The following is a 57223-nucleotide window of genomic DNA, read 5'->3' as shown; positions in this document are numbered from 1 at the left end:
AGACTCATTACCAGGTAGTGAAGATTGCCCGTGCAGCGCGTTCAGTGAGACCGCCCGGATTGGTTTGAAGGTTTTATGGTGATGCGCTTCGCCGCCTTGTGTGCTCGCCATACGGGCAGCAGCTTTCCGGTGACGCGCAGCCCCGCAATCGGGGGAATTATCATTGCGTCGGCATTCGCCGTCTTTCAAATGTTCGGCTATCACAGTTATGCACTCCCCACTGCAAACAACGATGTTTATCGCTACACGGTTCAGACCTACGCTGCAACTGGTATCAGTTCCGCTGAAGTGACACACAGGGCAGCTGCGGATTGGTGTGGCTCACGATATAGAAATGAAACGGCCTCCCGCCGGATTGAGGGTTCTGTCGATGCGAAGCCAAACCCCGGCGTTTACAGTGGCTGCCTGGACTGGCTGACTCGCCACGACGCCACAACCGAGCGGTATAAAAAGATCTTTTACGCTCGGCCCGGCTACCCCTTCATCGCCTCACTGGTCGCGCCTCTCACCGGTGTGTGGGCGGCACTGTGGGTCGTTTCGCTTTGGTTCGCCCTGGCGGGTGGTGCTCTAGTGATCGTCTTGATCCGGCTTGCGGGCGGCGGTACCCGTGCCGCCTGGGTCGGCGAGATCCTCTTCTTCACCCTGCCTACTGGCAGCATGAGTGTGCAGCGGCTCACAGACGGGCCTGCCGTCACGATCATACTGGCGACTTTGACCGGCGCGGTTTTGCTCGCTTGCCGTCGCGCCTTGCTGCCTGGGGTATTTACAATCTGTGGTGCTCTCACACTAGGCTACTTCGTTCGCTACTCAAGCTTCACTCTGCTCTGCGCCGCCCTGCTGGCAACTTCGCTGGTGTGCCTGGTGCGGCGTCACTCTCGTCATGCCGGAACCGTCGTACTCGCCGGAGTGTCCTCCGCCGGGCTTGCGGGGATCACCGTCGGAGCCCACCTCATGGGCTGGCCTGGGGTGTCAAGCACAATGCAGGACACCTTCACCAACCACTTCAAGCAGCCAGACGTCGCCGACCCCGTTCACCAGTTGGTCAGACTTAACATCGATTTCTGGTCGTACCTGCCTTGGCAGAATGACACCATGGCTTTCCTGCCGCTCGCGTTGTGCGGACTATCACTCGCCGCGCTCTGGCGTACCAACGTCACCGTCGCGATCCTCATCACTGGAGGTGCTCTCACTGGCGTCCTTACTGTGATTGCGCACCCCGTCTACGGCCAGCACGCTCGTCTCCTCCTCCCCATCTGGCTGCTTCCTGTCCTTGGACTCCCTTTCCTGAGCCTCCAAAAGAATCCGACTGGAGTATCTGATTACCGGTAATGGGGTGTGCCAACTTAGCCTTGATCCACCGCCGGACGCCTTGTGGATAACGTCTTGGAAAACAAGAAAGTGCCTTGTGACCTGCAATGATGGGAGTTCTTCAGGCTTCCAGCACGCATAATCAGCAAGGCACTTCCGAGATGCAAGTTTCCCACACGCCAGCGGCGGTCTCCGCCGTGTTCGATGACCCGAATCTGATCGCGCATGCCGGGCTGGTCCCGGTGATGCGACTGGCCGGGCGGTGCGGTCTGCCCCGGCTGGTGACGGAGAAGGTGAGGCTGACCGGGGCGAAGAACGGCGCGGGTGCGGCGGCGGACGCCAAGGTCACCAGCATCGTGGCCGGCATGGCCGCAGGGGCCGACAGCATCGACGACCTGGGCGCGCTGCGCCACGGCGCGATGCCGACCGTGTTCCGAGGGATCCGTGCCCCGTCCACCCTGGGCACCTTCCTCCGCTCCTTCACCCATGGCCATGCCCTCCAACTCCACGCTGTCCACCGCAGGTTCCTCGCGGAACTGGCCGCGCACACCCCGCTGCTGCCCGGCTCCGACGAGAAGGCATTCATCGATGTCGATTCCACCCACAAACGCGTCTACGGCCGGGCCAAGCAGGGTGCCGAGTACGGCCGGTTCAAAGGCATCCGCACCCTGCACCCCCTGCTCGCCACGATCTGCACCCCCGCCTCCCGGCCGGTGATCGCCACCGTGCGGATGCGCCGCGGCAAAGCCGCCGACTCCCGCGGCGCCCCGAAACTCGTCAGCGAGGCCCTGGCCACCGCCGTCGAGGCCGGCTGCACCGGCATGCGCATCCTGCGCGCGGACTCGCAGTTCTACAACGCCGGTGTCATCGCCGCCTGCCGCCGGGCCGGCGCCCACTTCTCGGTCACCACCGGCATGAACCCCTCCATCAAACGGGCCATCCACAGCATCCCCGACACCGCCTGGCAGCAGATCACCTACCCGACCGCAGTGCCCGACCCGGAGACCGGCGACCTCATCCCGGACGCCGAAGTCGCCGAGATACCCGTCTACGCCGCCTTCGTCAGCCGCAGGAAAGCCTCGCGGGTCACGGCCCGGCTGATCGTGCGCCGGGTCCGTGACCTCGCCAAACCCGCCACCGTGGGCGAGCAGGGCGAGTTGTTCCCCGTCTGGCGCTACCACCCGTTCTTCACCGACAATCCCGCCCGGACCCTCCAGGCCGAGCAAGAACACCGCCACCACGCCGTCGTCGAACAGGTCATCGCCGACAGCAAAGCCTCCGCCCTGGCCCACCTGCCCTCGGGACACTTCCATGCCAACTCCGCCTGGCTGACCCTGTGGGCGATGACCTGCAACCTGCTGCGGGCGGCCGGCGCACTGGCCTCCGCCTTCCACGCCAAGGCCACCACCGCCACTCTCCGCACCCACCTGGTCCAGGTTCCGGCCCGGATCGCCCGCTCCGCACGACGCATCACCCTGCACCTGCCGCACAACTGGCCCTGGCAGCATGCCTGGACACACCTCTTCGACACCGTCCACGGCCCACCCGGCTGACACGACCAGCCCCTACCCGACCCGCCCACCGCCAGGGCCCAACCGGAACCGAACCCGTGGAAAAGCTGGGCAGACCAGCGACTACAACCTGCCCATGCCCAACCACCGACCTCAAACCGGCTCGAAACCGGTCACAAGATCACTCCCCAAACCACGTCGGTGGATCAGGGCTTAGACGCAATGCCGTTGTTTTAGGCCTCGGGCGTAGGTTCCTGGGTAGTGGTCCCAGGGGGTGGTTCGGGTGTCTGTGCGCGTTTCGGAGTTATCGGGCCTGGGGCTGTTGACCTGGGTGTATCCACCGGGGTTGGTGGATCGGGTGGTCGCGGCTTGCGGGTGCGGGGAGCAACGCAAGCGGCTGCTTCCCGCGCGGCTGGTGGTGTACTTCGTGCTGGGGCTGGCGCTGTTCTCTCCAGCTCCGTATCTGGAAGTGATGCGGCACCTGGTGGAGGGCCTGCGGGGCCAGGGGCTGCTGGGAGACTGGCGCGTGCCGGCGAAGTCCTCGCTGTTTCGGGCCCGGCAGCGGCTGGGCTGTGAGCCGCTGCGGGTGCTGTTCGCCACGACAGCGAAGCCGATGGCCACTGAGGCGACACCCGGCGCATTCTGGCGCGGGTTGCGGCTGCTGGCGGTGGACGGGACCTGCTGGGACGTCGCGGACAGCGAAGCCAACGAGGCCGCGTTCGGACGTCCGGGCAACGGCCGCGGGCCGGGCAGGAGCGCGTTTCCGCAGGTGCGGATGGCTGCTTTGGCGGAGGTCGGCAGCCATGCGGTGCTGGACGCGGAACTCGCCGGCTGCCGCACCGGGGAGGTCACCCTGGCCGGCCGCCTGCCCCGTTCTTGCGGCCAGGGTCAGCTCGTCCTGGCCGACCGTGAGTTCCTCGGCGTCCCGTTGTGGCAGGCCTTCACCGCCACCGGCGCCGATCTGCTGTGGCGAGTGCCCGCCAACCGCGTCCTGCCGGTCATCAAACAGTTCCGGGACGGGTCGTGGCTCTCACAGATCCGGGCAAGCAGCGGCCCCGCCCGGCACGAGCCGGTCACTGTCCGGGTCCTGGCCTACCAGCTCAAGGACCAGGTCAGTAAGGACGCCGCTGACAACTACCGTCTGGTCACCACTTTGCTGGACGCCCGACGCCATCCGGCCCGGCAGCTGGCCGCGCTCTACCGCGAACGCTGGGAGGCCGAGTCCGTCTTCGCCGAGCTCAAGACCCATCAGCGCGGCGCACGTGTCGTACTCAGCAGTAAAACCCCCGATGGCGTCCGTCAGCAGATCTGGGCACATCTGCTGGTTCACCATGCCCTGCGCGAACTCATGCTGAGAACGGCTGCCACCCGTGGCCTGGACCCCGACCGGGTCTCCTTCACTGAAACCCTGCGCTCCGCCCGCCGCAGTGTGACTGTCACGCCGGGCAGTTTTTCCCCCTGACCTCCTGGTCCGGGCCTTGGTGATGCTCGAGCAGGACCTTCTCGAACGGCTCCTGCCCGCCAGACGGCTCCGCAGCCAGCCCCACGTCGTGAAACGCAAGATGTCCAACTACCGGCTCAAACGGGCTGAACACCATGCATGGCCACAACCCACCCGCACCGGCGCACAAGCCATCCTCATCACAAGACCCCAACCCGCAGGCCCGTAACGCAACGGCATTGGGCTTAGACGGTGTCTTATGTGGTGGGTTGGTCGTTGGTTGGGTTATGGGGAGTGGGCGGTGGGGTTGGATTGTTCCTGCGGGTTTGTGGGAGCTGGTGCGGCCGTTGCTGCCGGCGGACAAGGTCCGTCCGCAGGGTGGCGGCACGGCGAACATCGACCATGAAGCTGTGTTCGCCGCGGTCGTGTACGTCTTGGTCAGCGGCTGTGCCTGGCGTGCTCTGCCGCCCTGTTCCGGGGCCTCGAGAGCGACGGTTCACCGCCGTTCCTGATCTGGTCGAGAGCGGGAGTGTGGGGCTGGCTGCACCAGACAGTCCTCGACCGGCTCGCCGCGAAGGGGCTGCTGGACTTGTCCCGTGTGGTGCTCGACTGCGCTCACGTGCGGGCCAAAAAGGGGGCGAACTTGCAGGTCCGTCGCCCGTGGACCGGGGCAGGCCGGGTTCCAGGATGCACATCCTGTCCGACCGCGGAGGGCTGCCCCTCGTCGTGGGCATCTCCGCCGGCAACACCCACGGCCTCCACGGACTGAAACCCATGGCTGCCGGACTCCGGTCACGGCACGACCCGGAACGGGGACGGCGCTACAAGCCCCGCAAACTCCACGCCGACAAGGCCTACGACACCTCCGAACTGCGTCGATGGCTCCGCGGGAAACGTATCGCCGTCCGCATCGCCCGCAAAGGCATCGACTCCAGCGAACAGCTCGGACGTCATCGCTGGGTGATCGAGCGCACCATGTCCTGGCTCACCGGATACCGCCGACTCTCACCCAGGTATGAACGCCAACCCCGCAACTACCTCGCCTTCCTCGGACACGCCGCCGCACTCCTCTGCTACAAGAGACTCCTCCAACTCACCACATAAGACATGCTGTAAGCGCCCCTGTCTCACATTCGGCGGTAACGCAGAGTCATGAAGGATCGTTGACATCCTCGTGAAGGATGTCAACGATCTTGTGCAGATGGTGTTTTCGGGGCTGTCCCCGCTGGTCATCGAGGGTGTGGTCGACGAGGGTGAGCGGATCGTGGTGCGGGCACGGACTCCGCAGGACACTGGGTCTGCCCAGTGTGCGGGGCGTCGTCGGGGTGTGTGCACGGCTATCACTGGCGGACAGTGGCTGACGTACCGGTCGACGGTCGGCAGGTGGTGGTCCGTGCGCGGGTGCGGCGTCTGGTGTGTCCTACGCGCGGCTGCCGTCACACCTTCCGTGAGCAGGTGTCCGGGGTGCTGGAACGTTACCAGCGACGCACTACCCGTCTGACCAGGCAAGCGAAGGCCGTGGTCAAGGAGTTACTGAGTTTTCGGGTGTGGTGTCGCGGAGGGATGACGTGTGGTGATCCTCGCGGTATGCCCGGACTATGAGGTATCCGCAAGGCGGTGTCTGGCCGACGAGCGGCGTGCATTTCGCGAGCGCATCCGTATGGAAGCGGTCGGGACGTTCGCCGCAGGGCAGGACAACATGACGGTGTCGAAGCAACTGCGGGTCAGTGTGCGGTCGGTGCGGCGGTGGCGCCGTTCCTGGCAGAACGGCGGGCCACAGGCCCTGCGTTCCCGGGGCCGGCCGCCCACTGCAAGCTGAGTGAGCCTCTGTTCACGGTGCTGGAGAAGGAGCTGGCCGAAGGGCCGGTCGCGTACGGCTGGCCGGACCAGACCTGGACGCTGGTGAGGATCAGGATGTTGATCGGACGCCGGTTCCACAAGACCCTCGCACTGTCGACCATCATGGAGACGCTCCGCAGCCACGGGTTCAGCCACCAGGTCCCGGCCCGGCGTCCTCTGGAGCGTGACGAGGAGAAGGTCACCGGCCGGGTGAAAGACACGTGGCCGCAGGCGGAAGCACCGCGGCGGCGCTCGGGGCCTTCATCGTCTTCGAGGACGAGGCCGGATTCTCGATGACGCCGCCCACCACCCGCACCTGGGCCCGCCCCGGTCACACACCCGTGATCCGGGTGCGAGGACGCTCCCAGCGCCGCTTCTCCATCGCCGCCCTGACCTGCTACAAACCCGGCGAACGATCCCGGCTGATCTTCAGGCCCAGACGACATGCGGACCACAAGGGCGGTGGCCGACGCAGCTTCACCTGGGCCGAATACCGCGACCTCCTGACCGCCGCCCACCAGCAGCTCGATGCCCCGTTGGTACTCGTCTGGGACAACTTGAACATGCACTTGCATGCCCGACTACGCGCCTTTATCGACGCCCACGACTGGATCACTTCCTTCCAGCTGCCGCCTAGTGCTCGATTCCTCAAAGGCGGTACTCAAAACGGCGTCGGAGTGTGCGTGTTGGTGGGGCGGGGCGGCCCCAGATCCAGGGTTTGGCACGGGCGTTGAGCTGGGCGGTTGCGATTCTGGTGGCGTGGTCGATCTCGTCGGGGTCGGCGAAGGACTGCCCTGCCAGGGCCGCTTTGCGGAAGAGGCGCCACCAGCCCTCCTGGAGGTTCAGCCAGCACGCACCGACGGGGATGAAGGCGTGGGAGATCCTCGGGTGGCCCTCCAGCCACTCACGGGTGGCCTTGCTGTTGTGGGAGGAGAGATTGTCGGTGACGATCACGATTTTCCCGGCGGGGTTGGCGTCTTCGACCAGCTGCAGGAACTGCTGGTAGTTGGCGCTGTTGCGGGAGGAGGCGGCCATCGTGATCTCGTTCCCGTCGGCCGGCCGCAGGGCGCCGTAGACCCAGGTCTTCTCCGGCCCGCGGCTGTAGTCGAGCTCGGCCTTGATGCGGTGGCCGTCCGGTGACCAGCCCGGGGCGGGCGGGAACGTGCGCGGGATCACTGGTCCGAGCTCGTCCGCGCAGATCACCGTGGCGTTCTCCGGCGGGTCCGTGTACAGGCCGACGATCCTCGTCCTTTTGGGGAGAACTCCGGATCACGGCTGGTGATCCAGGACCGGGTGCGGCGCCAGCGCACGCCCTCGGCCAGGAAAATTCTGCGGACCTGGGAGCGCTGGATATCGATGCCCTGGCGCCGGGCCGCTTCGGCGAGGGTGTCCAGGGTCCACTCGCCCGGGGCCGATTCGTCCTCGGCGGCCAGGTCGCCCCAGGGCTCCCGCACCAGCCGGCCCGGCGGGTCGCAGCGGACCAGCTCGATAATCCGCGAGCGTTCGTCCTCGGTGATCCGCCGCTTGCGCCCGCAGCCGGGACGGTCGCCGAGTCCATCCATGCCCTGGGTGTTGAACCGGTGCAGCCACTTGCACACCGTCTTGTGATGACATCCGAGCCGGGACGCTATCACCGGAACACGGTCGCCTTCCCAGCTCAGCACGATGATCCTGGCCCGCAGGATCCAGTCCGCCGGCGCATGCCGGGCACCGGCCAGCCTGCGGACCTTCCCCTCCTCGGCCACGTCCTGGGCAGGACGGCCCGACAACAGTTTCGGCACGGCAACTCGCCCCCGAGAAGCCCGAACCGGCAACCCCACACCCCTACAACTACCCCGCCAAAGCGGAATCGAGCACTAGACTGGCCCACCGTCCAAGATCGGAACGCGATTCAGCGAACCGGCCAACGGAGTGCCGTCTCTGGCCCACTCACTCGCGGCCGTCCACCCAGAGGCGGCAACCGCCAGCTCAAACGCGCAATGTTCCTGCCCGCGTCCGCCGCCCTGCACGATCCCGCTTCCCGCACCTACTGCGACCGACGCCGGGCCCGAGGGAAGACCCACACCCAGGCCCTCCTACACCTGGCCCGACAGCGGATCAGCGTGCTGTTCACGGCGCTCCGCGACGGCACCTTCCACGAACCCCGCCCCCACCCGCCTCGCTCAACGAAAGACCTAGGTGCACCGTGAAGTGCAAGCTGTTCGAGTGTCGGTGAAAGGACACCATCGCCACGATCCTCCACGATTCGGGCCCTCCAACGGACCCAATGCGGTTCAAAGAGCCGCACCTTCTGTCACAGAGCCGGGTGAACCGGGCCTAGGGCGGATGGCACCAGCATATTCGGGGCCCCACTTGGGGTGCTGGAAGACCTCAGGGAGCGTAACGACATCGGTTCCGGTGCGCTCTGCATGGACCATGCTGTGGTGCCCGGCGTAGATACCCACGTGGTATAGGGGGGCATCGAGACGGGAGAAAAACAGCAAATCACCCGGCAGTAGGCGGTCCTGGGAGACCGGGGCGCCTCTCCGGTGCTGGGCAACGGTGTAGTGGGGCAGGTCCACGGTGCCGCCACTGGCGCGATACCAGCAGTACAGAGCCAGGCCACTGCAGTCGAAGCCGATAATGTTCTCGGCGCTGCATACTCCGTTGAGGTAACCGTTGACGCTGTCGCAGAAGCCGATGCTCGGGCCGAGGCGGTCGCCGCCGCCCCAGGCGTAGGGCACGCCTGCCTGCTCCTGGGCAATCTCCATCGCGCGCACGCCGACACTGCCGCCGCTGTCGTCGTGTGCACGGGCGGTGCCTTTCCCCAGCCAGGTGCCCGCACTGACGGCGAGAGTGGCGGCCAGAAAAGAACGCCGCGCTGGGGATACCGTCGTACGCGGAAAAAATGAAGGAGTCACGCTCTCTCCCAACGGCGGGGCAGCCGGGATCCGATTCCCGCCCGCCAGCACTCCGAAAAGAGTAATCGGCTACGGTATGGTGCACGACTCCTGCCGGAGAGTCTTCCTTGGAACCCTTTCCATGTGTACGGCCTGCAGGTGCTGAGGCTGAACTCGCGGGGGTAAAGCGGTGACGGTCTGCGACCCCTGCGGTATTCCTGGGTCCCGAGTCATGTGCCCCGTGTGGCGCTCCTTCGTGTCGTCAGCGCAGCCAGGACGGATCCGTGGGAAGCTCCTTGGGCCCGTCCCGGCAACGCCAGCCTCAGACACCTGCCCGGCATCGCCGCCGTGGCCGCGCTCAAGAACATCGCAGCCTCGGCCGGGAAGAGCTTTCAGAACGCCTACCGGAAGATCAAGTGCAACAGCGAGCGGCCGCCATACCCCTCGGAGGGCCTGCAACCAGGCCCTCCTGCGTCGCAGACAGCCCGGAGAAGAAAAGATCCGCACCGCCGAGCCTCTTCGCGTGACCATACGGGAGAAACCGACGGGGCAATGATCGCCCCAGCAGAACTCATACTTCTTGGGATGCACCCACCCGGACGGATCCACGATGCCGGCCTGTCCGGAACCTGTCGCCAAGCCTCGTCCGCTGGCCCGCTCGGCCGACGGCCCAGCAAGCTCCGCACCAGCTATTCGCCGCAAACCCCCGGCACTGCGGCGCCGATGTACTTGACCACTCCAAGGACATGTTGCTGGCCCAACAGAGCCAGGCCGAGGCCAACGACCACCGCACACCCGGCCACTGACCTTGACTCACCCTTCTTTTCCGGACCAGCCCCCTCCATGAGTGTGCACTTACCCTGTCTCCGGAGTAAGGGAGTCCCGCAGCAGGGGACGATGGATAAGAAAAGGCGGATACATATATGCAGCGCCGGGCAGCAAGCGCTGCACGGAAGCATCCGAGCGCCATCTAAGCGATCTTAAATAATCGAGTTGCGGCCGGGGTCACCACAGCGGCGCGGCGTGTCAGGGCAGGCCAACAATGGTGTGCAATTCCGAATGCTGGTGCAGGAGCGGGACGGGCATGTCTTGTAATTGCCCGAGCACCATACCCGCCCGATTGGTTTCAGATCCGGAGATCTGGAGGGAGACCCGCTGTCGAGGAACTGCAGTGTCTTGCCCACGGTGACCTCGTGCCTGCTGGCAAAGAAAGCGCTCTGGGGAGCAGTCCAGCTCTGGACCGGCAGGCGCACAGACTGTGGAGCCGTATCCGCTCGTTCGGTGTCAGGCCTGGGATCCTCAAGTACCGCCCCAGCTCCGCTTCCTGCTCCGGCTGGAGCTCCAACCGACAACGGTCCCGCTATGCCAAGGCCCCTCCGGGGACACATTTCCAAGACCGCATCCGCTCCGCCAGGATCGCTCAGCAGAGAGCCAGAGCCTTTGCTACATACCGCAGTCAAGTACGTGGCCATCCGTCTGGCGGTCTGCGTCCTGCTTTCGTTCGCCAGCGTGCCCACCATGACAAGACCTGCGCCAGCGGCGTCTTCACTAGCTGACAGCCAGCAGGATTTCGCCAGTGCCGCCGCAGAGTTCCACGTGCCGCTGCCAGTGCTGCTGGCCTTGAGTTATGAAAGCTCGTGGTGGGAGTCACACCATGCGCACCCGAGCGTGAGCGGCGGCTACGGCCTCCTCCACCTCACCGCTACCGCCGCCGCACATACGGCCGACTTGCCACCCACTCTGGACCAAGCAGCCAGTCTTACCGGGGCCTCCCTTAAGCAGCTGAGGACAGAGGACCGACAGAACATCAGGGGAGGGGCAGCCCTGCTGGCCTCCTACGAAAAGTCCCTGGTGGGAACCTACCCACGTGATCCAGCCCGGTGGTACGGGGCGGTCGCCCGCTACAGCCAGGCCGCCACTGCCCGCAGCGCTGGGCTGTTCGCAGACCGGGTGTACACCATCATACGAGAAGGCCTGCAACACGTCAGGCCAGACGGCCAGAGAATCCGGCTTGCCGCTTCTGCGGTCACTCCTGACAGGAGCCAGTTGACGAGACTCGGTCTCAGACCGAATGATGTGGCAACAGGTGCTGAGTGCCCTGCCAACGTCACCTGCCGATTTACGCCGGCGGCCACGGACAACTACCAGGTATCCAACCGGCCAGCCAACGGACTCGCACCCCTCTACATCGTGATCCATGTTGTGGACGGCAGTTACAGCTCCGCCATCGACACGTTCCAGGACCCGGACAGCCGATTGTCAGCACACTATGTCATGCGGTCCTCCGATGGAGCCGTCACACAGATGGTGGCCAACAAGGACGTGGCCTTTCACTCTGGCAACTACTGGTTCAACCTGCACTCCATCGGCATTGAGCACGAAGGCTTTCCTGTCCAGGGAGCCACATGGTTCACCCCTACCCAGTACCAAGCGACCGCTGATCTCGTGCGCCACCTGTCGGCGAGATACCACATTCCCCTCGACAGGGAACACGTCATCGGACATGACAACGTCCCGGGAGCGTCCCGCGAAAGTATTTCCGACATGCACTGGGATCCAGGGCCTTACTGGGACTGGACACGATTCATGAGCCTGCTCACACAGCTCCCCGCCCCGGCTCTCACAGGCTCTCCTCACACAGGGGAAGCAGTGACGATCTCTCCGGACTTCGCCACGAACAGACAGAGCGTCCAAGTCTGCGGGCAGACAGCAAGGGCGTGGAGCGCCCCGCTGTTCAAGTACAGCCAGCTTCCGGCAGGGTGCACCACGCAGAGCGAGCCCTCGAACTTCCTCCCCGTGCACACCGGACCCAGCCAGGACACAGCACTGTTTCCCGATCCGGCCCTTCATCCAGGAGAAGATTCAGGGACTAGCCTGATCGAGGACTGGGGCAATACCGTGACCGCCGGTCAACAGTTCATCGTCGCCGACCAGAAAGAGGACTGGACCGCCATCTGGTTTTCTGGCCGGGTGGGATGGATCTTCAATCCCGGCGGACGCAACACGCGGCGTGCCAATGGCCCCCTTCACCTCATCCGCCCCCGCGCAGGCCGCACCAGCATTCCCGTCTACGGCACCGGGTACCCAATGCCCAACGCATACCCTCAGGGCTGGCCCCCCTCTGCCCAGTCCCCACAAGGCCTCTACGCGCTCTCCGCCGGCCAGACCTTGGTGGCGACAACGCCAGTCGCGGCAGATGACTTCTCCGCCAGACACCCGCCCGGCACGGTAGTGGCCAGCAGCGAACGCTACGTCACAGCCCAGTTCAACCACCGCTTGGCTTTGCTGAACTCTGCGGACACCGAGCCCACAGGGCCTTCCCCGTGATCGTGGACTGAGGTTCCCCCAGGATGCAGCGGAGGTGACAGCAGGTCAGACGGTCCTCGTGGAGGAAAACTAACCATGGCTGCTCCCAGCAGGAGCTGTTGGAAGTGGTGTGCAGGTTTCCTGCCCATTCCAGGGGTTTGACCCGGTAGCCGGGCGGGGGCCCACGTAGGCAAACGGCCACCGACTGATCCTCCAAATGATGACGAACTGCCGCAGGACATCGGAAATGACCGCACTTGACAGTCTGTCCGCCCCTCCCCTGCACCCGCTCACCGAGGAAAACCTCACCTCGGTGAGTCCCAGCCTGCTCAGCACGGTGATCAAGACATTCGAGGACACGCTGATGCGAGCCGAGGCCGACGCACTCTGCAGCGCCGAGTACGGCCAGGCCAGCCAGACGCGGGGCAACCGGCGCAACGCTACCGCCCACCCGAGCAGGACACCCAGGTGGCTCTACCAGTGCCGTTGGCCCGCCTGTTCCGGCTTGGTTTAGACCACTCGTGTGTGCGACTCCGGCCTGAACTGGCCCCGCTGGGCAGGCTTCACACAAAGGGCCGTGAGACCGCTCCAGGCCGGAACCGGAGGTGTCCGATTCGGGCGGGCCCAACGCTCAAAGGTCTGTCAGCAATCGCGGGGAGCCGTCACGTCGGGTCACGAGAGCAGGATCATCTTTCTGAGGAGTTCGAATTCGCCTCGCCTGTACAGCTACTTCTTGATCTTCTTGCGATTGATGGCTCCCTCCGTACCGCCCGGACTTCACTGGAGGGTGAGAGGCGGGGACAGCGTTGAGGCCGGAGGTAAGCGCAGGCGAAGCCGCACCGGTGTCGGCGATCACGAATTTCGTGATCGCCGACACCCGCGGATCACCGCCGGACCCCGCGACGGCAGACAGGTACCGAACCACAAAGGGTTCCCCCCTTGAACGGGCGTGCCGACGGGGATAATGCCGGGCACCGTGATGTGCTCTACGGACCGTCCTGGGGGCGCTGCTGAGTTGCACAGTGGATGCCGCCGCCACCCGTAGCGATGGTGCTGATGTCGAGCTGGCGGACCTCGCGGCCGGGGTAGAGCTCCCTGACCTGGGCGGCTGCCCTCTGGTCGGCGCCCTTGTCGCCGAAGCGCGGCATGATGACGGCGCCGTTGACGAGGTAGTAGTTCACATAGCTGCCCAGGAAGTCGGCGCCGTGCTGGCCCGCCTTGCCTGGGTCTGCTTCGGTGATGCCGATGATCTGGAGTGTTCGTCCTTCCGCGTCCGTGGCTTTCCCGAGCACGTCGCGTGCTTGCTGGTAGGCGCGGGTGAAGTCGTCGTCAACGGTCCCGGGTGCCGGGCGGCTCATCACGACGACGCCGGGCCTGACGAAGCGGGCCAGGGAGTCGATGTGGTAGTCGGTGATGTCCTTACCCTTGACGCCCTTGACCCAGATGACTTTCCTGACGCCGAGCAGTTCCTTGAGCTCGCTCTCAATCTGGTCCCGGCTCTTGCCAGGATTGCGGTTGTCGTTGACCAGGGAGCTCTCGGTGACCAGTAGTGTGCCCGCGCCGTCGACTTCCAGTGATCCTCCTTCGGCCGTCAGCGGGGCCGATACCCGCCGCACGCCCTCTTCGCTGAGGATGCGCGCGGCCACCTTGGCATCGCGCGGGTGTTCCCTCTTGTTGCCCCACCCGTTGAAGTGGAAGTCGATTCCGGCCAGGCCTTGCCCGGTCCTGATGAAGGTCGGACCGCTGTCACGGATCCAGAGGTCCTCAACAGGCTGTTCCATCACAGTGACCTCCGGGCCGACCGCCTTGCGCGCCTCCGCAGCATCCTGGGGGTCGGCGAGCAGAGTCACCGGCTCATACTCCGCGATCGCCCGTGCCACCGCGGCAACCTCGGAACGCACCCCGGGAGTGTCCTGCTCCCAGATCTGCTCCGAGGGGTAGGCCATATAAGTCCGCTGGTGGCGCTCGCCCTCCTCCGGCATACGGCTGCCGACGGGCACTGGATCCGGCTTGTCACGGGTGGTACGGGCGCCGCCCGTACCGGAGCAGCCCGCCACGGCTGCGGCGGCAGCCATCAGGGCGCAGAGCCTGGACAGAGCCTTCTGCCTGCTGGACCGGAAACCGGACATCATGACCCCTCTTCGTACTGACTGAATTTTCAGTCAGTACGATCCTAAGGCATGACGGGGCAAATGCCTCTGCGCGGACACAGCAGGCCACCCCGTGCGGCCACAACGCTTCTGCCGCGACGGACGGCGCACCGCACGCACGGCAGCAGGCACAGAGACGGCGGAACCGGACATCCTGGACGGAACGGTGGTACGAGCAGGCGCACCGCCGCAGTGCGCCTAGGGTGGGTGGTTATGTCTGACCGCCGAATGCTGATCTTGAAGGCCGCCACCCACCGCATTGCCCTGAGCGGTGTACGCGGCCTGCGTGTGGAAGAAGTCGCGGCACAGGCCGGGGTGTCGACCGGCCTGGTCTACTACCACTTCCGCAACCGCACGGAACTCCTGCGCTGCACCCTCGACTTCATCTGCCGACGCGCCGAGCACTACACCGCCCCGGACGTCGGCCTCGCCCCCCGCGCCCAGCTGGAGCACATGCTGCTCAGCGAGCTCCAGGACACCCCGGAGGCCATCGAGAACAGCACCGCCTGGGGCGAGCTCCAGGCCAGCGCCGCTTTCGACCCCAGCCTGTGCGAACAGCTACGGGACGCAGCCGACCTGTGGAACGAGGACCTCGCCCGGCTGATCAAGGAAGCACAGGCCGCCGGAACGGCGAGCAAGGACATCGACGTGCCCGCAGCCGCCGAACGGCTGAGCTCCCTGGCAGACGGACTCAGCGGGCGCTGGCTGAGCGGCGTCACCCCCCTCGAGCGGGCCCGCACCCTCCTGCGCGGCGCCATTGCGCGGGAACTCGACCCAGTCAGCCGAACCCATTCCACCGGCAGCTCGCGAGGGTGAGGGCGACGTGACATGCGCGGCTGGGTCGTGGACCATGCCAGGGTCGGCGGGGTCGGCATGGCCGACGCTCAGCACCCGCCGACCTCCGGGAACCAGAGGCCGCCCACTGCACCAGTAACGAGGGGAGCGCTGAAAGCCCTGCCAGTGTCGCAGGCGTCCGCCCTGCTTGGCATCGACGAGCGCGGGCCACCGAACACGCCGCCGAAGTCCCCGAACCCCCAGCCATCCCCACGAACCACCAGGCCAGCCGGCACCGCCGAACAGCCCGCTCCCCCGCCCTTCCCCAGGCGACAGCCCGCACGCACCAGTTGCCCTGGAAACAGTCAGCCCCTGCGACAGCACCGTCCTCATCTGGGAATGCACCGAGGAGAACCTGTGGTGGTCCGACGACCTGACCCGCCTCCAGGACGCCCCTCGGCTTTCTCACGCACAGCCCGGAGAGAGAACTCACCTATGCGGCGAGAGGCACTCGAACCTCCAACGCCTCTCGACGGCCCAGCCGTTCATAGATCATCAGGCTTCCGACCAGCAGGCCGTGCTCGGTGCACGTGTCCCAGCGCGTCCAGGCTCCGCCCGAGGACCATCAGAACGTTGCCGCGCCGCCACTCCCCGCCGGTGCATGCCAGCTGCGTCAGCGCCTGCTCCGCGTGGAAAGCCGCCTGGGCCGACTTGCTTGCACCCAGATGCAGCTTCGTCATCCGGTAATGCGTTATGCCCTCCCCCAGCCGCTGCCAGTTGTCGCGGAAGATCGGCAGCGCCTCGCAGAGCCTGCCGAGTGCCTCCTCGTACCGTTCGGCGTGGGTGAGGGTGACGCCCAGTGCGTAGAGGCCGCTGGCGACCCGCCAGGAAGCGCCGGTCTCGTAGTAGCGCGCGAGTGCCTGCTCCGCCAGCTGCACGCCCTGCGCGGTGCGGCCGGTGTCCAGCAGGACGCGCGCGAGGTTGCTGAGCGCTCGCCTCGCCCGGGCGGTTGCCGTCGGCCCAGAACGCGGCCAGGGCCTGCCCCAGATACAGCTCCGCGTCGTCGTAGCGGTGCCGGTAGATGGCGATGATGCCCCGGATGTTCGCGGCGTGGCCTGCGGGGATGACGTCCCCACAGGTGACTCCGAGCAGGGTCGCCAGCCGGGTGTGCTCGTCGGCCTGGTCGTGATGACCGGCAAGGTGGGGCACATAGGCAAGTAGGCTCCGGATACAGCCTTCTGCCTGAGCATCACCTGCTTCTTGGGACGTAGCGAGCAGGGCGGTTGCGGCCTGTTCGTATTGGCGGGAGTCGACGCCGGACTCGGCCAGGTCCTTGGCGGCCAGGAGCAGGTCGATAGCGCGCCGCAGGGTATCGCTCCCGGCCTCGGTGTGCTGGCGCACACATGCCAGTAGACAACCGGCCTCGATGTACAACCAGTCCTTGGCGGCGGCGCTGTCGGTGAAGGCGACCCCGGGATGCCGGGTGGGCGTCAGATGAGCGAGGATCCGTTCACCGGGGCGCTCCAGGACGTAGAACGGCTGCTCCTGATCAAGGCCTGGTGCCAGGCAGCCTGCCACGCGGCAACACGGTTATAGAAGACGACGGCTTCGATAACATCGCCTCCAGCAGCCCACGCCCCCTCGCTCCGAGCTCGCACCGAACCAAGCAGGATGCCCCCAGCCTCGCAGAACAGGAACCCTGCCGACAGGCCCTGCCGAGAGCCGGGACATGACCTTGTGTACCGGACCCCGCAGCCGGTCTTCACGGCCGCGCCGCCGGTGCGGATTGTGAACTCGGCGCCCAGGACGAAGCCGAGGCGCGGCGCAGCACGGCACGCCCAAGATGACCTCGGCGTACGGGTGGCCGTGAACTGGTCCTCAATCAGCAACCAGCCCCGCAGCAGCCGAGTCCGTCGAACCTCGCCCGCTTTGCTGTCGCGCGGCGGGCCGAAGCGGATGAACCGGTCTGGCGTAGTCGCCTGCCGGAGTCCTCGTCGACGGAGTTGTCGTTGACGGAGTTGTCGACGATCTCGTGGCCACGGCGGTCCACCGGGAAAGCGAACCGGCGACACGACGGCGCCTCGTTCCGGTCATAGGGATACATGCCCCAGCCAGCCAGCGCGGGGGCTCCAGAGGTCTGTCGCCTCTGGTCCTGGTGAGCTTGAGACAACGAGCTGCCGGAACGAATCCGGACATGCCCAGAGCTGGCACTGTCTGTGCAGCACCGGCTCCAGGCCTCCTGGAACGATTACTCAGGCGCTCTGCTTCATCGGTTCTGGACCCACCAGATGATCCAGGTAGCCGCGGATGCGCCCAGAGCGCCAGCGGCGCCCCGGACGAGGCCTTGAGCCGCAGACCGGCCCAAGGACCGGAAGGCACCGCGATACGCGGCCAGGGATGCCTGCCGGGGGCTCCGTCGCAGCTTCCATCGGGTGTAACGGCTCGACGGCACCGCAGACTGACCCGTAGGCTCGGGTATGGAACTGATGGCTCTCTCTCCTGTCTTCAGTGAACGTGGCATTCCTGTTCGGGCGGGAGACCTGTCGGACTACGTGAGCGGCCCCCTGTTGGCGCAGGGGGCCGCCGTCATGTCACCTCCGGGCGCTGGAGACCGTGCGGACTACGCGTGATGGCAGACCCGTTGGCGCGGCACCGGCAAGCACGTCCACGAACTCGACTGCTTGGCACGGTTGTTGTCGTCACATGAGAAGCGTACCGAGCCCCGCTGACAGGCCTGTGCTGTAGAAAGACGTCGCGATACTTCATGGACAGCATCACAGGAGAGGTGGGGACAGATGCCAGCCCGTCCGAGAATTCCCGACCCTCAGGCAGGCGCTCTTCAGGCCTTCGCCTACGATCTCCGCGAACTCGGGCGCGGAAAGGTGTCCGTGCCCTTCATCGCAGCCCGCTCGTCGGGGACGGCCTCCCGGGCCGCCCTGTATGCGGCCCTGTCAGGCAACCGGCTGCCGTCACAGGCCACAGTCGCCACTCTTCTCAAGTGGTGGGTGGGCGACCCTCTTGAGGAAGAGGGCCTCGCCGACCTGCTCGAGGATCCTCACTGGGGATGGATCTACCGCCTTCCGTCCGCCCATGAGGGACGGAAAGCCGGCCTGGAGTGGCGAGATCAATACCGCCGCCTGACCAAAGCGGTGCAGGGAGAACGCGACAAGCAGCCCGCTGCCACATCCGTCACGATCCCTGTGCCGAACGAACAGCAGCGCTTCATCGCTGCCTTGCGCGGCGTCCTCGAGGCAACCGGTCTGCAAGAGACCCGGTGGCTGCTCTTCGGAGAGCACACCCGTCGAGTCGACAGCTACCTCATCGGCGAACGCGTTCCCCAGGAGCAAGCTCTCCGGGAAACCGTCATGACCTGCACGCAATACGCGGAGATGAGCGCGGAGGAGACGCTCAGCCTGTATCACTACCTGGCCTATCTCGCCGATGAGGCACGAGCGGCACGCGTCCGGGACCGCCGGATCGCACGCAAGTCCCGCATAGCGTCTTCTCTGGGGCGTCGCGAGTGTGCAGAGGGAGTTTCCGCAGCTCAGGAGCGGTCGCGAGCACTGTAGAGGATGCAACACATGTGGTGCACGGGACCTACTCGTCCTCGTCGCTTTCGGCGGCCGGCTCGCCTGTGGCGCGGCGAACGGTCTTCTCCACTGTCCCTTGCAGGGAACGCAGGAGCTCCCGCTCGGCTTCTTCCAGGCGGGCCTCGATGTTCCATTGCCGGACGTCGTCGATCAGGGCCTCGATCGCGTAGTTCAGCCGGGTCCGCAGCAGGCCGGGGGTGAGGGCATCCACCTCAACCGCGATGTGGAGGTCGATGCCCTCGCGCAGGCACTCCTCGTGGCAGCGCCTGTAGTTGACGTCGCGGGTGGTGAACTGCCCCGAGCGGACATCGTCGGCGGTGACGGCGCTCGACAAGATTGGCGTCACGGAAGGCCACTCCGGCCCCATCAGCCTACTGGCGGGGTTGTCGGAAGGTCTCTGGGCTGTGGGAGTGTTTCGCTGCGGTGAGCGGAGGGGCTGATGCCGCGCAGGCGTTTGAAGGCCGCGCTGAAGGCAAATCCGTCGGTGTAGCCGACTGCTCTGGCCACGGCGGCGACGGTTGCTTGCGGCTTGCGGAGCTGATCGGCGGCGAGGGCCATCCGCCAGCCGGTGAGGTAGGCCAGGGGTGGCTGGCCCACCAGCGCGGTGAACCGGCGGGCGAAGGTAGTGCGGGACATACCGGCCTCGCCGGCGAGTGAGGCGACCGTCCACGGCCGGGCCGGTTCCTCGTGGATCCGGCACAGCACATGGCCGATGTCGGGGTCGGCCAGGGCCCGGTACCCAGTGGGCGGGGAGGCGTCGGGGCGGTCGAACCAGGACCGCAGGGTGCGGACAAGGAGCAGGTCGAGGAACCGGTCCAGGACGACCTGCTGGCCGGGTTTGTCGCTGTCGGCTTCGTCGGTGATCAGGCCGAGGAGGGATGCCAGGCCCTGCTCCGGGTGCACCACGGTGAAGGCCGGCAGTGTCCGGAGCAGGGGGGCGCAGAGGTCGCCGCCGCCTCGGTAGCCAGCGGTGACCAGGAGATCGGTGGGGTGGTCGTCGGTGGTGATGGTGCGGCCGGTCTGCCGCCAGGTGCGCCCAGGGGCGGCGGGGTCGGCGGTGAGGGTGCAGCGGTCGTCGCCGTCGACGAGCACCTGGGGAAAGCTGGCTGGGTGGTCGGCGACGCTGTACGGCAGGTCTGTGCGGATCAGGGCGATGTCGCCCTGGCGCAGCTCGACCGGGTCGCCCTCGGTGGGCACGATCCACGCGTGGCCGCGGAGCATCGCGGCGAGGGTGAGTGGTGCGGGCTCGGTGAAGCGCAGCCCCCAGGGCGGGGTGCTGACCGTGGTGCAGAACAGCGCGCCGTGGGCCCGGACGCCGGTGAGGTAGTCGTCGAGGAGATCCATCATGGAACGATCTCACATGTAATTGGCCGCCTCAGCCATGGATCGTGGCATTCCGATTTGGTTGGCTGAGGGACATGACAGAGATCCTTGTTCTCGGCGCCACCGGCAAGACCGGCAGCCGCGTCCTCCCCCGCCTCCGCGCCCTCGGCCACCGTGTACGTGCCGCCTCCCGCTCGGGTGCCACCCGTTTCGACTGGGCCGACCGGTCCACCTGGGATACGGCCCTCGCCGGCGCGGAGGTGGTGTACCTCGTCCCGACCGAGACCCTCAGCCTGGACGAGCGCGCGGCATTCGTGACCCGGGCCAAGGCGGCCGGCGTCCGGCGCCTGGTCCAGCTCTCGGTACGCGGCATCGACCAGGACGGGACGCATCCCACGGAGGCGGCCGTGCGCGGCTCGGGCCTGGAATGGACCGTCCTGCGGCCCTGCTGGTTCGCGCAGGACTTCGCCGCACCGGACTTCTTCCTGCCCGGCGTGGTGGAAGGCGAGGTACGGACCCCGGCCAGGGAGGGCCGCGAACCCTTCATCGACGCGGACGACATCGCCGACGTGGCCGTGGCCGCCCTCACGGAAGACGGCCACCACGGGCAGACCTACGACCTCTCAGGCCCGCGGGCCCTGTCGATCACCGAGGCCCTCGCCCTCATCAGCACGGCCACGGGCCGCAGTATCGCCCACCGCCACCAGACCCCGACCGACTACGCCGCCGAGCAGACCGCTGCTGGTCATCCGGCGGCGGACGCGGAGGCCATCGGAGCCTTCCTCGACCAGGTCAGCCGGGGCGAGGACGACTACCTGAGCGACGGCGTGGAGCGGGTCCTGGGCCGTGCCCCGCGGCCCTTCGAGGACTACGTCAAGATGACCGCGGAGCAAGGGATCTGGAACACCTGACCGGCGCATCCGCCGCCGACGGACCACGGTCGCGTCCGCACGGCCGCTCATAACCGGCTGAACCCGGCGGCCCGGCCATGAGCACGGGATATCCGTGCCTCTGGGGGCTGTTGCCGGGCAGCACCGGAGCAGCCGCACCGACCTCACGGGCGGACAACGTCACAACGTGACCCTCCACAGCGCACTGCTGCCTTCCGGGCCGAGCCGCCGCATGCCCGGATGCCGCGAAATCGCCGCTGCTACTGCAGCAGAAGACACACCATGCGCGCAGGCCAGACCCTGCGCACCAGCGAAGGAGAAAAAGATGACACAGCGAGACTCCCTGGCTGGCAAGCGAGGAGTCTCCTCGTCCGCCAGGAGAGCGGCCTCCGTAACCAGCTCACTGCGGCTTGCCCGGAGATGGCCTCCCTTTCCGCCCTGGTGAGCGAGTTCGCCCGCCCACTGTCCCCTTCTCCGGGCAATGCAGAGGCCCTGACCGGCTGGATTGTCCGGGCCCGGGACGCCGACTTGCCTTTCCTGCACTCCTTCGCCACCGGCCTCGAACGCGACCGGGCCGCCAGCGACGCGGCACTGACCCTGCGTCACCACAACGGGCACACCGGGGGCGTCAATAAGCAAGATCAGCTGCTCAAGCGGCAGACCGACGGCCGCGCCGGCTACCGCCTTCTCCGCCACCGCATCCTGCTCAACTGAAACGATCAACGGCTACGAAAATCTTGTCTGAGCCGCGAAAATTGTGTGCGGCGACGGATGCGCCATAGTACTCCTGGGGAGCACAGAGACAGATCTGTTCCCACCAGGAGTCGTCGATGGCCGTTCGCCGTGTCGTGCCCAACATCCAGTCGCAGGCCGCGCAGGAGAACCGGGAGTTCTACGGCCTGCTGGGCTTCGAGGAAGTCATGAACCACGGCTGGATCATGACGCTCGCCTCCCCGTCCAGCCCGGCAGCGCAGATCAGCATCATGACCGGCGACAAGACCGCGCCCGTCACCCCCGACATGAGCATCGAGGTGGACGACGTGGACGCGGCATATGCAGTCATGCGGAAGAGCGGTGCGGAGATCATTCACCCCCTGCAGGACGAGGAGTGGGGCGTGCGGCGGTTCTTCGTCCGCGACCCCGGCGGACGAGTGGTCAACGTGCTCGGCCACCGCTGACGGCCTCTCCCGCACCCCTGGCGAAAACGCCGGTCACAGCCACTCGTCGACGGCTGCGACGAAGACGGCGGCTCGCAGCGGACAGCAAGGCTGCCGTACCCGGTGGCGACGGCCCAGTGCCTCCTGAGGCGGCTCATGCCGCATTCCCCCGCATGACGCCGCGGCAGTCGGCCTTGCCGGACTTCGGCGGCCGGCCGCCCCGTGAGCCGAACCTCCCGCGGCTGCGGATCTGGTCCATCTACCCGGGAACCGTGCAGCAGATCCCAGGACTGCACAGGCAGGCGCGGCCCTTCCGGGAACCGCACGCCTTGTCCGCACGGACTTCGCCCGGGCACCTGCCCGGGCACCCCAGCCCCGTTCACGGCACCCGGATGTCCTCCAGGACCGGCGCGAACTCCGGCGAGTCCCCGCGCTGTCCGGCGGCGACCACGATGAACAGAGGCTTCCGCCCCCGCCCGACCGCGAAGCTGGCCGGTTCGCCTCCGTGGCACCATGCTCACGGACGTGCCGGCAACAGCACGAGCCCCCAGGCAGGTAGCGAGACCAGAGGGCACGGGTCCGGCGCACCCGAAGACAGCGTGGACGGCACACAGGTGAGCCACCGCCGGCAAGCCGGCCGCGGCGGATCACGGCGCCCGGCCGTGCGGTGTCCTTCAGCACGCGCAGGAGATGCCCGAGCGCGGGGCAGTCAGGTCATCGACAGGGCGCTGCTCGGTACCGGTGGCGCAGTCGTAGGCGAAGCCCTCGCGTGCCCAGTACTCGAAACCGCCGAGCATTTCCTTGACCTGGTAGCCGAGGCGGGCGAAGGCCAGCGCCGCGCGGGTCGCGCCGTTGCAGCCGGGGCCCCAGCAGTAGGTGACCACGGTCAGGGCCGGGTCGATCAACTGCGGTGCCAGGCCGGTGATCCGTGCGGTGGGGATGTGGAGGGCGCCGGGGATGTGGCCCTGGTCCCAGGCGGCATCGCTTCGGGTGTCGACCACCACGACGCCGGGTGCGCCGGATGCCAGATCGGCGTGGACGTCGGAGACATCTGCCTCGAAAGCGAGACGGGCGGCGTAGTGGGCGGCGGCCTCGGCCGGGGCGGCGGCGGGCACGCTCAGGACGGCGCTGGTGATCCTGGCGGAAGCGGTGGCAGACATGGGGAGTACCTCTTGTTCCTGCTGGTCGGGACGGAGTCCGGCGGGCCGTTCCGGGTTTCCCCGGCCGGCGACGGCTCCATCCTCCGATCCCCGGGCCCGCCCTGCGAGTGGCGTAAACGCCCGAGACCGCCAAGATTCCGCCAGCCGTCGGAGTGACCCTCATGGCCGTGCGGAGCGACCTTTATGGGTGCGCGGGGACGCGGGTGAACGTCTTGCGATAGGCCGTCGGCGTCGTACGCATCTGGCGGGTGAAGTGGTGCCGGTACGTCGCGGCAGTATCGAAACCGACCGCGGCGGCAACCTCGTCCACAGTGCCCTCGCCGGACTCCAGCAACGGCAGACTGGCAGCCACCCGCTGGGCAATGACCCAACGCATCGGACTCACACCGTTACGCCGGGCGAAATGCCTCAAATACGAGCGTTCCGACATACACGCGACCCGGGCCAGGACAGGCACGGACAAAGGTGTGCACAGATGACGCAGCGCCCAGTCCATGCTCCGCGTGACACCGTCGTCCCCGGGGGCAATCTCTCCCACCGCCGCCTCGATGAACTGGGCCTGCCCGCCCTCGCGGTGCGGCGGAACGACGAAACGGCGCGCCACCGCGTTGGCCACAGCCGCACCGTGATCGGCCCGGACCAGGTAAAGGCACAGGTCGATACCGGCCGCGCTGCCCGCGCTGGTGAGGACATCACCGTTGTCGACATACAGCACGCCGGGATCGACCTCGATCCCGGAATACCGTTCGGCAAGCGCACGGGCGTAGCGCCAGTGGGTGGTGGCGCGCCGGCCCTCCAGCAAGCCGGCCGCGGCCAGCACGAACGCCCCCGAGCAGATCGACACCAGACGCGCCCCCCGCGCGTGGGCCCGCAGCAACGCTTCCACCAGGGCGGGCGAGACCTCCGCCCCGGCCCCGGCCGCCCCCGGCACGATCACCGTGTCCGCCGCAGCCAGCACATCAAGCCCGTACCCGGCACGCAGCGTGAACCCACCGACCGCCCGCAGATCCCGACCAGGCTCCTCGGCGCACACCCGCAGCTCGTACCAGGGCAGGTCTCCCAGCTCGGGCCGGGACAGACCGAAGACCTCCACCACCACACCCAGCTCGAAAGGCGCCATTCCATCAAAGGCCAGTACAGCCACCACATGCGCCCTCGTCATCGCTGGATCGTAACAATCACCAGGACCCAGCCATGACCGTCACGGGACGGGGAACCGGCCGGTGACGGAGCAGGGACCGGATGCCGTCGGCAACCCCGCCGGATCCCCCGCTGACAAATCATCACCGAGACGGCCGCGGCCGCGGCCGCGCTGATCGTCCCGAGCCTGGCCACTTCGCTGACCGCCGTCCTTGACCAGCGGAAACTCGTCGCAGCACGGATCGAGGAACTGCTGGATGCCCACCCTCTTTCCAAGGTCCTGACGTCCATGCCGGGGATCGGCGTCAGGACCGGGGCCAGGATCCTCATCGACGTCGGCGACGCCGACAGCTTCCCCTGCGCCGCCCACCTCGCCGCCTACGCGGGCCTCGCCCCGGCAACCCGGAGCTCGGGCTCCTCCATCCGCGGCGAACAACCCTCCCGGAGAAGAAACAAGCAGCTCAAGAGGGCATTCTTCCTCTCCGCGTTCGCTGCCCTGTCCGACCCGGCATCCCGGATCTACTACGACAAGAAGATCGCCCAGGGAAAGCACCACACCCAAGCACTCCTCTGCCTCGCCAGACGCCGAGCCGACGTCCTCTTCGCGATGCTCCGCGACGGCACCTTCTACGAGTCCCGGCCAGCGCCGGTCACGTGAACTGTGGGTCTGCCAGCAGCACCACGCGGTCGGCCCCTACATCGAAGCCGAGAACCGGGTGGAGCGGATCGGACTCCGGGGTCAGCAGCACCGGCTTGCCGAGTCGGCGTCCGATCGCCCGCAGCAGACGGCACAGCACATCGGCACCGTCCTGGCCCTGCAACTCCCGCAGATCGACGTCGAAGTCGATCGAGCCGGCTTCGTACGCCCGGAAGATCACCAGGAACCCGGGGACGGGCGAGACCCGCAGCACCGCGTCGGCGCCCTCGCTGCGGGCCAGCATCTCCGCGGCCCCCGGCAGCCGGACCGCAACACCGTCCTCGGAGTACTCACACGACCACCCCTGAGATCTCACCAGATCAAGTACTGCCTGCCAGTCCACCACCGAAGTGCCCGGGACGCGCACGTCCGGCAACGACCCCATCAGGTCAGGAGCGAAGAAGTTCTTGACGTCGTCCCACAGCAGGTCAGGCATCAGGCCATGCTGCCCTGCGGCTCGCCGAAAAGCACCTCGATTCCCTTGACGAAACCCATAGGGCACCCCCAAAAAAGGGGGCACGGCTCACAGCCTCATACCCCACAGCCCAGCCCCGCCCGCCCGCTCAAACAGCCTGTGAACCCCACAGCCCACAAACCAGCAACCTCACAGAACCAGGCAGACGCGCGAGGCACAGCAAGGACACTTTCCGAATGACGCGGTAGCGCTCGGGCCGCACCGGGGGATCCGGGTGACCGGTCGAACAACTTCGCTCCTCCGCCGGGCACCTGCGGCAAGGCTGCGGGGCCCGTTACCTGGGCACGCTGCTAAGACCCGTGTGGCCGTATCCCAGTGGCCACTGCGGTTCCCGGGTCGCGACAGGCGACTGTGTCAGCCGGAGGTCATCATCGGTATGTCAGGAATCAGCAGGCGCCTCGGCGTGGCCGGTGCGGCACTGACGGCGGTGGCCGTCGTCGCCTCCCCGGCGGGGGCGGGTTCGGCCGTGGCAGGGGCGGGGTGCTTCGACCGGGCGAGAGAGCCCTACACCTCGCAGGTCGACAGCCATCTGCACTTCCGCCCGTTCGGCGGGCAGGCGATTCCGTTCGAGGAACTCACCGGGTATCTGCACAAGAGCGGTGTCCGGCACGCGAGCATGTACGGCATCGGGCAGATGCTGCCGGTGAACTCCAGCTGCACGTACTACCTGAACTGTCCCGGCACTCCCGTGGTACCGAGCATGAAGAACGACTTCGCCAACGCCGAGAACTATGCGGAAACGAAGCCCAGGGACCCCGAACTCGCCGTCTCCATGACCTTCATGGACCTGAATCACCCGGAGACCATCCCGCCCGGAATCGCCCTCTACGACAAGGAGTTCCCGGGGGTGTTCCGGTGGGCGGGGGAGGTGAACCTCGTCAAGCAGGCGCTCTTCCCCAACCACCACACACCTGCGACGAGCGAGAACATCAAGAACTGGGCGCCGTTCATGAAGGTGCTGCGGGACCGCGGGATTCCGATCACCATCCACTCGGATCTCGGGAGCGACGCGGAGCAGACGAAGTATCTCCATCTGATGGAGGAGACCCTCCGGCTGTATCCGCGGAACAAAATCGTGTGGGCCCACATGGGCCTGTCCAAGGAGCTCACCACCATGGACCCCGACCGGCACATCGGAATCATGAAAAAGCTCCTGGACGAGCACCCGGATCTCACACTGGACCTCAGCTGGCGGGTGCTGGAGGACAGCTACTTCAGCAAGCCGGGAGTCAGGCAGAAGTACGCCGCGTTCTTCGACCGGTATCCGACCAGGGTCATTCCCGGGACCGACTTCGTGGCCTCGCGCGACAAGGACTACCACGTCTACGAGCAAGAGCTTGAGGTCACCAGCCGGATCAACAAGGCACTGGACGACCGCGCCTTCCGTGACATTGCCCTCGGGGAGAACTACTACCGACTGCTCGGCCTGAAGGAAAGCGCACCAGAGGTATGCAGGGCAGGGTGACACGACGGATCAACAACCGACCCTGAACGGCCTGGCGGTGCGAATACCTCGCTGCACGCCAGACCCGCCGCACAATCGCCGGACCTCCGGGGCCGGGACCACTCCGGAGAAACCCGTGAGCGCGGACCCAAAGCACGCAGGATCAGGTACAGGCCCGTGATCCCGAGCCCGAAGGAAGTGCGTGACACCAGGCATGGCACCGGGCGTGACGGTCTACCCGGCGCCGCAGTCGGTGCCGTCCCCGTCCGGACCGGGGGTGTCCTGTCCCAGGCCCCGGCGGATCACTATCTCCACGGGTGAGTACGCGCCGTCGGCCCGCTCCAGTTCGTACGGCGCGGCCGGCATCAGCGGCGGCTGGGCCATGAAGCGCGGCCGCACCCCATGGTGCGGCTGCGCCGCGTGCACCAGGAACGGATGGCACAGGAAGACGTCACCCGGGGACCCGGTGGCAAGGGCGATTGGCCGGTGGTCGGACGCCGCCACCAGATCGGGGGCGAGGGTCAGCCCGCTCGCCCCGTCCTCCCCGTACTTCTCCAGCACCTTCGGCACATCGAGGTGTGAGCCGACCCGGATCCGGGTCGGGGCGTCCTCCTCACCGACCTCGCTGAACAGGAACAGCATCAGCAGCGCCCGGTCCCGGGAACGCAGATTCGTGAAGTACCAGCTCTCACCCTCCGGCAGATAGCTCCCCTCGATGTGCCAGCCCGCATCGTCCGGCTCCTCCTCGTGCGGGAAGCGCAGCGGGAACGTGCCCAGCGAGTAGCGCGGCTCCCAGCGTCCCGCGCCGACGAGCAGGTCGTACGCGCGCTGCAGGGACGGGGAGTTGGGTGCGGCGGCGAACGGCCCCTGCGCCATGCCGGCCACCCAGTGCACGGGCTGCGTCCACGTCGCCGGATCGTCCGGGTCGCAGCCCGTCTCCCGCCACAGCAGCCGCGCGCAGTCCGCGGCCACGCGCGGCGCGACGGCGCCTTCCAACTTCACGAAACCGTCACGGAGGAAGCGGGATACCAAGGTCGCGTCGTCCATGCCCCCATCGTGCACGGCGACATCAGTCCCGGTCACCCGATATTTTCCGCACCGTCTTTGCGGGGTATTCCGCCGGCAGCGAGCCCGGCCCGGACGACCTCGCCGGCGTCCGGGCCGTACACAGTGTCCGGCACGACGTCGGCGTGGTTGATGCGCGCCCACTCCGCAACCCCGCGTGCGCGATTGGGCCGGGGATGACGGCCCGGCCCAGCGCAGTGCGTCTGGAGGACCTGCCCAATCCCCTGGAAGCCGGTCTCCGCCACGGCGGCGGGTACATCGCCGTGGCCACCGGTGAGTCCTGGCCCGCCATGGTGGACCCACTCCCCCACCAGGACACGGAAGAGGGGACGGAGCGCGACCGCGGTGGGCTCGCCGCCCTCGAGGAGGACCCAACCGTGCTCGTCCGCCTCCACACCAGCTCACCGGGTCCGCCGTCCCCGTCGCCGTACATCTCGGTGGCGTAGGCGCCGAGGACGGCTCGAACACCACGCCCGCGAGCACCCCTTCCCCGTGTCCCTCGCGCCCGGCCATCACAGGGCCCGCCCGTCCGGGCCATGCAGTTCCCCGTCCGCGCCCCGGTACGGCAGCACCTCGCGCTGGTCGGCCGCTTCCTGCTCCCAGACCCGCCACTCCTTGTACTCCTGCCGGACGTACACCCTTGTCTCTCCGGCGATGTCCCACTCGGTCGACCCCGGCTCGACCGGACCGAGCACGTGCACCTGGCGGCGCTGTGAGCCGACGCGCAGTGCCGGCTCGGGCACTCGCGAGCGGCGAGCGCCCGGCGGGACGTCAGGCGAGGACTGCGGTGGCGGGCTGCTCGGCAGTGGGCAGACGTCGCGAGCGACGGGCGAGGATGATCATGACTGCGGGGAAGAACAGGTCGCAGACCAGGACTCCGCCGGTGTTGCCCGGAGCGTGATCGCCGTTGGCGAACCACTGGTAGACGTGGCCGATCACCGCGCCCCAGAGGAACATGCCAGTACCGAGGCCGACGGTGATGCGCTCGCGGGCCGTGGCCGAGGGCGAGGCGGCGCGGAAGCCCATGACGGCGAGCCCGAGGTTGGCGAAGGCGATCTCGAACTCGAACGGGGTCCGGTTGAAGCCGATCGCGGTGGCCATCACGTCCGGGACGGTGACGAACGCGATCGTCAGCCACAGGCTCCCGCAGCCGAGTGCGGCGACGGCCCACCACCGCTGCCAGGTTTCCAGTGCCGCTTGGCGGGAGGGGCTGCGCCGGGTGCGGATCAGCGCGCCGAAGACCGCCACCAGCACCCAGACCAGGGGGAATGCGGACTGCACGACGTATGGAATCTTGACCATGCCAACAAGTCTTGCATGGTTAATATTAACCATGCAAGACTCTGGTACGCTCGGATCATGGACGACGGACTGGCCGACTCGCTGCATCGCGTGGTGTTCCTGCTCGGGGAGGCCGCGCGGCAGCGCGGCGACGGCCCCACTGGTCTGAGTTACAGCCAGATGCGGTTGCTGGGGACACTGGAGGACATCCAGCCGGTGACTCAGCACCAGCTGGCACAGGCGCTGTCGGTGTCCGATCCAGCGATCAGCCGGGCGCTGCGCCCGCTGGAGGCGGCCGGGCTCGTGCAGGTCCGCCCCGATCCCGAGCACGGACGGCGACGGCTGGTCGGCATCACCGACGCCGGCCGCAAGGCCTTCCACGACAGCGGGAAGCCGCTCTACGACGAGCTGCGCAACGCCCTGCTTGAAGCCGGCTTCCCGTACGAGCGGTATCTGCGCGACACCGTCCTGCTGGCACAGCTCCTTGAACCGTCCTGAATCCGGAGGTTCTTCCCTCTCGGCGAGGGTTTCGGGACTCCGGCGGTGGGGCGCAAGGTCTGCCTGTGTTCCATCATGACCGGCCGGCCGCGCATGAACCTGGCTCCACTCATCAGGCCCCCTTGGAATCGATCATCTAGGCTGGCGCGGTGTCTGATGAGCAGGAGCGGGTGCAGCCGTCGGGAGTGTGGGCAACGGCGGTGGGGGTGGCCAGGGTGCGGGCGCTGGAGACCGAGCGGGAGAACGCGCTGTTCCGCGACCCACTGGCACAGGCCTTCGCCGCCGCCGGCGGACTGTGGCCCTCCTCGCCGCCGCTGCCCGATGACGAGGTCGCGCGACGCCGCCGACTGGCCGTGTCGTACTCCATCGTCATCAGGACGAAGTTCCTCGACGACCTTTTGCAGCAGGCCTCCGCGTCCGGGGTCCGGCAGGTCGTGCTGCTCGGCGCCGGCATGGACAGCCGGGCCTTCCGGATGGACTGACCCGAGGGCACCCGACTGTTCGAGGTCGACACCGCCGCGCCACTGGACTTCAAGGCTTCGGTGCTGCGCCAGGAGCGGGCCGTCGCACGCTGCGAGCGGATCACCGTCGCGGTGGATCTGCGTGAGGACTGGCCAGGCGCGCTGGCCGCCGCAGGGCACGACCCGGCGGTGCCGACCGTGTGGATCGCCGAAGGACTGCTGATCTATCTGCCCGAGGACGCGGTGGAGCTGCTGCTGGCCCGGATCAGCGCGCAGTCGGCGGCAGGCAGCCGGATGGGGCTGACGTTGGGCTCGCGCGGCGTGATCGAGCGCTTCGGCGCGGACGCCGTGCCGGGATCGGCAGCGTCCATGTGGGTCTCGGAGATGCCCGACGACCCGGTGGGCTGGCTGGCCGGGCACGGCTGGGAGGCCGGCAGCCACACCCTGCGCGAGCGCGCTGCCGCTTACGGCCGCCCGATCAGCGCCCCGACGCAGCGCGAGGAGCGGCCCGGCGGACTGATCTCGGCGGTCCGCCGGTAGAGGGAAGAATCGGAATCTGACACGCGTGTTCCGGGCAGCGCTGCTGCCGTGGCAACAAACCGTGGTCCCCTGGTCGACCCCCGTCGCCGTCCTGTCCAACGAGCTCACCGGCATCGCAGGCCCATCGGCTGACCGGGACACCCGGACCGATTTTCCTGAGGTGATCAGCGCAGCGCTTCCGGCGTTCCTGTCCAATCAACGGCAGACCTCGGACGAACACCACCGCCACTGGTCCGCCGACAACGCCTGGACAAAGAACTCGCGCGCGCTGCAGGCCCGGCGTCGAGACCGCCTGGGGACGGACAGCTCTCCCGGGCGGTCAACGCCGGTCACGGCCACCGGCTGGACCCACCAGCACACGGCCGGGACCCGGCACCGGCCACCTGCAAGAGGGGGTGACGCCCGCGTGGATACGGAAAGAGGGGCAGGCCGGAGCCGACAGCAGTCGCCCCGTCAGGGCTGTGGTGCCTTAAGGACGTTGATGCCCCCTCACTGCACGTACGTGAGACCCCACTGCTGAGTGGGCAGCCCCTGGTTGTCCCAGATGGCGACCCGGGATCCATTGGCACCGCCCGCGCCGCGGTCGGGTTCCAGGACGCGGCCGTTGAGGTTGGAGACCGGCCCGGAGCCGGAGTGGTCGGCCGGGTAGACGTACCACAGCTGATCGACATCGGTGAAAGAGCCGTCGCACGCCGCCTTCCACAACGACCATCCGTTCGGCCCCTGTGTCCAGCCGGCCAGGCAGCGGCCGTCGATCCCGTTCGCCAGCTGGTATCTCCCCCGGTGGTCGGAAACGAGATACCAGAGCTGGTACGCCTCCTTGGTGCAGTCCCACACCCGCACACGGTCATCGCCCGCGGGGTAGCCCATGCAGCGGCCCGTGCCCTGGTTCCTCACCTGGAACGGACCGACCGCACCAGGCGGCAGAGAAACAGCAGCCCTCGCGGCGGCGCCGGAACCCGGTGCGGCGGCCACAAGAGCCGTGAGCAGTCCGGCGACGAGCAACGCCAGCCGCGTACGTGATGATGACACAAGCCCCCCTTGGTCCCCATGTTCCCGGCCGCTGCTGCTACAAGCGCACGAGAGGGCACCATCTTCTACCCGCAGGACCGTACGCGACCGGGATACGCCGTTAAACCACCCGGACGAAGTGTCCGGCCTTGGCTGCCAGCCTGTCACGGTGTACTTGCTGGTTCCGTCCGGGAGGCTGCGGTCAGACGCGCTCGAAGCGCCACTTCTGCGCGACGGTGTCGTTGAACGTGTACTGCTGGACGTTGGCGCTGTTGTCCTTGGAAGCTCCGGTGACATCAACGGTCTTGCCGCTGTGGATGTTGCTGATCACGAAGACGCCGTCGCCGATCAGGGTGACCCACCAGCGCTGGCTGGAGGCGTCGGTGCGGTCCCACTGCTGGATGTTCGCGGTGTCTTGCAGGGCCCCTCCGGCAACCTCCAGGAGCTTTCCGCCCGCCTTGGAGGCGATTTCGTACTCGCCGGTGACGTTGTACGCCGGGTTGTTGCGCGAGTAGTCGCGCCGCACGGGCGTGAGCGTCCATTGCTGGTTCGGGCCGCCATGACGGGTGTACTGACCGACGTTCGCCCCGTTTTCCTTTTCGTTGCCCAGCACGTCCAGCACCTTGCCGCTGCCGAGGTTGGTGAGGATGTACGTGCCCTCCTCGACGGGCAGCTTACGGATCACCTGTGCGGCGTCCGAGCCGAGCGCGAAGATGCGTATGGAGGCCGTCCGGTTCTTCAGCGCCGGGCCCAGCTTGTTGCGGGACTCGCCCACCGGGTTTCCGAGGCCATCGATCTCCCGCGTGTCCTTGTCGGCAATGGACCGGAGCTCGTCCCGCGGGCCCACCTGGGCGGCGAAGCCCTTGGAGTCGGGCTCGACGTGGAGGGCGACGCTCTGCTCGGTGTGGTTCACCACCGACAGGACCCGACCGTCGAACCCGAAGGCCCCCAGGTCCCCGAGCGTCTGATCGGAGAGCAGGACCCGCCCGCGCTCCTTGGTGTTGAAGTCCTCGTGCTCGTAGAGCGCGTACCAGCCCTTCGGGCACGCCTCGACGCCACTGCCTTCGAAGATCTTGACCGTCACCCTCGTACGTCCCTCTCTGCTCGCATCCCGCACACCGCGGACCACGCACTCACCCTAGAATTCCGGCCCGATCACCGATAGTGATCAAATCTGGCCACTGGCCTGCCGGTCCTGACGTGATCCCTAGAGTCAGCGCCCGGGGCAAGGGGGTGATCCCCCAAAGCCGGTCGCGCATCCAGCCGGGTCAGGAGGCCGATCGCGCCGGCGGTGGCGCGGTACCGGTTGCGTACCCATCCCTTGAAATCACCGGTCCGGTAGAGGCGTTCGGCGCCGCGCACGCCCACTCGGAACGCTTCGCTGAGTGCCGACCCGGGCAGACGCACGTAATCGGGGTCGGGTCAGGACGCCGACACGGGCGGCGAGTCCGCGGAGTTCGGTGGTGGTGCGTCCGGAGACGAGCAGGCCCGGGCAGGCGTGGGCCTCCTGGGGTGCGTGGCGCTCGGCGGCCAGGAAGGCGCGGACGCGGTCGTCGCGGCGGCCCCACCGTCCGCATGCGGCGGCGATGCCGGTGCAGTGACGGGCCCGGCGCTCGGTGCTGGGTGGTCTTCGTTGCCGCTGTGCCGGGTGGTGGTGTGGTGTCGGGTGAGGGTGGCCAGGGCGGCGATGGTGATGCCGCAGCCGGTGATGATCCACCAGCCGGGGCGGCTTGCGTGGTCGAACGTGGTGGTGGCGTAGCCGGCGGCGGGGAGGGTGGCGCCGATGGCTGCGACGCCGAGGGCGCTGCCGATCTGACGGCTGGTGGTGGTGATGGCGGAGGCCACGCCGGCTTGGGTGCGGGGCATTCCGGAGACGGCGGTGTGGGTGATGGGGGCGTTGACGAGCCCGAAGCCGGTGCCGAAGAGGAGGTAGCAGGCCAGCAGGAGTGGGGTGTGTTGCTGGGCGCCGAGGAGGGCGAGGAGTCCGGCGAGGGTGGTGGCGGTGCCGGAGAGCATCAGGGGCAGGTGGGGGCCGCGGGTGGCGGTGAGGTGTCCGGCCAGGGGCGGGCAGGCGATGGTCATGGCGGCCATGGGCAGCAGGTAGAGGCCGGCCTGCCAGGCGTCCAGGCCACGGGCCTCCTGGAGGTCGAGGGCGGCGAGGAAGAGGAAGCCGCTCAGTGCGGCGAAGGCGCACACGGCGCTGAGGGCGGAGGCCGTGAACGGAGGTTGGCGGAAGAAGCGCAGTTCGAGCAGCGGCTCGCGCTGGACGAGTTCGACGGTGATCAGTGCGGGCAGTGCCACGGCGGCGGTGACGGCGCAGACCAGGACCTGGGCGGAGGTCCAGCCCACGGCCGGGCCCTGGATGATCGCGTAGACGGTCGTGGCGAGCAGCACGACGACCAGCAACTGCCCGGCCGCGTCCAGGCGGCGGGGCTGCGGGGCGCGGGACTCGGGCACCCGGCCGGTCAGGGCCAGCGCGAGGAGGCCGACGGGGAGGTTGATCAGGAAGATCCAGCGCCGGCCGACGGTGTCGACCAGCAGCCCGCCGAGCAGGGGGCCGACAGCCATGGTGATGCCCTGGACCGCGCTCCAGACGCCGATGGCGCGGGCGCGTTCGCGGCGGCCGGTGAAGACGTTGGTGATGATGGCCATGGCGACGGGGGTGAGCATGCAGCCGCCGACGGCCTGGAGAGCGCGGAAGGCGATCAGCCAGCCGAGGGTGGGGGCGAGGGAGCACAGCAGTGAGGCGGTGGTGAACAGGACGAGCCCGGCGCGAAAGATGCGGCGGCGGCCTATGCGATCACCGGTCGAACCGGCGAGCAGCAGCAGGGAGGAGAGGACGACGAGGTAGGAGTCGACAGTCCACTGCAGTCCGGCGGTGAAGGCGCCGAAGTCGTGTTGGATGGCCGGCAGTGCGGTGTTCAGGGCAGTGTTGTCGAGGCTGACGAGGAACAGGGCGGAGCAGCACACGGCAAGGACCAGCAGCCGCTGCCTCGGGGGCGGCTCGGACACGACATCACCTTGGGTGAGGAACGGTTCGGGACGGGTTGTGGGAGTGAACGAGGGCAGTGGCGGTGCACCGGCCCAGGGCCGGAAGGCATGCGCCAAGGCGCCCGGTGGCGCCGGCGCGGGTGCGGTAGCCATGGGTGAGGTGAGCGATCTCGGCGGTCTCCGCGCACGGCTGCGGTGTACCGGCGGTGGGCTCGGCGGTGCAGCACTGCGTACGCACGGCCGTCCCAGCGGGTTTGCCGTCGGCTGGGGTCTGCACCGTCAGGAAGAGGGTGATGGTGGAGGCGTCCGGAGTGATGCCGGTTCCTCACAGATCTCGCGGAGCAGGGTCTGCTCCGCGGCTTCGCCGGGTTCGGGTCCGCCACCGGGCAGGTGGAACCGGTCACGGCCATGGCTGCGGACGGCCAGGAGGCGGCCTGCCTCCAGGTGGACCCAGGCCGCCTCCCCGGTCACATCCGGCGCGGCAGGCTCAGGCGGTGGGGGCGCCGGCCACGCGGCGCTCGCCGCCGTTGCGCTCCTGCCAGAAACGGTAGACCTCCACGGCGTCCTCGCGGGACTCGTAGCGCATGGGCAGGCGGCGTTCCTGCCACGGCTTGGCGAACTCGTCGTAGAAGGTGTCGAGTTCGAAATACTTGCGGTCGTCGACATAGTGCGGCTCGTAGGCGTCGCGCGTGGTGAGGAAGACGACCTCGTCCGGCGAGCAGTAGTACAGCGAGCCCAGGCACATCGGGCAGGGGTGGGCCAGCACATAGATGGTCGTGCCGGTCAGGTGCTCGGTGCCCAGCTTCACGCACGCCTCGCGGATGGCGAGGATCTCCGCGTGGGCGGTGGGGTCGCCGGTCTGGGCGACCTTGTTCGGGCTCTCGGCGAGGATCTCGCCGTCCTTGACGATGACGGTCGCGAACGGGCGGCCGCCCTCGGCGACGTTCTGGCGGGCGATGTCGATGGTGCGCTGGACGAAGTCCACGGGAAACTCCTCGTGAATCGGTGAGACAGTGAAGCGGTGACGCGAGAGGGGCGGGCCTGCGCGGCCCGCCCCGGTGTCACGCGTGCCGCGAGGGTCAGAACGGCTTGGTCGGCAGGTACTTGCCGTCCAGGGTGATGACGGCGCGCTCGCCGCCCTCGGGGTCGGCGACCTTCTTCACGTCCAGCTTGAAGTTGATCGCGGAGATGATGCCGTCACCGAACTCCTCGTGGACCAGGGCCTTGAGGGTCGTGCCGTAGACCTGGAGCATCTCGTAGAAGCGGTACATGGTCGGGTCGGTCGGGATCCGGTTCGGCATCGAGCCACGGACCGGGATGGTCTGCAGCAGCATCGCCGCGTCCTCGTCCAGGCCCAGCATCTCGGCAACGGCCTTGGCGGACTTCTCCGGCAGCGGGTGCTGGCCCAGGACGGCGGCGGTGGTGAAGGCCACCGACAGGCCGGAGGCGTCGGCGATCTGCTGCCAGGAGAGGTTCTTACGGGTCTTGGCCTCGACGGCAGCGGTGGCCAGTGCCTCGCGGGCGGTGGGGTCGAACTGGGCGTGCACCATCATCGGTACGTCCTTCTTTCTCTCTTGGGCGGACCACTTCACGAGCAGAGGGTGAAATGGCACGTGGGTGGTGGACAGGGTTCCCGGCACGCAGTCGCGGACGGGAAACCGGATCCGGTCGGTGGGGGTCAGGCCGCGAGTGCGGGGTCGGCGGCGGACAGTTCCTCGATGCGGCCGGTGGCGATATCGAAGACCCAGCCGCGCAGGGTGACCTTCCGCTGCTCCAGGGCGCGGGCCACCGAGGGGTGAGTGGCCAGGTTCGCCAGCTGCGCGAGCACGTTCTGCCGCACCAGGGCGGGAACGTCACCGTCGGCGGCGGTGCGGGCCCGGGAGGCGTCCGCGTGCCGCAGCCAGTCGGCGACCGCCGGGGCGCCACTGAGGTCGTGGCCCTCGGCGAGGGCGGTCATCGCGCCGCACGCGGAGTGTCCGCAGACGACGATGTCCTTCACGCCCAGTGCGGCGACCGCGTACTCGATGCTCGCGGCCACCCCGTCGGCCGCGGGGGTCCAGGCGGGCACCAGGTTGCCGGCGGTGCGGATGACGAACAGGTCACCCGGCTCGGTGCCGGTGATCAGCTCGGGGACGACGCGGGCGTCGGAGCAGCTGATGAACAGCGTGTGCGGCGTGTGATGCGTGGCCAGGCGGGCGAAGAGTTCCGCCTTGGCAGGGAAGACGTCCCGCTGGAAGCGGGCGACGCCCTCGGTGAGGTCCTGCATGGTCACTCCCTTCGGGTGGTGATCGGCCTCTGTGGGCTGACGAGATCCACCATGCATGACCTGCACCTATAGTGTCCAAGAGCTACTAACCATGGAAGCTATTGGTCGCACCTATAGCTGTTCCCATGACTGTTCCCGAACCGCGCCACCTGCGTTCCGATCTCCCCAATGCCTGCTGCAGCAGGGCGCGTTGGCTCTCGGGGGGGGTAACCGAGCTGAGTGTGCTCGGCGTCGACGAGTTCGCCTTCCACCGAGGCCGGCGCTTCGGCGCCATCCTCCGTCACGCGACGGGCACCGCCTGCTCCTCAAGCGCCGGCACTACAGCCGGGCCGGCTTCGGCCTCTTCCGACGACGCGTCCTGCCCGCGCACCGGCCGACCGCTTCGCGGAGAGCACCGAAGAGCCATCTCAGCACGTCCGTTGACACCCGGGCGGGGCCGGGGTTCACGGAGTCGTGCGGGCGTGGTGCCGGGCAAAGTCCTCGAGTGAGTGCGCGCGGCGCCCGGTGATGCGTTCGACGGTGTCGGTCACCGGGATCAGGAGCTGCCCTGCAGAGAGCTGGACGTGGGTGTTGGCCATGTGCCGGGCGTGTTCGAGGGGGAAACCCATCGCCGCGAGGTCGGTGACGAAGTCTTCCGCCGGGATGGAGGTGTACTCGACGCGCCTGCCCAGAGCGGTGGTGAGGGCGGCGGCCACCTGACTGTGGGTGACAGCCTGCGGGCCGGTGACCGGGAGGATACCGGCCGGCCCGTCCTCGGCAAGGGCCTCGGTCGCCACGGCGGCGATGTCACGGCTGTCGACAAAAGGAAGCCGTCCGTCCCCGGTGGGGAAGCGCAGGTGCCCGGCGGCGGTCATGGCGGCGAAGCCGCCGGTGGTGAAATTGTCCATGAACCAGGTGGGCCGCACGATCGCCCACTCCACCGGAAGCCGGCGCAGGGCCTGCTCGGCGACAGGCTGGAGCGTGCCCGCAGGGGCTGTGTCGACGTCCATGGCGGACAGCAGCACGATCTTCTTCACGCCCGCGTACGCGGCGGTCCGCAGCATCGCGGGGGCCTGGTCGAGGATGCCGGGGTGCTCGGCGGGCAGGACGATGTAGGCGGCGTCGGAGCCGGTGAAGGCAGGGAACCAGGTGTTCCGGTCCGACCAGTCCATAAAGACCCACTCGCCCACGCCGCCGTCCCGGCGGGAGGCGGCGCGCACGCGCCAGCCGCGCTTCAGGGCCTGGCCGCTCACATGGCGGCCGGTCTTGCCGGTGGAGCCGGTGACCGTCACGGTGTATTCGTTCATACCTCCCACGCTAAGCAACCGCCTTGATACGCAGAATGGCTCATTAGCTCAAAAAGATGTCCATCTGTATCAGTGTGGGACAGTAGTGGACATGGATGTGCTGACGGACGTACTGGCCACGACACGCACCGGCCAGGCCGGATCGGTACAGACGGTGCCGCGCGGCCCGTGGGCGATGGAGATCAACGACCCGGACCGGACCGGCTTCCACGTGGTCCTGGAAGGCACCGCCGTCATCTGGGAGACCGACCGCCCCCAACACGTGATCCGGCTGAGCCCCGGAGACATCGTGCTCTCCCCCGCCGGGAAAGGGCACGTCATCGCCGACGCCCCTGCCCGGCACCGGGCGGCGGCCGACCCCGGCCACGCGGCTGCCTCCGACGCGGTGCTGCTGTGCGGCTGGTTCGAGCACGGCGCGGCCACCGTCCACCCCCTCCTGGCCGCCCTGCCTCCGTTGCTGGTGGTCCCCGCCCAGCGCGGCCGCCGCCGGGACCTGGCCGCCGCCGTCGACCTCCTCGCGACGGAGACCGCAACACGCCGGCCGGGATCGGATGCCGTCGTTGCGCGGCTGGTCGAGATCCTTCTCGTCCTGGCCGTACGGGCATGGATGGATGGCCAGGCCGGCGACGCCTCCTGCCCGCCCTGGCTGACCGGCCTGCGTGACCCCGTCACCCACCGGGCCCTTCAAGCCCTCCACGACGAACCCTCCCGCCCCTGGACCGTCCAGACCCTGGCCGATCACCTCCAGGTCTCCCGGCCCACCCTGGCCCGCAGATTCGCCGACCACCTCGGCGAAGGACCCATGTCCTACCTCACCCGCTGGCGCATGACCCTCGCCGCCCAGCACCTGCGCGACACCGACACCCCCATCGAAACCATCGCCCACCAGACCGGCTACACATCCCCGTACGCCTTCAGCAAGGCATTCACCCGCGCCCACGGACAAGCCCCCACCCACTTCCGCCGCACCACCCGAAACCACCCAGCCCCGACAACGTCAGGACGTTACGGCCCCGACGCGGTACAAGACCCACACAGGCTCTGTGACTAGGAGGACTTCGTCCGTACCGACCCGGTGGCCGATCCTGTTCGCCCTTTCCGGCGTAATGCCGGACATGCGCTCAGGTACGCGGCGCATCCCCGTCACGCGGGTCCGGGTGGCCCGCGGGGGCGGTGCGCAGGCGGGATATCAGCGCTCCGCCGTACGTGGCGGCCAGCGGGGCGACGAACCACAGGACGAAGGCGTATGAGAACAGCCAGGCGACGCCGATACTGAGGACGAACCAGAAGCCGACTCCCCAGGAATCGCCGGCGTGCCGACGGGTTTCGGCGGGGTCGCCGGTGACCAGGCCGGTGCTGCCGGCGATGTCCTTGATGACGGCCTCGCAGAAGACCATGGCCGCCATCGTGCCGGCGAACAGGGTCTGCGCCAGCGGATTGCCGATCGATGCGCCGATGACCGCTGTCGGGAACGGAAGGAACGCGACCAGCAGCAGGAACGGCGCGTGCCAGGCCGTGAAGGCCTTCGACAGCCCGTCGATCTGGTCCATCAGCCTGTGGTGACGGCGCCACACCGACCAGAGAAGGACAAACGCCAGCGCGAACGCCAGGTAAGCGCCCCGCTGGTCCACCAGGAAGCTCCCCAGCGCACGAGCCGACGCCACCTCCTTCTCCTCCGGGCGCGCCAGTTCGACAGCCAGCAGCGTCATCGCGATCGCGAAGACCGCGTCCGTGAAGAAGGCCAGCCTCTCGGGCGAGGATCCTGGCTCCGGCCGAGCAGGCCCGCTCATTCGAACTCCCGGTCATCAGGGCTGCGGATGTGGTCTCAGGGAGTGCTGGTTGCAAGGGGGGAGCCGGTCAAGGTCGGCCCCGGTGTGCGAGGGGTCGGCGATTGGTGGAGATGAAGCGGCCCTCCAGATCTCTCTGGAGCGGTGACCGGCTCGTGCGCACGTGGTGCGTCGGCATCCGAGGCTGCGCGGCCCGGCGGACAATCCAGACCATTCTTTCCGACGTTCCTGGTGACAACAACCCCGCCTTGGCGGCAGCCATCGTGCTTCGGCACAAGACGGAGACGCCCGTGATCACCCGCTCGCCCGGTGTGAGTTCTCGCGTCCGTGTCATCTGCCGAGGCTGTGACCTGGGCGTTTCTCACGGTGTCTCACGCGATGACACCCGCCGGAATCCAATGACACGGAATCCGAGACCCCACAACCGGGCTATGCGGCAAAGCCGATGTTGGTGACGTACTCGTACTGGCCCCACTGCGAGCCCAGGTCCGGGAGCACATCGGTGGTCCACGCATCGTCCAGGCCCTGGTAGTCCCCGGCCGCCCAGGAACCGACGATCCTGTCCCAGCGGCGCACGTTCATCGTCCGGTACTCCACCACCCGCTGCAACGGCCGGGCGACCTGGGACTGGTCGAGAGGATGGATCTCCACCCGGGTCCCGCGTCCGTCCCGGTTCAGGCGCTTGAGCAGGTGACGGGCGACATTCTGCCGTCGTACCGCCCTATACGCGGCGTCGATCCTGGCCAGATTGGCCTTCGACGGCGACCGTCCGCCCTCCAGCCACGCCTTCAACGTCCGGTCGGTCACCGTCAGCCCCGCGTCCTGTGCGGCCCTGCGCGCGTGGGCCGACTTCGTCAGGTAATGCAGGCGCGCCATCAGGCCGCGCCTGACGGTCACGGGGGTGGCGATGCCGCCCGCGAGTTCGTCGAGCTTGCGGGCGACGGCGTCGCTGCCCCTGATGCCGCGGGCACCGAACTTCCCGAAGTCGATGTTCTTCTCCGGCACTACTCCTCCTCCCCTTCCGTCCCCGTGTGCTCGGTGGTGCCGGTCCCGGCGGTGTACGTGTCCTTGACCTTGACCTCGGTAACACCCCGGCCTTCGGGGAAGACACGCCGCCAGTCACCGATCACATGGAGCTCGTCGGTGCCCATCGCCCGGACGACCGTGAGGCCCTCGTCATGCGCCTTGAGCGCCTTCAGCCACAGATTCGCGAACGCCTGCGAACGGATGATGTGCATCCAGTCCGGACGGTACAGCTCCCGGTTGTAATTCGACTCCCCCATCGTCGACACAAACTTGGAATACATCGCCTTCACGTATTCAAGAGTGACCTCATCGGCCTCGGCGATCGCGGTGTCCCGGGCATCCTTGAGAGCGATGCGGAACTTCTCCAGCAAGTTCTCCGTGGCACCGGAGGTGTACGACTCATGGATCTCCGGCGGCTCGCACAGCCCGTACTTCGGAGAGGACAGACGCAGCAGAAGGCGCAGGGTCGGCTCGGTCACCCACAACGGGCCCGGCTCGTCCCGCTGGCCGATCGGATTGGGCAGCACCGCCTCGTGCTCCCACTCCGGCGGGGTGATCAGGTGGACACCGGCGCGGCGGCGGTCATGGGCAAGGCCGGTGGAGTGCTCGAGCTGGCCGAGCGGCAGGTGGGTCTTGAGGGCGGAGAGGTAGGCACCGTTGATGTCGAGGGTGGTCACCTCGTGCCGGCCGGGCGGGAGTTCGGCCCGGGTCCACTTCGGGCGGGCCTCCCAGATCTGATCCGCACCACGGGAAGTCTGCTTCTTGAGAATGTCGGGGATCCACGGGTGAGCGATCACGTCGTAGCGGGCACCCTTGCGGGACTCGTCCAGCAACCGCATCGCATCCGGAATCGCCCGCTTCACCAACACGGCCGTCGCCGCCTCCACATCGCCCTGGTGCTCGGCGAGTGCGCCCTGCACCGCCTGGCCGATCAAGTCCCCGGGGCCGGACGCCTCCTGGAACGCACGCCCGGCCGGACCCTTGGAACGCTCGGACGGGCGCGCCATTCGCGACGGGGGCCTTGGGGCCTGAGCGTTCGCGGGCCGCGCAGTGGGATCCGCGGGTGGCGCGGCAGCAGTGGCCGTGGTCCGGCAGTCGACCACATCCAGGTGCTGGGCAAAACCTGCCACCCGGGTTCCGGCCGGGTGGCCGCACAACACACAGGGCTCGGGCACAGCGAGTGTCTCCACCTCATCGCCCTCAGCGGGCTCAGGCGAAGGGCTGTCAGCCGTCGGGTCACTGACGGGCGGAGCGGCCGGTTCGGCCGGGGAAGCTGTCTCCGGTTCGGTGTCGGCGGCGAACTTGGCGGCCAGCCCGTCCAGGAGGTACGCGTACTTGGTCCGGGTCTCGCCGACGGGATCCCGGCCGCCCTCCCACCCGGCGACGGTGCTCGGGCTCACCCCGAGTGCCCTCGCCACCTGCGCCTTCGACAACCGCGCCCGCTCCCGCAACTCCCGGCGGACCCGAGGGGCGGGGAGCTCGGCTTCCGGGCCGACGGCCGCGAGGAGCGAGTCGATGGCATCGAAGTCACTCACCGGACCGCCCCCTCCTCCGTGACCCCGGTGACCCGGCGGCGCGTGTCGGGCAGCGCCTCACACGCCCGGGTCGGACCGGCCAGCAGATCCAGCCCCGCCACACCGTAGTACTCGGCCAGGACATCGACATCACGCAGACTCCACGACGTCGCCCCGGACTGCCGCCGCGACACCTGCGTCTGCGTCAGCCCGAGCGCCGAAGCGACCGCCCGCTGCGAGTCACCCGTCGCCTGCATCAACGCAGCAACCGTCAGCCGCAACGACTCCTCCAAACCCAAACCCATACCCCCCACCCTACTCAACGACGATGCAACATACGCATCAAACCGCCCTCCAGAGCATCAGAAGCGCGCATACCGATATTCCTCGAGCACAGTTGGGTGGGGACTGGACCATCTCTTCGGGGCCCGTTTCGCGGTGGCGCGCGGGCAAGGAATCCACCGGCCTGTGAGCAGCGACGCTCACTGAGACCGGAGACCCTGTCCTGCATGGAAATTCACGGCAGTTGCAGTGACTGGTTCAGCGGCGTACGGGAGGCGTTCGCCGAATCCCTGCGCAGCGGGGCGGACGTCGGTGCCTCGGTGGCGGTCCACCATCACCAACGTGTGGTCCATCACCAAGACGATGACCGCGCTGTGTGCTCTCGTCCTCGCCGACCGCGGCGAACTCGGCCTGTCCACACCGGTCGCGCGCTACTGGCCCGAGTTCGGTACCGCGGGAAAAGACCGCATAGAGGTCCGGCACCTGCTCGGCCACACCGCCGGCCTCCCCGACTGAGACCAGCCCATGACGCTCGACGACCTGTGCGGCTGGAAGAAGGCCACCACCTTGCTGGCCCGCCAGTCGCCCCGCCGGGAACCCGGCACGGCATCCGGCTACCACCGGTTCACCCACGGCTTCCTGATCGGCGAGGTCATCCGCCGCATCTGCGGGCAGCCCAGGACACCTGGAGCACCCGGTGGCGCCGCGCCGAGATCCCCGCCGCGGCAGGCTACGGAAACGCACGGTCCGTCGCCGCAATCCAATCCGTACTCGCTTCGGCACGGGCTACGCCCTCAACTCCGGCCACGCGCCCGTCAGTACGCCCAACTCCCATACCTGCTACTGGGGCGGTCGGTTCATCCGTACAGCGCCGACAGAAGACAGGACCCCGGGCCACCGTGCGCTCGCAAGTCCGCTCCCGCGTCTGCCCCTGTCCTATCTCAGCTGCATGGGGTCGGGGAGGTCCTCGTCGAGGATGCCGGCCTTCGCGATGAGGTAGGCGAGCTGCGCCCGGCTGCGGCTGCCGAGGAGCTCCGAGGCCTTGCGGACATGGGTCGCGACGGTCCGTGTGCTCATGCCGAGGCGGCCGGCGATGGTCTCGTCGGTGTAGCCGTTCACCATGAGTTGGAGGATCGCCCTGCGGTTCTCGTCGGTGAGCAGGGGCGGGCGGTGCTCGCCGGGGTTGTGCCGGAGGGGGGTGGCGCGTTCCCAGGAGTACTCGAAGAGGCCGACGAGGTAGCGGATCAGGCCGGGGTGCTCGATGGCCAGCGCGACCTGGCGCCGCTCCTCCCCCGGGTCCGGCACGAAGGCGATCTTCCGGTCGCAGACGATGAGCCTGTCGAACACCTCGTCCAGCGTGCTCACTTCCGCACCGGCCGCGCAGACCTGTTCCACATAGGAGAGCGTGGGGGCGTGTGAGCGGACGGTGTGCTGGTAGATCGTGCGCTGGCGCACGCCGCGCCCGAGGGCCTCCAGGTCGCTGGCGAGGGCCTTCTCCAGGAGCTCCTGTGGGCGGCCGCCGCCCGGCTGGGCCGTCAGCAGTTCTTCCTGGCAGGAGAGGACGGCCGAGGAGAGGGTGGAGCTGATGACGTCCATCCCGCTGATGACGCGGACGGCGGTACCGCCGTCGCTCTTGTGGCCGACGCGGTAGATCTCTTCCACTTGCCGGAGGGAGACGCGAGCCGTGGCGAGCGCGCGCTGCTTCTCCTCGAGGGCTCTTTCGAGCGGACGCATCAGCGCGTTCGCGACAAGCCCCGGGGGGATGGCGACCGGGCGTCCGTCGTCGGCGTACTGCACGACCCCCAGATCGAGGAGGCATGCGGGGCACCCTTCGGTCGAGGAGGCCGCCCCGAGGAGGTCCGCGTAGAAGTTCAGCCCCTTCTCGCAGATCTCCGGTGCCGGACCGTCATCCCCTGTATCAGGCTTTCTGCACATCGTTCGCCCTTTACCCCCCGTCGGTGCTCATGGTCCACGATTTCCCTGTCGCAGGCCATGGACGACGGGGGTGATCACCGTCACGGCAGGGGAGGTCAGCCGGACCCGGTCGGTACGGCCGGCCGGACCTCGTCCTCGGCCGTCCCGGCCCCGGCCGCCGCCCCGGTGGGCCGGAGCGCGTAGGTCCGCGCCACCCACGTGCCGATCAGCGCGAACGTCGCCATCGCGATCGCGAGGCTGCCGAACCCGGTGTCCAGCGAGACCTCGGCGGAGCGTCCCACCACCGGCAGCAGCACCGCCGTGCCCAGTCCGATGGCGAGCAGCCGCAGCGAGGCCATCTTGCCCTTGTCGCCTTCGTCGGCGCGCTGTTGGAGCGACGTCAGAAGCCAGGTGAGGCTGTTGAGGTTGGCGAAGCCTGAGATGAAGAAGGCGACGAAGTGCACCGCGCTCGACGTGCCCAGTGCCAGCAGCCCCGCACCGGCGGCCTGGCAGAGCAGCCACAGGGGAAGCAGGCGCTGGGAGACCAGTCTGCTGGTGAAGAAGGACGCGCTGATCATGCCGACGGCGAAGGTGGCTTCCAGGGCGGCGATGTACCAGCCCTGGCCGCCCGCGGACACTCCGGCCAGCGGGACGACCAGGGTGCTGAGCCCATTGGCGAAGACGAAGTCCCCGGCGCACAGGGCGATCATGACGAAGACCACCTTGTCGTCCCTGTACCGGACCAGCATGCGCCGCCATTCGCCGACTGTCGCCGCGACCGCCGTGCACACCATGCGGGCGGAGAAGGCCGGGTTGTTCTCGTCGGCGGTGAGGCGCACCCGGCTCACCGTGAGCGCGCAGCACAGTGACATCGCGACATCGACCAGCAGTGCCTGCCCGGGGCTGCCCCACGTCAGGATGAGCCCGAGCAGGGCCATTCCGCTGAGCGCCCCGGCCTGGAACGCGACGCCGATCATGCTGTTGAACCGGGCGACGTGCGCCTCGTTCACGTGATGGGCGGTCAGCTTGAACAGTGCCGATCTCTCGGCGTTGTCGAAGACTGCCAGCAGTACGGCCGCCGCCATGATGGAGGGCACGGCGCCCTGGCCGGGCGTGGCCGCGATCGCGACGATCCCCAGGACGGTGACGGCCCGTCCCAGGCCGCACAGCGCGTACACCCACTTGGAGCTGAGGGCGTCCACCAGCGGTCCGCACACCGGCAGTACGCAGAAGGCGGCGATTCCCTGCAGGGTGAGGACGAGGGCGAAGGCCGCGGGTGACCCCGTCCGGCTGTACAGCAGCTGCCCCATCGCCAGGGTGTGGATGCCGACGCCGACGCTGGATGCGGCGATCGCGCCCAGCATGGTGCGTGCGACGCGGTCGTCGCGGAGCTTCACGCCGACACCTCCAGCCGGCGGTCGATAACTGTCTTGACCTTGCCGCTGACCTGGTTGCGGGGCAGCTCGCCCTCGGCGAGGGACTCGACCCTGAGCTCGAACACGTCGAGCGTGGAGTCGAAGTCCTGGTAGTCGCCCAGGACATCGAACTTCGAGACCAGCAGCTCACGCATGCGGCCGGGGTCCGGCGGGGTGGGGGCCTCCGTGCGGATGACCAGGATCTCCTTGCTGCCTTCGGTGAAGACCTCGATCTGGAGCTGGGAGACGTGGAGGTCGGCGAGGACGGCGAAGACGTCCCCGTAGAGGACCGTCTCGCCCTTGAAGCGGATCAGCCCGTCCGAGCGCCCCAGGTACTCCAGCACTCTGCCGGACAGCCCGCACGGGCAGGTGTGCTCGAAGATCCGGCCCATGTCGCCGATGCGGTAGCGGATCAGCGCGCCCTCGAACTTCTGCATGCTGGTGATGAGCAGCTCGCCGGTGGTGCCCTCGGGGACCGGGGTGCCGTTCTCGTCCACCACTTCGATGAGGGTGTAGTCGTCGTTGACGTGGTGCAGAGTGCCGCCGAGGGCGTGGCACTGGTAGCCGAGCTGGGCGCCATCGTTGGCGGCCAGGATGCTGGAGACCATCTGCGTTCCCAGTTCCTCCCGCAGCCAGCGCTTGTCGTTCTCGGTCATCGGGGTGCCGCCGTAGAGGACTTTCTCGATGCGCAGCTCGGGGAAGCGCTTCTTGGCGTCGCGCAGCAGCGGCAGGATCAGGGCGGGCATGCCGAGGATCACGTTGGCGCGGAAGTTCTTCGTGAGCATCAGCAGGTCGTCGACGGTCACGAACTGGCCGGTCGAGTAGCACTCCACGGGCATCCGGGAGAACTCGCTGAAGGTCGTCGTCAGTCCGCCGTACATGCCGCCGCCGAACAGTGTGTTGACGATGCGGTCCCCCGGGGCGACGCCGAGGGCGTACAGCATGGGTACGGCCTCGCGGACCATGTTCTCCCAGTCGGTGCGCGAGTAGACGATGTAGCGTGGATCGCCACTGGTCGCGCCGGAGCGCAGGACCTCGCCGCTGGGTGCGGCGCCGCTGCACAGGTTGCGGCTTGCCGGCAGTGAGTTCGCCTCCAGTGCCTGCTTCTCCAGGATGGGCAGACCGGTGAGGCCGGCCGCCGACGTGATGCGGGGGAGGTCCGCGTAGTAGGGCGCGCGCCGGGCGCGGGCGACGAGATAGCGGAGTCTGGCGGTCAGCCGGCTGTCCCGCTCCAGGGTGTCGTCGCCGCGTACCCGGGCGAGCGATGTGCCCGGCAGGTGACGGCGGTCCAGCAGCCGGTGGACCCAGGGCGCCTGGCAGTCCAGTGCCACCGCCGCGTCGGCGGGCAGCTCGGGGACGTCCACCCTCACGCCGGTCACGTCGGTCCCGGGTGCGACGACGTGGCCGTCCGGAAGCGGGACGCCGGCGTCGCGCAGCGCTTCCATGACCGCGGTCCACAGCTGCGGCCGGGTCGAGCGTACGGTCACGGGGTTGCCCAGGGCCCAGGCGAGCAGCAGTCCGCGCAGGGTCGCCTCGGCGCGCTCGTCGTCGAGGAGGACGGCGCCCACCGGCCGTGTCTCCAGGACGTCGTCCGTGTCGGTCAGTGGCTGCCACGGGTACTGGCTGACGCCGCCCAGAAGGCGGTCCAGGCCCTCGAAGAGCTGCTCGCAGTCGAAGCGTCGCAGGGGGTCCGTCACGCCTTCCCGCGCCAGCGCGTCGCGCAGCGGGGCGAGGTCACCGTTCCGCAGGGAGTGCTCGACGTGCTCGACCGCCAGCAGCAGGTCGGTGGGGTAGGTCCTCATCAGCGTGTCCTCCGCTGTCGGTTCGGTGCGATGTAGTGCGGTCGGGTGCGCTTCGGCGCTCCCTGCTGCTCGGTTCACGGCTGCTCTCCGAGTACGGAGGCCAGGCGGCGTATTCCCTCGTCGACATCGGCCGGCGCGGGGTAGGAGAAGGAGAGCCGGACATGGCGGGCGCCCCGGCCGTCCGCGTAGAAGGCGGTGCCGGGCACGAAGGCGACCCCGGCGGACAGGGCCCGGGGCAGCAGTTCGCGCGAGTCGGTGCCGTCCGGGAGCGTCACCCAGATGAAGAAGCCGCCGTCGGGGATGGTCCACGAGGTTCCCGCGGGCATGTACGCGGTCAGCGCGCGCAGCATGGCGTCGCGCCGGTCCCGGTAGCGGGTGCGGAACGTGCCGAGTCGCTCCTGCCACGGTTCCGTGCGCAGATAGCGGTCCACCGTCAGCTGGGTGAGGGCGGAGTGGGAGAGCATGGCGGATTCGGCGGCGAGCACCAGCTTCCGGGTCAGCTCGGTGGGCGCGTGGACCCAGCCGACCCGGAGTCCGGGGGCGAGCGTCTTGGAGAAGGAGCCCAGGTACACGACCCGGTCGGGGGCGTCGGCGCGCAGGGCGCGGGAGGGTGTCCCGTCGTAGTGGAGCAGGCCGTAGGGGTTGTCCTCCACGACGAGCACATCGGCCGCCCGGCAGACGTCGAGGATCTGCTGCCGCCGGCCCGCCGCGAGGCGGATGCCCGTCGGGTTCTGGAAGGTGGGGACGGTGTAGAAGAGCTTCGCCGGGCGGCCCTCCGCCGCCAGCCGGGCGAAGACCGCGGCCAGTTCTTCCGGGACGGTCCCGGCCCGGTCCATGCCGATCTGGACGACCCTGGCCCGGGCCGCCGCGAAGGTGCCGAGTGCGGTGACGTAGGTCGGGCCTTCGGCGACCACGGTGTCCCCCGGATCGAGGAGGACGCGTGCCACCAGGTCCAGTGCCTGCTGGGAGCCCACGGTGACCATGACGTCGTCCGGCCGGGCGGTGATGCCCTCCAGTGCCATGACTTCGCAGATCCGTTGCCGCAGTCCGGGGTCGCCCTGTGCCGTCCCGTACTGGAGGGCTGTAGTACCGTTCTCGCGCACGACGTCGGCCAGGATCGAGGCCATCGTGTCCATCGGGAGGGCGCCGACGTCCGGCATGCCGCCGGCCAGCGACACGATTCCGGGGCTGGCGGCGGCGCTGAACAGGGAGCGGACCTCGGAGGGCACCATGCACCGTGCGCTGTCGGAAAAGCGCGCGTCCCACGAACTCGGTCCGGGCTGCGGCTGAAGCTCTTGCAGCTCCGCGGGGAAGCGCATCGAGGTCTCCTAAGGTGTGACGGGCGAGGGTTTTTCGGTCTCGGGCTTCGCGGCGAGTGCCGCTGTGCGGAGGAGGCCCGCGGTGTAGTCGCGCAGGACCTTGTCCTGCCGCGCGTGCACCACCCGCGAGCGGCCGAGCCGGCCGTCCGGGCCCCGGGTGACCAGCACCGCGGCCTGCTTGTGCAGCACGTACCCGCCGGCGGTCGCGGCCAGGAAGGCGGCCGGGTCCTCGCGGAACAGCCGGTCCCAGTCCCCGTGGCTCGCGCCGAGAGCGGTACGGGACAGCTCCTGCAGCTCGGAGCTGCAGAGCCCGGGGCGCTGCGAGGTGATCCGGATGCCGTCGGCGGTGGTGACGAGGTCCGTGCAGGCAGGTCGCTCACCGATGGCGTGCTTGTCCAGTGCGGCCAGTGCCATTTCCACCGCCCAGTCCTGCTCCGCCCCACGGCGGGGCAGGAGCAGAGCGCCGGGGAACTCGCACGGCCGCTGCGGATCGGCGGGTCCGCTCACCCGCCAGATGGCGCAGACGCGGCGGGAGGCACCGAGCCCGACGCAGCTGATGTGGAGTCCTGCGTGAATGGGCGGCATGGTGCTCCTCCTGCTTCCTCGGCGGCGTCCTCCCGGCCGGCCGGGCTCAGCCGCACGACCGATTTCCCCGTGTTCTCGCCGCGCAGCATCCCCAGGAACGCGTCGACGGTCCGTTCGAAGCCTTCGGACACACTGAGCCGGTCGGTGATCCGGCCGGCGCGCAGGTGCGGTACGGCGAAGGTCTCCCACTCCTCCTGGGCATCGCGGTGGTTGGCGACGAGGAAGCCCTCCAGGCGGACGCTCTTCTCCACCAGGTCGAACAGATTGCGGGGTGCCGCCGGTGCGGAGCCCGTGTTGTACTGCGCGATCGCGCCGCACCAGGCGATGCGCCCGAACTCGCGCATCGCGCCGATCGCCGCTTCCAGGTGCGCGCCGCCGACGTTGTCCAGGCAGACGTCGATGCCGTCCGGTGCCGCGGCGGCCAGCTGGGCGTCGACGGAGGGCCCCGCGCGGTAGTCGAAGGCGGTGTCGAAGCCGAGCTCCTCCGTGAGCCGCCGGACTTTCTCCGGTGATCCGGTGCTGCCGATGACACGTGCGGCCCCCAGCAGCCGGGCCAGTTGTCCGGCGGCCGTGCCCACTCCCCCGGCGGCCGCGGAGACGAAGACCGTCTCGCCCTCGCGCAGCCGGGCGACGCGGGTCAGGGCCACGTACGCCGTCAGGCCCGTACCGCCGAGCAGGCCGAGGAACGACTCGGTCGCGATGCCCTCGTACCGCGGCAGCACCCTGGCGTCGGCGGCGGTCAGGACCGTGTGCGTGCGCCAGCCGTCCCGGTGGAACACCAGGGTGCCGACCGGCAGTTCAGCGCTGCGGGAGTCGATGACGCGGCCGATGGAGCGGCCTTCGAGCGGGGTGTTCAGCTCCCACTCGGTGTCCATGCACTCGCGCATGTACGGGTCGACCGACAGCCACAGGTTCTCGACCAGTGCGCTGCCCGCCGCCAGCGGCGGCAGGGCCAGCTCGACCTCGGCGAAATCCTGGGGCACCGGCATGCCCCGGGGGCGCCGCGTCTGCTGGACGGCCCGTGCCGTACGGATCCCGCCGCTCACGCCGCCTCCTCGATGTCCGCGCCGGCCGCGTGCGGTGTCGTCACGGACACCACCCGGGCGCAGGTCTCCAGGAAGTGGCGCAGCGCCTTCGCGTCGGTGTGGGATGCCTCGATGAAGACCGGCACCTCCCATTCCTGGTAGGTGATGTGCCGGGGTGTCTCCTGGTCCGGTGCGAGGACGTGGATGCGGTCGACGCAGGGGTGCGCGCCCACCCATGCGGGCAGGTCGGTCCGCCGCACGCTGCCGGGCGGCAGGTGGTGGCCGGGGAAGGCGAGCCAGCCGTGGTAGCGCCCGCTGGGCGGCTGTACCGGGGGGCGTTCCAGGCCCAGGCGGACGGCGATCTCGTGCGAGGGCAGGTGTACCCCGGTGTGCCGCTCGTGCATCGGGACGATGCCTGCGCCGCCGACCCGGTTGGCCACCTCCAGGAAGACGAGCTCGCCCTCGGCCGTCTCGAAGAACTCGAGGTGGATGCTGCCTTCGGTGATGCCGAGCACCTCCACCACCTGCTCGGCGAGGGTCTGTTGGGCCGGGCTGACGGGCTCCTGGTGCGAACCGAGCGGGAGCCCGTTCGCGTACTCGACCGGCTTGTTGACGTACCGGCTGACCGCGAGGTCGACGATGCGTCCGGCTGCCACCAGCCCGTCGGCGTGCAGGATGTCGCCTTCGATGTGCTCTTCCAGCTGGTAGTCCGAGGCGTCCGCGAGGTTGTGGTACGCGTTCAGCGCGTCGTCGGCCGTCTCGTGGATGGTGACGTCCTCGCTGGACGCGCCCTGTCGCGGTTTGAGGACCGTACGGCCTGCCCACGGGAGCGGCCGGCCCGCCACCGGCCCGGGGACGAACCTCGGGTGGCGCAGCCCGGAACCGTTCAGGGCCTCCTTCATCCGCACCTTGTCCCGTACCCGCTCGACCTGAGCGAGCCCGGGGCCGTCGATGCCGAGGTGGCGGCGCACGTGGCAGGCCTCCACGAGCCCGAACTCGGAGAGTGCGAGCACCTTCTCGTAGCCGTCGTCCGGCGATGTGCGGGCGCGGACGCCGGCGACCAGGTCCTCTTCCGCGTCGAGGACGATCCGCTCGCACCGCAGGCCGGGAGGGAGGTCGGCCATCCGGTGCGGGTGGCCGATGTACGTCACCTGGTGCCGCTCGTGGTCGATGCCCCGGTCGTAGGCGATCTTCCGGTACGGCACCTGGTGAATGACGAGGATCTTCATCCGAGGTACTCCAAAGTCGTTATGCCCCAGCTGAAGCCCATGGCGCTGGTGGCGAGCATGATCAGGTCACCGCGGCGCAGGCGGTCGGCGCGTTCCAGGTCGGCGAGCGCGATGAGGGTGTCCGCACCGCCCATGTGAGCCAGCCGGTCGTAGTTGAAGACGCTGCGCTCGACGGGGATGCCCAGTGTGTCGAGCAGCCGGTGGTGCATGTCCCGGTCGCCGTGGTTGATCAGGAAGTGGTCGATCTCGTGGCGCTCGCGGCCCAGGGCCTCCAGCGTCTCGTCGACCAGCGAGGTGAAGTGACGTACGTAGGCGTCCGCGAGACCCTTGCGGTGTGCCCCGCGCCGGATGAGGACCCGGCCGTCCGTCCGCTCGCCCGCGTAGTAGTCGGCCCAGCCGCCGTCGGTGCGCATGGCCGAGCGGAGGATCCGGAAACGGCCGTCACCGCCTGCCAGCAGTACCGCCGCAGCAGCATCGCCGAAGTTGAACAGGGCCTTGGAATCCGGGTCACTGTAGTCCACCATCCGACTCAGCCGGTCGCCGACGAGGACCAGTGCGTACGTGTCGTCCTCCAGCGCTCCGGCCGCGGACAGCAGCCGGAGCGCGGTCATACCGGCATTGCAGAAGTTCGTCACCTCGAAGCAGTGGGCCCCTGAGATGCCGAGTCCGTCGGCCACCTTCGCGGCAGGGGACCAGAACGGGCGGTCCCACTCGCCGGAACCGGCGTAGACGACCTGCCGGATGCGGGAGGTTTCCACGCCCGTCCTGCGGAGGACCGACCGGGCCGCGTCGAGCGCCAGCTCCCAGGCCTGCTCCCCCTCGGCCAGCACCGGAAAACTCTCGCAGTGCGTGATCCGGGCCAGGTCCGCGACGGCCACACCCGAGGTCTTGTGCATGGCCCGGATGTCGGCCGTCGCGGAGGGGAAGCGGATGTCGAGGTCGACTATGCCGGCCACTGGCCGTCCTCTTCGATGCTCACCCGGTGCACGGTCCGCGTGACGCCCGGCTCGATCGCCGTCGCCGCGTGGTAGGTCGTGGCGGTCTTCCACACCACCAGGTCGTTGGTCGTCCAGCGGTGGGTGTAGACGCGGTCCGGGTCCTGGATCAGACGGTCGATCAGTGCGAAGAACTCGGCGTTCTCGTTGGCGTCGAAGCCCACCACCGAGTCCATGTACTCCGGCGCGCCGTACAGGTAGGACCGGCCGCTGGTCGGGTCCTGCCGTACCAGCGGGTGCTCGGTCATCGGGTACTCGAGCTCGACCAGGGCCTTGAGCTCGGCGATGGACAGGCCGACGTGCTCGGGCGAGATGCGCTGGCGCTTGCTGACGGTGTGCAGGGCCGTCCGGCCGGCGATCTTTTCCTTCCACTCCTGCGGCAGCCGGTCGTACACATCGAGCGCGCTGGCGTAGAGGGTGTGGCCGCTGGTGCTGGGCACGTCGATCCCGTGCAGCATCGTGTACGGTGCCGGGTCCTTCACGTACGAGGAGTCCTGGTGCCAGAAGTTGCCGACGCGGGCGACTCCGACCGGGCGGTTCGCCTTCATGGCGTTCGAGGAGATCATGATCTCCTCGTGCTCGGGGTGGCGGTACTTGGCCATCAGGAAGGGCACGGGTCTGCCGAGCCGGGAGGCCAGCTCGATCTGCTGCCGCGGGGTGATGTCCAGGCCCCGGACCACGGCCAGCTCGCGCCGGTGCACCAGCTCGGCCAGCTGCCGGAAGACCTCGGGGCGCTGGAGGTCCTCGTAATCGACTCCGGTCATCTCGGCGCCGATGAACGGGGTGATGTCCTTGATCTGCACGGAACTGTCTCCTTGAAGTGATGGGGGTCAGGCGTTGTCGAGGCAGATGCGCAGGGCGCGGACGAAAGCGTCGATGTGGTCCTGGGTGCGGAACGGCGCGACAGTCACGCGGAACCGCTCGCCGCCCTTGGCCACGGACGGGTAGTTGACGGGCTGTACGTAGATGTCGAACTCGTCGAGCAGGCGTCGCGAGACGCGCTTGACCCGCTCGCCTCCGGGCACCAGTACGGGGACGAGGTGGCTCTCGGCGTCGATGAAGTCGATGCCGGCGGCGCGCAGGGCCGTGCGCATGCGCAGCGCGTTCTCCCGCAGCTTCCGGCGGAGCTCGCCGCCCGCCCCGCTCTGGACGATGTCGAGGCTTCGCCGGGTGGCGTCCAGGCTCGACCGCGGGATCGTCGTCGTGAAGATGAACCCGGGGGCGTGCGAGCGCACGTAGTCGAGGACTTCGTCGGGCCCCGCGACGTATCCGCCGGTCGTTCCCACCGCTTTTCCGAAGACACCTTGCACAAAGGTGGCCCGCTCCTCGCCGAGCTGCTCGCATATCCCCGCGCCGGTGGGACCGTTCACCCCGATCGCGTGCGTCTCGTCCAGGTACGTCATGGCGTTGTACCGGTCCGCCAGGTCACAGATCGCGCCAATTGGCGCGATGTCTCCGTCCATCGAGTAGACGGACTCGAAGACAATGAGCTTGGGGCGATCGGTCTCGTACTGGGACAGCAATTCCTCCAGCGCGGCCACATCGCTGTGCGGGAATATATGCTTCCGGTTTTTGGTCGCCCGGATGCCCTCGATCAGCGAACGGTGGTTGAGCGCGTCGGAGAAGACCACCATGTCGGGCACGGCCTGGAGCAGCGTGGTCAGCGTCTCGAAGTTGGCGACGTATCCACTGGTGAAGACCAGGGCGCGCGGCTTGCGGTGCCAGGCGGCCAGCCGGGTCTCCAGCGCCACGTGCGCCTCGCTGGTGCCCGCGATGTTGCGGGACCCTCCGTTACCCGTGCCGTGCCGCAGCGTGGAGGCGATCTGCGCCTCCATGACCTGCGGGTTCTGGCTCATCCCGAGGTAGTCGTTGGTGCACCACACCTGGATGCGCCGCCCCTGGTGGAGCGCCGTCCCGGGCTCCTCGGCCAGATACGAGCACGGGGTGAATTCCCGGTACAGCCCCGACTCTTTGAGCTCTGTCAGCTTCGAACGCATCCCGCCGAAGACGGACAGCGGAGCGGGGGAAAGCGGTAGCGCGGACATGCGTCTCCTGTTGCTGGAACGGATTTCATAGGGAACCGGCCGACCGGAATGCGATCATCCCCATTGCGAGTCGCCGGGCAGGGAGGGGACGTGGGTGGTGGGCACGTCGGCCTTTCCCTGCGGCGACTGGGATCCGCTGCTCACGGAAACGGCGAGAACCGCCAGTACCGTCGCGGCAAGCGCGCCGAAAATTTTGTGGAATGCGGTCTTCTTCTTCATGTTCTTGTCCCCCGCTTGGTGTCCAGCCGACTTGCAGTGGCCCGTGACAGAAATCTTGCGCCCTGCTTTTCCACCGAGAAAGGCAAAACCGGCAGCATGATTACGCAACACAGGGACCTGAAGGATGGACAAAGATCGCTGAACGGGGACAAACGCTTACGAGTGCGAGCCCGAGCCGACGAAGCGGCTCGGGCTCGCACTGGGGAAAGCAGGTGCCGGCACTGCCGGTTGACGGCGAACTGGATCGCCGGATCGATGGCGGGCGGCAGCAGACCGGATCGCCGGGGTCCAGGACCCCCGTACCTGGACCCCGGCGCGCCCCCTTGGGAGCGGGACCGTGCCATCGCGCTCCGCCGCGGTCAGCGGGAGCCTGCGGTGAGGCCGTTCCGGCTGATGGCCCTCAGGGGCGCGGGGTGTAACGGACCGGCAGTTCCGACAGGCCCCGGATCAGGCCCGGGCGCCAGGGCGCCTTCGCGGGGGCGGTCGCGAGGGCGAGGTCGGGGAAGCGGTCGAGCAGTGCGGTGAAGGCGACCGCGGCCTCGAGCCGGGCGAGCGGGGCGCCCAGGCAGTGGTGGATGCCGTGGCCGAAGGCGAGGTGCCCGGCGCCGCCGGTGCCCGTGCGGGGGCGGCGGATGTCGAAGCGGTCCGGGTCGGGGAAGCGGCCGGAGTCCCGGGAGGCCGAGCCCAGAATGATCAGGACCGCCTCGCCGGCCGGGATGGTCACACCGCCGGTCTCCACGTCCTCGGTGGCCCAGCGGTAGGCCGAGGAGGTCACCGGGCCCTCGTACCGCAGCATCTCCTCGATCGCGCCCTCGAGCAGGGACCGGTCGGCGCGCAGCGCGGCGAGCTGCTCGGGGTGGGTCAGCAGGGCGTACGTGCCGTTGGACAGGAGGTTGACGGTGGTCTCGTGCCCCGCGACGAGGAGCACGAACGCCATACCGAGGAGCTCCTCCGGACCCAGGCGGTCACCGTCGGTGTCGCGGGCGCGGACCAGCGCGCTGAGCAGGTCGTCACCCGGGGAGCGGTCCTTGGCCTGGAGCAGCCCGCTCAGGTACTCGGTCATCGACATGGCCGCGGCGGCCGCGGCCTCGGGGGTGGGCTGGAAGACCATCGCGTCGGACCAGACGCGGAAGGGCTCCTGGTCCTCGGCCGGCACACCCAGGAGCTCGCAGATCACCGCGATGGGCAGCGGCCGCGCGAGAGCGGCGACGAGATCGGCACCGGTCAACGGGGCGATCTTGTCGAGGAGTTCGTCGGTCAGCTGCTGGATACGCGGCCGCAGCGACTCGATCCGGCGGGCGGTGAACGCCCCCGCGACCATCCTGCGCAGGCGGGTGTGCTGGGGCGCGTCGGTCTGGAGCATGTTGCGGCCGATGGCATAACCACCGTCGTCCACCCAGCGGGAGGAGTTGCGGACGTCGTTGCTCAGCCGCACATCGGTGAGCGCGGCCCGTACCTCCTCGTGTCCCAGGATCACCCAGATGTCGTCGGAGCCTCCAGTGGGCACCCGGTGGACCGGGCCCTGCTCCCGCAGATGGGCGTAGACGGGATAGGGGTCGGCGGTGAAGTCGGTGCCGGCCGGT

At 68.4% G+C, this 57223-nt stretch carries 51 protein-coding genes and 7 pseudogenes (1 of these 58 running past the window's edge); 21 read left to right on the top strand and 37 right to left on the bottom strand.

Going from position 1 to position 57223, the window contains the following annotated elements; translation table 11 throughout:
- Positions 1–81 precede the first annotated feature (81 nt).
- From DXZ73_RS38575 to DXZ73_RS40725, 6 genes and pseudogenes are all read left to right on the top strand, one after another.
- Positions 82–1329, top strand: coding sequence for a hypothetical protein (locus tag DXZ73_RS38575; protein WP_162890481.1), 1248 nt, complete (start codon positions 82–84; stop codon positions 1327–1329).
- Positions 1330–1469: 140 nt separating this feature from the next.
- The gene (locus tag DXZ73_RS36945; protein WP_116209103.1) at positions 1470–2861 is read left to right on the top strand and encodes an IS1380 family transposase; all 1392 of its coding nucleotides are present in this window, start codon (positions 1470–1472) and stop codon (positions 2859–2861) included.
- 232 nt (positions 2862–3093) lie between these two features.
- Positions 3094–4281 (top strand): IS4 family transposase, encoded by a 1188-nt coding sequence (locus DXZ73_RS36940; RefSeq protein WP_116211619.1) that lies wholly within the window; start codon positions 3094–3096, stop codon positions 4279–4281.
- A 266-nt stretch (positions 4282–4547) separates the two neighbouring features.
- Positions 4548–5364, top strand: a pseudogene (locus DXZ73_RS36930) (IS5 family transposase).
- Positions 5365–5461: 97 nt separating this feature from the next.
- Positions 5462–5793: pseudogene (locus tag DXZ73_RS36925) on the top strand (transposase family protein); the annotation flags it as partial.
- 65 nt (positions 5794–5858) lie between these two features.
- Positions 5859–6803 (top strand): annotated as a pseudogene (locus DXZ73_RS40725) (IS630 family transposase); the annotation flags it as partial.
- Here the strand turns inward: DXZ73_RS40725 and DXZ73_RS36910 are convergent.
- A complete protein-coding gene (locus tag DXZ73_RS36910) occupies positions 6748–7302 on the bottom strand; it encodes an IS630 family transposase (protein ID WP_116208986.1) in 555 nt (184 codons plus the stop codon). The pseudogene DXZ73_RS40725 and the gene DXZ73_RS36910 sit on opposite strands and share 56 nt — an antisense overlap.
- Entirely contained in the window at positions 7299–7880 is a 582-nt protein-coding gene (locus DXZ73_RS36905) for a helix-turn-helix domain-containing protein (RefSeq protein ID WP_116208984.1), read from the bottom strand. Before DXZ73_RS36905 ends, DXZ73_RS36910 begins: the two co-directional genes overlap by 4 nt.
- A gap of 165 nt (positions 7881–8045) precedes the next feature.
- Here DXZ73_RS36905 and DXZ73_RS36900 point away from each other — a divergent pair.
- Positions 8046–8288: pseudogene (locus DXZ73_RS36900) on the top strand (hypothetical protein); the annotation flags it as partial.
- Positions 8289–8372: 84 nt separating this feature from the next.
- Here the strand turns inward: DXZ73_RS36900 and DXZ73_RS36895 are convergent.
- Complete coding sequence (locus DXZ73_RS36895; protein ID WP_162890480.1) at positions 8373–8999, bottom strand: C40 family peptidase; 627 nt, start codon at positions 8997–8999, stop codon at positions 8373–8375.
- A gap of 1443 nt (positions 9000–10442) precedes the next feature.
- Between DXZ73_RS36895 and DXZ73_RS36890 the strand changes: the two genes are divergently transcribed.
- Both DXZ73_RS36890 and DXZ73_RS36885 read left to right on the top strand, forming a co-directional pair.
- Complete coding sequence (locus DXZ73_RS36890) at positions 10443–12305, top strand: N-acetylmuramoyl-L-alanine amidase (protein ID WP_240351663.1); 1863 nt, start codon at positions 10443–10445, stop codon at positions 12303–12305.
- Between the two features lie 226 nt (positions 12306–12531).
- Positions 12532–12779: pseudogene (locus DXZ73_RS36885) on the top strand (transposase); the annotation flags it as partial.
- A gap of 491 nt (positions 12780–13270) precedes the next feature.
- On the opposite strand, the gene DXZ73_RS36880 reads toward DXZ73_RS36885, so the two are convergent.
- Positions 13271–14416 carry an agmatine deiminase family protein gene (locus DXZ73_RS36880; RefSeq protein ID WP_240351662.1) on the bottom strand — a complete coding sequence of 382 codons (1146 nt, stop codon included), beginning with the start codon at positions 14414–14416 and terminating at the stop codon, positions 13271–13273.
- Positions 14417–14647: 231 nt separating this feature from the next.
- Between DXZ73_RS36880 and DXZ73_RS36875 the strand changes: the two genes are divergently transcribed.
- Entirely contained in the window at positions 14648–15250 is a 603-nt protein-coding gene (locus DXZ73_RS36875; protein ID WP_116215298.1) for a TetR/AcrR family transcriptional regulator, read from the top strand.
- 503 nt (positions 15251–15753) lie between these two features.
- Here the strand turns inward: DXZ73_RS36875 and DXZ73_RS36870 are convergent.
- A complete protein-coding gene (locus DXZ73_RS36870; RefSeq protein ID WP_162890479.1) occupies positions 15754–16344 on the bottom strand; it encodes a tetratricopeptide repeat protein in 591 nt (196 codons plus the stop codon).
- A gap of 1752 nt (positions 16345–18096) precedes the next feature.
- Between DXZ73_RS36870 and DXZ73_RS36865 the strand changes: the two genes are divergently transcribed.
- On the top strand, positions 18097–18777 hold the full coding sequence (locus DXZ73_RS36865) for a hypothetical protein (RefSeq protein WP_116215296.1): 681 nt from the start codon (positions 18097–18099) through the stop codon (positions 18775–18777).
- 28 nt (positions 18778–18805) lie between these two features.
- Here the strand turns inward: DXZ73_RS36865 and DXZ73_RS36860 are convergent, their stop codons facing one another.
- Both DXZ73_RS36860 and DXZ73_RS36855 read right to left on the bottom strand, forming a co-directional pair.
- Positions 18806–19144, bottom strand: coding sequence for a hypothetical protein (locus tag DXZ73_RS36860; protein WP_162890478.1), 339 nt, complete (start codon positions 19142–19144; stop codon positions 18806–18808).
- 20 nt (positions 19145–19164) lie between these two features.
- Positions 19165–20145: an AraC family transcriptional regulator gene (locus DXZ73_RS36855; RefSeq protein WP_240351660.1), complete on the bottom strand. Its 981-nt coding sequence runs from the start codon at positions 20143–20145 to the stop codon at positions 19165–19167.
- A gap of 71 nt (positions 20146–20216) precedes the next feature.
- On the opposite strand from DXZ73_RS36855, the gene DXZ73_RS36850 reads away from it, so the two are divergent.
- The 3 genes from DXZ73_RS36850 to DXZ73_RS36840 all read left to right on the top strand — a co-directional run bounded on the left by DXZ73_RS36850 (position 20217) and on the right by DXZ73_RS36840 (position 22189).
- Complete coding sequence (locus tag DXZ73_RS36850) at positions 20217–21032, top strand: NAD(P)H-binding protein (RefSeq protein ID WP_116215294.1); 816 nt, start codon at positions 20217–20219, stop codon at positions 21030–21032.
- Positions 21033–21452: 420 nt separating this feature from the next.
- Positions 21453–21725: a transposase gene (locus DXZ73_RS36845; protein ID WP_162890477.1), complete on the top strand. Its 273-nt coding sequence runs from the start codon at positions 21453–21455 to the stop codon at positions 21723–21725.
- Positions 21726–21841: 116 nt separating this feature from the next.
- Positions 21842–22189 carry a VOC family protein gene (locus DXZ73_RS36840; protein ID WP_116215292.1) on the top strand — a complete coding sequence of 116 codons (348 nt, stop codon included), beginning with the start codon at positions 21842–21844 and terminating at the stop codon, positions 22187–22189.
- A gap of 653 nt (positions 22190–22842) precedes the next feature.
- Here the strand turns inward: DXZ73_RS36840 and DXZ73_RS36835 are convergent.
- A complete protein-coding gene (locus DXZ73_RS36835) occupies positions 22843–23328 on the bottom strand; it encodes a rhodanese-like domain-containing protein (protein ID WP_116215291.1) in 486 nt (161 codons plus the stop codon).
- A gap of 181 nt (positions 23329–23509) precedes the next feature.
- Entirely contained in the window at positions 23510–24490 is a 981-nt protein-coding gene (locus DXZ73_RS36830; RefSeq protein ID WP_116215290.1) for a helix-turn-helix domain-containing protein, read from the bottom strand.
- Positions 24491–24604: 114 nt separating this feature from the next.
- Between DXZ73_RS36830 and DXZ73_RS36825 the strand changes: the two are divergent.
- A pseudogene (locus DXZ73_RS36825) lies at positions 24605–25126 on the top strand (transposase); the annotation flags it as partial.
- Here DXZ73_RS36825 and DXZ73_RS36820 read toward each other — a convergent pair.
- Positions 25119–25601, bottom strand: coding sequence for a hypothetical protein (locus tag DXZ73_RS36820; protein WP_116215289.1), 483 nt, complete (start codon positions 25599–25601; stop codon positions 25119–25121). The pseudogene DXZ73_RS36825 and the gene DXZ73_RS36820 overlap by 8 nt on opposite strands.
- Before the next feature lie 415 nt (positions 25602–26016).
- On the opposite strand from DXZ73_RS36820, the gene DXZ73_RS36815 reads away from it, so the two are divergent.
- On the top strand, positions 26017–27105 hold the full coding sequence (locus tag DXZ73_RS36815) for an amidohydrolase family protein (protein ID WP_116215288.1): 1089 nt from the start codon (positions 26017–26019) through the stop codon (positions 27103–27105).
- Between the two features lie 213 nt (positions 27106–27318).
- Here DXZ73_RS36815 and DXZ73_RS36810 read toward each other — a convergent pair whose 3' ends face one another.
- Complete coding sequence (locus DXZ73_RS36810; RefSeq protein WP_116215287.1) at positions 27319–28131, bottom strand: phytanoyl-CoA dioxygenase family protein; 813 nt, start codon at positions 28129–28131, stop codon at positions 27319–27321.
- 194 nt (positions 28132–28325) lie between these two features.
- On the opposite strand from DXZ73_RS36810, the gene DXZ73_RS36805 reads away from it, so the two are divergent.
- Positions 28326–28595, top strand: a complete 270-nt coding sequence (locus tag DXZ73_RS36805; protein ID WP_162890476.1) for a hypothetical protein — start codon at positions 28326–28328, stop codon at positions 28593–28595.
- A gap of 66 nt (positions 28596–28661) precedes the next feature.
- Here DXZ73_RS36805 and DXZ73_RS36800 read toward each other — a convergent pair whose 3' ends face one another.
- Both DXZ73_RS36800 and DXZ73_RS36795 read right to left on the bottom strand, forming a co-directional pair.
- A complete protein-coding gene (locus DXZ73_RS36800; protein WP_116215285.1) occupies positions 28662–28892 on the bottom strand; it encodes a hypothetical protein in 231 nt (76 codons plus the stop codon).
- Positions 28893–28920: 28 nt separating this feature from the next.
- Positions 28921–29451, bottom strand: a complete 531-nt coding sequence (locus DXZ73_RS36795; RefSeq protein WP_116215284.1) for a DUF6790 family protein — start codon at positions 29449–29451, stop codon at positions 28921–28923.
- Between the two features lie 57 nt (positions 29452–29508).
- Here DXZ73_RS36795 and DXZ73_RS36790 point away from each other — a divergent pair, with 57 nt between their 5' ends.
- Entirely contained in the window at positions 29509–29928 is a 420-nt protein-coding gene (locus DXZ73_RS36790; protein ID WP_116215283.1) for a MarR family winged helix-turn-helix transcriptional regulator, read from the top strand.
- A gap of 185 nt (positions 29929–30113) precedes the next feature.
- Positions 30114–30929 (top strand): annotated as a pseudogene (locus DXZ73_RS36785) (class I SAM-dependent methyltransferase).
- A 489-nt stretch (positions 30930–31418) separates the two neighbouring features.
- Here DXZ73_RS36785 and DXZ73_RS36780 read toward each other — a convergent pair.
- The 8 genes from DXZ73_RS36780 to DXZ73_RS36740 all read right to left on the bottom strand — a co-directional run bounded on the left by DXZ73_RS36780 (position 31419) and on the right by DXZ73_RS36740 (position 38483).
- Positions 31419–31961: an RICIN domain-containing protein gene (locus DXZ73_RS36780; protein ID WP_162890475.1), complete on the bottom strand. Its 543-nt coding sequence runs from the start codon at positions 31959–31961 to the stop codon at positions 31419–31421.
- 181 nt (positions 31962–32142) lie between these two features.
- Positions 32143–33024 (bottom strand): RICIN domain-containing protein, encoded by an 882-nt coding sequence (locus tag DXZ73_RS36775; protein WP_116215280.1) that lies wholly within the window; start codon positions 33022–33024, stop codon positions 32143–32145.
- A gap of 338 nt (positions 33025–33362) precedes the next feature.
- A complete protein-coding gene (locus tag DXZ73_RS36765; RefSeq protein WP_205519409.1) occupies positions 33363–34952 on the bottom strand; it encodes an MFS transporter in 1590 nt (529 codons plus the stop codon).
- Between the two features lie 258 nt (positions 34953–35210).
- Positions 35211–35402 carry an NUDIX domain-containing protein gene (locus tag DXZ73_RS39850; protein WP_240351659.1) on the bottom strand — a complete coding sequence of 64 codons (192 nt, stop codon included), beginning with the start codon at positions 35400–35402 and terminating at the stop codon, positions 35211–35213.
- 16 nt (positions 35403–35418) lie between these two features.
- Complete coding sequence (locus tag DXZ73_RS36755) at positions 35419–35916, bottom strand: nucleoside deaminase (RefSeq protein WP_116215277.1); 498 nt, start codon at positions 35914–35916, stop codon at positions 35419–35421.
- 94 nt (positions 35917–36010) lie between these two features.
- The gene (gene cynS / locus DXZ73_RS36750; protein ID WP_116216125.1) at positions 36011–36481 is read right to left on the bottom strand and encodes a cyanase; all 471 of its coding nucleotides are present in this window, start codon (positions 36479–36481) and stop codon (positions 36011–36013) included.
- Positions 36482–36609: 128 nt separating this feature from the next.
- Complete coding sequence (locus tag DXZ73_RS36745; protein ID WP_116215276.1) at positions 36610–37197, bottom strand: carbonic anhydrase; 588 nt, start codon at positions 37195–37197, stop codon at positions 36610–36612.
- Between the two features lie 443 nt (positions 37198–37640).
- Positions 37641–38483, bottom strand: coding sequence for an NAD(P)H-binding protein (locus tag DXZ73_RS36740; RefSeq protein WP_116215275.1), 843 nt, complete (start codon positions 38481–38483; stop codon positions 37641–37643).
- A gap of 91 nt (positions 38484–38574) precedes the next feature.
- Between DXZ73_RS36740 and DXZ73_RS36735 the strand changes: the two genes are divergently transcribed.
- Positions 38575–39534, top strand: coding sequence for an AraC family transcriptional regulator (locus DXZ73_RS36735; RefSeq protein WP_162890474.1), 960 nt, complete (start codon positions 38575–38577; stop codon positions 39532–39534).
- Positions 39535–39604: 70 nt separating this feature from the next.
- Here DXZ73_RS36735 and DXZ73_RS36730 read toward each other — a convergent pair whose 3' ends face one another.
- The 4 genes from DXZ73_RS36730 to DXZ73_RS36715 all read right to left on the bottom strand — a co-directional run bounded on the left by DXZ73_RS36730 (position 39605) and on the right by DXZ73_RS36715 (position 43115).
- A complete protein-coding gene (locus DXZ73_RS36730; RefSeq protein WP_116215272.1) occupies positions 39605–40273 on the bottom strand; it encodes a TMEM175 family protein in 669 nt (222 codons plus the stop codon).
- Between the two features lie 426 nt (positions 40274–40699).
- Positions 40700–41275 (bottom strand): transcriptional regulator, encoded by a 576-nt coding sequence (locus DXZ73_RS36725; RefSeq protein ID WP_116215270.1) that lies wholly within the window; start codon positions 41273–41275, stop codon positions 40700–40702.
- Positions 41275–42831, bottom strand: a complete 1557-nt coding sequence (locus DXZ73_RS36720; protein WP_116215269.1) for a helix-turn-helix domain-containing protein — start codon at positions 42829–42831, stop codon at positions 41275–41277. The genes DXZ73_RS36725 and DXZ73_RS36720 overlap by 1 nt, the downstream gene beginning before the upstream one ends.
- A complete protein-coding gene (locus DXZ73_RS36715; protein ID WP_116215267.1) occupies positions 42828–43115 on the bottom strand; it encodes a helix-turn-helix domain-containing protein in 288 nt (95 codons plus the stop codon). Before DXZ73_RS36715 ends, DXZ73_RS36720 begins: the two co-directional genes overlap by 4 nt.
- Positions 43116–43434: 319 nt before the next feature.
- On the opposite strand from DXZ73_RS36715, the gene DXZ73_RS39845 reads away from it, so the two are divergent.
- Positions 43435–43608: a serine hydrolase domain-containing protein gene (locus DXZ73_RS39845; RefSeq protein WP_240351658.1), complete on the top strand. Its 174-nt coding sequence runs from the start codon at positions 43435–43437 to the stop codon at positions 43606–43608.
- 420 nt (positions 43609–44028) lie between these two features.
- On the opposite strand, the gene DXZ73_RS36705 is transcribed toward DXZ73_RS39845, so the two are convergent.
- From DXZ73_RS36705 to DXZ73_RS36655, 12 genes are all read right to left on the bottom strand, one after another.
- On the bottom strand, positions 44029–45027 hold the full coding sequence (locus DXZ73_RS36705; protein ID WP_116215266.1) for a LuxR C-terminal-related transcriptional regulator: 999 nt from the start codon (positions 45025–45027) through the stop codon (positions 44029–44031).
- 95 nt (positions 45028–45122) lie between these two features.
- Positions 45123–46403: an MFS transporter gene (locus tag DXZ73_RS36700; protein ID WP_116215265.1), complete on the bottom strand. Its 1281-nt coding sequence runs from the start codon at positions 46401–46403 to the stop codon at positions 45123–45125.
- Positions 46400–48223 (bottom strand): phenylacetate--CoA ligase family protein, encoded by a 1824-nt coding sequence (locus DXZ73_RS36695; RefSeq protein WP_240351657.1) that lies wholly within the window; start codon positions 48221–48223, stop codon positions 46400–46402. Before DXZ73_RS36695 ends, DXZ73_RS36700 begins: the two co-directional genes overlap by 4 nt.
- A 74-nt stretch (positions 48224–48297) precedes the next feature.
- Positions 48298–49455: a PLP-dependent aminotransferase family protein gene (locus DXZ73_RS36690; protein WP_116216123.1), complete on the bottom strand. Its 1158-nt coding sequence runs from the start codon at positions 49453–49455 to the stop codon at positions 48298–48300.
- Between the two features lie 96 nt (positions 49456–49551).
- Positions 49552–50049 carry a hypothetical protein gene (locus DXZ73_RS36685; protein WP_240351656.1) on the bottom strand — a complete coding sequence of 166 codons (498 nt, stop codon included), beginning with the start codon at positions 50047–50049 and terminating at the stop codon, positions 49552–49554.
- Positions 50046–51173 carry an MDR family NADP-dependent oxidoreductase gene (locus DXZ73_RS36680; protein WP_205519408.1) on the bottom strand — a complete coding sequence of 376 codons (1128 nt, stop codon included), beginning with the start codon at positions 51171–51173 and terminating at the stop codon, positions 50046–50048. Before DXZ73_RS36680 ends, DXZ73_RS36685 begins: the two co-directional genes overlap by 4 nt.
- Entirely contained in the window at positions 51170–52381 is a 1212-nt protein-coding gene (locus DXZ73_RS36675; RefSeq protein ID WP_116215262.1) for an ATP-grasp domain-containing protein, read from the bottom strand. The genes DXZ73_RS36680 and DXZ73_RS36675 overlap by 4 nt, the downstream gene beginning before the upstream one ends.
- Positions 52378–53337, bottom strand: a complete 960-nt coding sequence (locus DXZ73_RS36670) for a 3-oxoacyl-ACP synthase III family protein (protein ID WP_116215260.1) — start codon at positions 53335–53337, stop codon at positions 52378–52380. The genes DXZ73_RS36675 and DXZ73_RS36670 overlap by 4 nt, the downstream gene beginning before the upstream one ends.
- On the bottom strand, positions 53325–54179 hold the full coding sequence (locus tag DXZ73_RS36665) for a TauD/TfdA dioxygenase family protein (RefSeq protein ID WP_240351655.1): 855 nt from the start codon (positions 54177–54179) through the stop codon (positions 53325–53327). Before DXZ73_RS36665 ends, DXZ73_RS36670 begins: the two co-directional genes overlap by 13 nt.
- Positions 54180–54206: 27 nt before the next feature.
- Positions 54207–55421, bottom strand: coding sequence for a 5-aminolevulinate synthase (hemA, locus tag DXZ73_RS36660; protein WP_116215258.1), 1215 nt, complete (start codon positions 55419–55421; stop codon positions 54207–54209).
- A 54-nt stretch (positions 55422–55475) separates the two neighbouring features.
- A complete protein-coding gene (locus DXZ73_RS38570; RefSeq protein WP_162890473.1) occupies positions 55476–55640 on the bottom strand; it encodes a hypothetical protein in 165 nt (54 codons plus the stop codon).
- Positions 55641–56040: 400 nt separating this feature from the next.
- Positions 56041–57223, bottom strand: the 3' portion of a protein-coding gene (locus DXZ73_RS36655; protein WP_116216121.1) for a cytochrome P450 family protein. Its footprint extends 23 nt past the window's final position; 1183 of the gene's 1206 nt are visible here — the last part of the coding sequence; its start codon lies off the right edge, out of view; its stop codon occupies positions 56041–56043.

This window comes from Streptoverticillium olivoreticuli subsp. olivoreticuli (assembly GCF_003391135.1).
GTDB classification, from domain to species: domain Bacteria; phylum Actinomycetota; class Actinomycetes; order Streptomycetales; family Streptomycetaceae; genus Streptomyces; species Streptomyces blastmyceticus.
The sequence above is the reverse complement of the archived record's forward strand: the minus strand, read 5'-3'. Positions and strand labels throughout refer to the sequence as shown.

Bases quoted from the DNA above. Each gene is read 5' to 3' on its own strand.
- DXZ73_RS36695 (WP_240351657.1), bottom strand. From the start codon at position 48,223: ATGAGGACCTACCCCACCGACCTGCTGCTGGCGGTCGAGCACGTCGAG.
- DXZ73_RS36815 (WP_116215288.1), top strand. From the start codon at position 26,017: ATGTCAGGAATCAGCAGGCGCCTCGGCGTGGCCGGTGCGGCACTGACG.
- DXZ73_RS36875 (WP_116215298.1), top strand. From the start codon at position 14,648: ATGTCTGACCGCCGAATGCTGATCTTGAAGGCCGCCACCCACCGCATT.
- DXZ73_RS36850 (WP_116215294.1), top strand. From the start codon at position 20,217: ATGACAGAGATCCTTGTTCTCGGCGCCACCGGCAAGACCGGCAGCCGC.
- DXZ73_RS36855 (WP_240351660.1), bottom strand. From the start codon at position 20,145: ATGATGGATCTCCTCGACGACTACCTCACCGGCGTCCGGGCCCACGGC.
- DXZ73_RS36945 (WP_116209103.1), top strand. From the start codon at position 1,470: ATGCAAGTTTCCCACACGCCAGCGGCGGTCTCCGCCGTGTTCGATGAC.
- DXZ73_RS36745 (WP_116215276.1), bottom strand. From the start codon at position 37,197: ATGCAGGACCTCACCGAGGGCGTCGCCCGCTTCCAGCGGGACGTCTTC.
- DXZ73_RS36740 (WP_116215275.1), bottom strand. From the start codon at position 38,483: ATGAACGAATACACCGTGACGGTCACCGGCTCCACCGGCAAGACCGGC.
- DXZ73_RS36705 (WP_116215266.1), bottom strand. From the start codon at position 45,027: ATGTGCAGAAAGCCTGATACAGGGGATGACGGTCCGGCACCGGAGATC.
- hemA (WP_116215258.1), bottom strand. From the start codon at position 55,421: ATGTCCGCGCTACCGCTTTCCCCCGCTCCGCTGTCCGTCTTCGGCGGG.
- DXZ73_RS36715 (WP_116215267.1), bottom strand. From the start codon at position 43,115: ATGGGTTTGGGTTTGGAGGAGTCGTTGCGGCTGACGGTTGCTGCGTTG.
- DXZ73_RS36690 (WP_116216123.1), bottom strand. From the start codon at position 49,455: ATGGTGCCCTCCGAGGTCCGCTCCCTGTTCAGCGCCGCCGCCAGCCCC.
- DXZ73_RS36675 (WP_116215262.1), bottom strand. From the start codon at position 52,381: ATGAAGATCCTCGTCATTCACCAGGTGCCGTACCGGAAGATCGCCTAC.
- cynS (WP_116216125.1), bottom strand. From the start codon at position 36,481: ATGGTGCACGCCCAGTTCGACCCCACCGCCCGCGAGGCACTGGCCACC.
- DXZ73_RS36810 (WP_116215287.1), bottom strand. From the start codon at position 28,131: ATGGACGACGCGACCTTGGTATCCCGCTTCCTCCGTGACGGTTTCGTG.
- DXZ73_RS38575 (WP_162890481.1), top strand. From the start codon at position 82: ATGCGCTTCGCCGCCTTGTGTGCTCGCCATACGGGCAGCAGCTTTCCG.
- DXZ73_RS36830 (WP_116215290.1), bottom strand. From the start codon at position 24,490: ATGACGAGGGCGCATGTGGTGGCTGTACTGGCCTTTGATGGAATGGCG.
- DXZ73_RS36730 (WP_116215272.1), bottom strand. From the start codon at position 40,273: ATGAGCGGGCCTGCTCGGCCGGAGCCAGGATCCTCGCCCGAGAGGCTG.
- DXZ73_RS36835 (WP_116215291.1), bottom strand. From the start codon at position 23,328: ATGTCTGCCACCGCTTCCGCCAGGATCACCAGCGCCGTCCTGAGCGTG.
- DXZ73_RS36805 (WP_162890476.1), top strand. From the start codon at position 28,326: ATGACGGCCCGGCCCAGCGCAGTGCGTCTGGAGGACCTGCCCAATCCC.
- DXZ73_RS36840 (WP_116215292.1), top strand. From the start codon at position 21,842: ATGGCCGTTCGCCGTGTCGTGCCCAACATCCAGTCGCAGGCCGCGCAG.
- DXZ73_RS36790 (WP_116215283.1), top strand. From the start codon at position 29,509: ATGGACGACGGACTGGCCGACTCGCTGCATCGCGTGGTGTTCCTGCTC.
- DXZ73_RS36735 (WP_162890474.1), top strand. From the start codon at position 38,575: ATGGATGTGCTGACGGACGTACTGGCCACGACACGCACCGGCCAGGCC.
- DXZ73_RS36795 (WP_116215284.1), bottom strand. From the start codon at position 29,451: ATGGTCAAGATTCCATACGTCGTGCAGTCCGCATTCCCCCTGGTCTGG.
- DXZ73_RS38570 (WP_162890473.1), bottom strand. From the start codon at position 55,640: ATGAAGAAGAAGACCGCATTCCACAAAATTTTCGGCGCGCTTGCCGCG.
- DXZ73_RS36820 (WP_116215289.1), bottom strand. From the start codon at position 25,601: ATGCCTGACCTGCTGTGGGACGACGTCAAGAACTTCTTCGCTCCTGAC.
- DXZ73_RS36880 (WP_240351662.1), bottom strand. From the start codon at position 14,416: ATGATGTCCGGTTTCCGGTCCAGCAGGCAGAAGGCTCTGTCCAGGCTC.